The organism is Enterobacter cloacae complex sp. FDA-CDC-AR_0132 (assembly GCF_003010695.1).
GTDB classification, from domain to species: domain Bacteria; phylum Pseudomonadota; class Gammaproteobacteria; order Enterobacterales; family Enterobacteriaceae; genus Enterobacter; species Enterobacter ludwigii.
In genome coordinates this window covers 4,300,597-4,355,956 of the sequence record NZ_CP027618.1, presented here as the reverse complement: position 1 = coordinate 4,355,956, position 55,360 = coordinate 4,300,597, and the positions used below count along the sequence as shown (strand labels likewise).

General features: G+C 49.6%; 62 protein-coding genes (2 of these 62 running past the window's edge). 24 read left to right on the top strand and 38 right to left on the bottom strand.

All coding sequences use genetic code 11. From position 1 onward, the window contains the following. Together AM379_RS21100 and cls are read right to left on the bottom strand one after the other, a co-directional pair. Positions 1-289 carry the 5' portion of an HI1450 family dsDNA-mimic protein gene (locus tag AM379_RS21100; protein WP_006810881.1) on the bottom strand. The gene continues 41 nt to the left of window position 1, outside the view, so only the first 289 of its 330 coding nucleotides appear in the window; it begins with the start codon at positions 287-289; its stop codon lies beyond the left edge, outside the window. 33 nt (positions 290-322) lie between these two features. Further along, positions 323-1,783 carry a cardiolipin synthase gene (cls, locus tag AM379_RS21095; RefSeq protein ID WP_014170441.1) on the bottom strand — a complete coding sequence of 487 codons (1,461 nt, stop codon included), beginning with the start codon at positions 1,781-1,783 and terminating at the stop codon, positions 323-325. A 144-nt stretch (positions 1,784-1,927) separates the two neighbouring features. Between cls and AM379_RS24140 the strand changes: the two genes are divergently transcribed. From AM379_RS24140 to leuE, 4 genes are all read left to right on the top strand, one after another. Continuing rightward, positions 1,928-2,101, top strand: coding sequence for a YciY family protein (locus AM379_RS24140; protein WP_086463573.1), 174 nt, complete (start codon positions 1,928-1,930; stop codon positions 2,099-2,101). A 116-nt stretch (positions 2,102-2,217) separates the two neighbouring features. After that, on the top strand, positions 2,218-2,346 hold the full coding sequence (locus AM379_RS24670) for a KPN_01571 family protein (RefSeq protein WP_014170440.1): 129 nt from the start codon (positions 2,218-2,220) through the stop codon (positions 2,344-2,346). Between the two features lie 12 nt (positions 2,347-2,358). Further along, complete coding sequence (locus tag AM379_RS21090; RefSeq protein WP_106504193.1) at positions 2,359-2,769, top strand: Exc2 family lipoprotein; 411 nt, start codon at positions 2,359-2,361, stop codon at positions 2,767-2,769. A gap of 67 nt (positions 2,770-2,836) precedes the next feature. Then, positions 2,837-3,472 (top strand): leucine efflux protein LeuE, encoded by a 636-nt coding sequence (gene leuE / locus AM379_RS21085; protein WP_020882385.1) that lies wholly within the window; start codon positions 2,837-2,839, stop codon positions 3,470-3,472. 35 nt (positions 3,473-3,507) lie between these two features. Here leuE and AM379_RS21080 read toward each other — a convergent pair whose 3' ends face one another. Beyond that, positions 3,508-3,804 (bottom strand): YciI family protein, encoded by a 297-nt coding sequence (locus AM379_RS21080; protein ID WP_106504192.1) that lies wholly within the window; start codon positions 3,802-3,804, stop codon positions 3,508-3,510. A gap of 221 nt (positions 3,805-4,025) precedes the next feature. On the opposite strand from AM379_RS21080, the gene tonB reads away from it, so the two are divergent. Further along, positions 4,026-4,748 (top strand): TonB system transport protein TonB, encoded by a 723-nt coding sequence (tonB, locus tag AM379_RS21075; protein ID WP_025203933.1) that lies wholly within the window; start codon positions 4,026-4,028, stop codon positions 4,746-4,748. 38 nt (positions 4,749-4,786) lie between these two features. On the opposite strand, the gene yciA is transcribed toward tonB, so the two are convergent. The 4 genes from yciA to AM379_RS21055 form a co-directional block, all read right to left on the bottom strand. Beyond that, positions 4,787-5,182 (bottom strand): acyl-CoA thioester hydrolase YciA, encoded by a 396-nt coding sequence (yciA, locus tag AM379_RS21070; protein ID WP_014170435.1) that lies wholly within the window; start codon positions 5,180-5,182, stop codon positions 4,787-4,789. 104 nt (positions 5,183-5,286) lie between these two features. Then, positions 5,287-5,826, bottom strand: a complete 540-nt coding sequence (locus AM379_RS21065) for a septation protein A (protein ID WP_106504191.1) — start codon at positions 5,824-5,826, stop codon at positions 5,287-5,289. 52 nt (positions 5,827-5,878) lie between these two features. Then, on the bottom strand, positions 5,879-6,622 hold the full coding sequence (locus tag AM379_RS21060; protein WP_020882388.1) for a YciC family protein: 744 nt from the start codon (positions 6,620-6,622) through the stop codon (positions 5,879-5,881). 25 nt (positions 6,623-6,647) lie between these two features. After that, positions 6,648-7,052, bottom strand: coding sequence for a YkgJ family cysteine cluster protein (locus tag AM379_RS21055; RefSeq protein ID WP_032678333.1), 405 nt, complete (start codon positions 7,050-7,052; stop codon positions 6,648-6,650). Between the two features lie 282 nt (positions 7,053-7,334). Here AM379_RS21055 and ompW point away from each other — a divergent pair, with 282 nt between their 5' ends. After that, complete coding sequence (gene ompW, locus AM379_RS21050; protein WP_014170432.1) at positions 7,335-7,967, top strand: outer membrane protein OmpW; 633 nt, start codon at positions 7,335-7,337, stop codon at positions 7,965-7,967. Between the two features lie 334 nt (positions 7,968-8,301). On the opposite strand, the gene uspF is transcribed toward ompW, so the two are convergent. The 7 genes from uspF to AM379_RS21015 form a co-directional block, all read right to left on the bottom strand. Then, positions 8,302-8,736 carry a universal stress protein UspF gene (gene uspF, locus AM379_RS21045; protein WP_014170429.1) on the bottom strand — a complete coding sequence of 145 codons (435 nt, stop codon included), beginning with the start codon at positions 8,734-8,736 and terminating at the stop codon, positions 8,302-8,304. A gap of 142 nt (positions 8,737-8,878) precedes the next feature. Beyond that, positions 8,879-9,112 carry a sulfurtransferase-like selenium metabolism protein YedF gene (yedF, locus tag AM379_RS21040; RefSeq protein ID WP_014170428.1) on the bottom strand — a complete coding sequence of 78 codons (234 nt, stop codon included), beginning with the start codon at positions 9,110-9,112 and terminating at the stop codon, positions 8,879-8,881. Next, positions 9,109-10,320, bottom strand: a complete 1,212-nt coding sequence (yedE, locus tag AM379_RS21035; RefSeq protein ID WP_032678332.1) for a selenium metabolism membrane protein YedE/FdhT — start codon at positions 10,318-10,320, stop codon at positions 9,109-9,111. Before yedE ends, yedF begins: the two co-directional genes overlap by 4 nt. 279 nt (positions 10,321-10,599) lie before the next feature. Then, complete coding sequence (locus AM379_RS21030) at positions 10,600-11,868, bottom strand: fimbrial protein (RefSeq protein WP_106504190.1); 1,269 nt, start codon at positions 11,866-11,868, stop codon at positions 10,600-10,602. Between the two features lie 36 nt (positions 11,869-11,904). Beyond that, positions 11,905-14,457, bottom strand: a complete 2,553-nt coding sequence (locus AM379_RS21025) for a fimbria/pilus outer membrane usher protein (RefSeq protein WP_106504189.1) — start codon at positions 14,455-14,457, stop codon at positions 11,905-11,907. A gap of 39 nt (positions 14,458-14,496) precedes the next feature. Next, positions 14,497-15,198, bottom strand: coding sequence for a fimbrial biogenesis chaperone (locus tag AM379_RS21020; RefSeq protein WP_106504188.1), 702 nt, complete (start codon positions 15,196-15,198; stop codon positions 14,497-14,499). A 66-nt stretch (positions 15,199-15,264) separates the two neighbouring features. Beyond that, positions 15,265-15,822 (bottom strand): fimbrial protein, encoded by a 558-nt coding sequence (locus AM379_RS21015; RefSeq protein ID WP_236900307.1) that lies wholly within the window; start codon positions 15,820-15,822, stop codon positions 15,265-15,267. Between the two features lie 1,083 nt (positions 15,823-16,905). Here AM379_RS21015 and AM379_RS21010 point away from each other — a divergent pair. Then, positions 16,906-17,562 (top strand): helix-turn-helix transcriptional regulator, encoded by a 657-nt coding sequence (locus AM379_RS21010; protein WP_158701866.1) that lies wholly within the window; start codon positions 16,906-16,908, stop codon positions 17,560-17,562. A gap of 257 nt (positions 17,563-17,819) precedes the next feature. On the opposite strand, the gene AM379_RS21005 is transcribed toward AM379_RS21010, so the two are convergent. After that, on the bottom strand, positions 17,820-18,368 hold the full coding sequence (locus AM379_RS21005) for a TetR/AcrR family transcriptional regulator (protein WP_106504186.1): 549 nt from the start codon (positions 18,366-18,368) through the stop codon (positions 17,820-17,822). 240 nt (positions 18,369-18,608) lie between these two features. Here AM379_RS21005 and AM379_RS21000 point away from each other — a divergent pair, with 240 nt between their 5' ends. The 4 genes from AM379_RS21000 to AM379_RS20985 all read left to right on the top strand — a co-directional run bounded on the left by AM379_RS21000 (position 18,609) and on the right by AM379_RS20985 (position 21,736). After that, positions 18,609-19,388 (top strand): SDR family NAD(P)-dependent oxidoreductase, encoded by a 780-nt coding sequence (locus AM379_RS21000; RefSeq protein ID WP_106504185.1) that lies wholly within the window; start codon positions 18,609-18,611, stop codon positions 19,386-19,388. Positions 19,389-19,486: 98 nt separating this feature from the next. Further along, the gene (locus AM379_RS20995) at positions 19,487-20,305 is read left to right on the top strand and encodes an oxidoreductase (protein WP_068794697.1); all 819 of its coding nucleotides are present in this window, start codon (positions 19,487-19,489) and stop codon (positions 20,303-20,305) included. Between the two features lie 4 nt (positions 20,306-20,309). Next, positions 20,310-20,720 (top strand): hypothetical protein, encoded by a 411-nt coding sequence (locus AM379_RS20990; RefSeq protein ID WP_068794696.1) that lies wholly within the window; start codon positions 20,310-20,312, stop codon positions 20,718-20,720. Continuing rightward, positions 20,717-21,736, top strand: a complete 1,020-nt coding sequence (locus AM379_RS20985) for an NADP-dependent oxidoreductase (protein ID WP_068794695.1) — start codon at positions 20,717-20,719, stop codon at positions 21,734-21,736. The genes AM379_RS20990 and AM379_RS20985 overlap by 4 nt, the downstream gene beginning before the upstream one ends. A gap of 87 nt (positions 21,737-21,823) precedes the next feature. Here AM379_RS20985 and attM read toward each other — a convergent pair whose 3' ends face one another. Next, positions 21,824-22,615, bottom strand: coding sequence for an AttM family quorum-quenching N-acyl homoserine lactonase (gene attM / locus AM379_RS20980; protein WP_068794694.1), 792 nt, complete (start codon positions 22,613-22,615; stop codon positions 21,824-21,826). A gap of 161 nt (positions 22,616-22,776) precedes the next feature. Here attM and AM379_RS20975 point away from each other — a divergent pair, with 161 nt between their 5' ends. Beyond that, a complete protein-coding gene (locus AM379_RS20975; RefSeq protein WP_063934294.1) occupies positions 22,777-23,676 on the top strand; it encodes a LysR family transcriptional regulator in 900 nt (299 codons plus the stop codon). Positions 23,677-23,836: 160 nt separating this feature from the next. On the opposite strand, the gene AM379_RS20970 is transcribed toward AM379_RS20975, so the two are convergent. Continuing rightward, positions 23,837-24,739 (bottom strand): LysR family transcriptional regulator, encoded by a 903-nt coding sequence (locus AM379_RS20970; RefSeq protein ID WP_063214319.1) that lies wholly within the window; start codon positions 24,737-24,739, stop codon positions 23,837-23,839. 98 nt (positions 24,740-24,837) lie between these two features. Between AM379_RS20970 and AM379_RS20965 the strand changes: the two genes are divergently transcribed. After that, positions 24,838-25,560, top strand: coding sequence for an SDR family oxidoreductase (locus AM379_RS20965; RefSeq protein WP_063214320.1), 723 nt, complete (start codon positions 24,838-24,840; stop codon positions 25,558-25,560). A gap of 142 nt (positions 25,561-25,702) precedes the next feature. Here AM379_RS20965 and AM379_RS20960 read toward each other — a convergent pair whose 3' ends face one another. From AM379_RS20960 to AM379_RS20950, 3 genes are all read right to left on the bottom strand, one after another. Continuing rightward, a complete protein-coding gene (locus AM379_RS20960) occupies positions 25,703-26,449 on the bottom strand; it encodes an SDR family oxidoreductase (RefSeq protein ID WP_063214321.1) in 747 nt (248 codons plus the stop codon). A 102-nt stretch (positions 26,450-26,551) separates the two neighbouring features. After that, on the bottom strand, positions 26,552-27,433 hold the full coding sequence (locus AM379_RS20955; RefSeq protein WP_025203947.1) for a helix-turn-helix domain-containing protein: 882 nt from the start codon (positions 27,431-27,433) through the stop codon (positions 26,552-26,554). 18 nt (positions 27,434-27,451) lie between these two features. After that, a complete protein-coding gene (locus AM379_RS20950) occupies positions 27,452-28,117 on the bottom strand; it encodes an NADPH-dependent F420 reductase (RefSeq protein ID WP_158701865.1) in 666 nt (221 codons plus the stop codon). A gap of 75 nt (positions 28,118-28,192) precedes the next feature. Between AM379_RS20950 and AM379_RS20945 the strand changes: the two genes are divergently transcribed. Continuing rightward, a complete protein-coding gene (locus tag AM379_RS20945; RefSeq protein ID WP_063214323.1) occupies positions 28,193-29,083 on the top strand; it encodes a LysR family transcriptional regulator in 891 nt (296 codons plus the stop codon). 46 nt (positions 29,084-29,129) lie between these two features. Here the strand turns inward: AM379_RS20945 and AM379_RS20940 are convergent, their stop codons facing one another. Further along, the gene (locus AM379_RS20940) at positions 29,130-29,906 is read right to left on the bottom strand and encodes a MipA/OmpV family protein (protein WP_063214324.1); all 777 of its coding nucleotides are present in this window, start codon (positions 29,904-29,906) and stop codon (positions 29,130-29,132) included. 105 nt (positions 29,907-30,011) lie between these two features. Here AM379_RS20940 and AM379_RS20935 point away from each other — a divergent pair, with 105 nt between their 5' ends. Then, on the top strand, positions 30,012-30,698 hold the full coding sequence (locus AM379_RS20935) for a response regulator (protein WP_047356792.1): 687 nt from the start codon (positions 30,012-30,014) through the stop codon (positions 30,696-30,698). Beyond that, a complete protein-coding gene (locus tag AM379_RS20930) occupies positions 30,695-31,897 on the top strand; it encodes a sensor histidine kinase (RefSeq protein WP_063214325.1) in 1,203 nt (400 codons plus the stop codon). Before AM379_RS20935 ends, AM379_RS20930 begins: the two co-directional genes overlap by 4 nt. Before the next feature lie 247 nt (positions 31,898-32,144). On the opposite strand, the gene AM379_RS20925 is transcribed toward AM379_RS20930, so the two are convergent. Continuing rightward, positions 32,145-33,035 (bottom strand): GNAT family N-acetyltransferase, encoded by an 891-nt coding sequence (locus tag AM379_RS20925; protein ID WP_063934295.1) that lies wholly within the window; start codon positions 33,033-33,035, stop codon positions 32,145-32,147. Positions 33,036-33,283: 248 nt separating this feature from the next. Here AM379_RS20925 and AM379_RS20920 point away from each other — a divergent pair, with 248 nt between their 5' ends. The 3 genes from AM379_RS20920 (at position 33,284) to AM379_RS20910 (ending at position 35,763) form a co-directional block, all read left to right on the top strand. After that, positions 33,284-33,631 carry a MerR family transcriptional regulator gene (locus AM379_RS20920; protein ID WP_020882407.1) on the top strand — a complete coding sequence of 116 codons (348 nt, stop codon included), beginning with the start codon at positions 33,284-33,286 and terminating at the stop codon, positions 33,629-33,631. 37 nt (positions 33,632-33,668) lie between these two features. Then, positions 33,669-34,421, top strand: coding sequence for an SDR family oxidoreductase (locus AM379_RS20915; protein ID WP_063934297.1), 753 nt, complete (start codon positions 33,669-33,671; stop codon positions 34,419-34,421). Positions 34,422-34,557: 136 nt separating this feature from the next. Further along, entirely contained in the window at positions 34,558-35,763 is a 1,206-nt protein-coding gene (locus AM379_RS20910) for an NAD(P)/FAD-dependent oxidoreductase (protein WP_063214328.1), read from the top strand. A gap of 39 nt (positions 35,764-35,802) precedes the next feature. Here AM379_RS20910 and AM379_RS20905 read toward each other — a convergent pair whose 3' ends face one another. Continuing rightward, on the bottom strand, positions 35,803-36,699 hold the full coding sequence (locus tag AM379_RS20905) for a helix-turn-helix transcriptional regulator (RefSeq protein WP_049023745.1): 897 nt from the start codon (positions 36,697-36,699) through the stop codon (positions 35,803-35,805). Positions 36,700-36,873: 174 nt separating this feature from the next. On the opposite strand from AM379_RS20905, the gene AM379_RS20900 reads away from it, so the two are divergent. Then, on the top strand, positions 36,874-37,815 hold the full coding sequence (locus AM379_RS20900) for an MBL fold metallo-hydrolase (protein WP_032680872.1): 942 nt from the start codon (positions 36,874-36,876) through the stop codon (positions 37,813-37,815). A 106-nt stretch (positions 37,816-37,921) separates the two neighbouring features. Here AM379_RS20900 and AM379_RS20895 read toward each other — a convergent pair whose 3' ends face one another. Then, complete coding sequence (locus AM379_RS20895) at positions 37,922-38,689, bottom strand: alpha/beta fold hydrolase (protein WP_020882412.1); 768 nt, start codon at positions 38,687-38,689, stop codon at positions 37,922-37,924. Positions 38,690-38,764: 75 nt separating this feature from the next. Beyond that, positions 38,765-39,586: an alpha/beta fold hydrolase gene (locus AM379_RS20890; protein ID WP_014170403.1), complete on the bottom strand. Its 822-nt coding sequence runs from the start codon at positions 39,584-39,586 to the stop codon at positions 38,765-38,767. 140 nt (positions 39,587-39,726) lie between these two features. On the opposite strand from AM379_RS20890, the gene AM379_RS20885 reads away from it, so the two are divergent. Next, entirely contained in the window at positions 39,727-40,206 is a 480-nt protein-coding gene (locus tag AM379_RS20885; protein WP_106504183.1) for a MarR family winged helix-turn-helix transcriptional regulator, read from the top strand. Positions 40,207-40,387: 181 nt separating this feature from the next. On the opposite strand, the gene AM379_RS20880 is transcribed toward AM379_RS20885, so the two are convergent. From AM379_RS20880 to AM379_RS20865, 4 genes are all read right to left on the bottom strand, one after another. After that, a complete protein-coding gene (locus AM379_RS20880; RefSeq protein ID WP_025203962.1) occupies positions 40,388-41,536 on the bottom strand; it encodes an MFS transporter in 1,149 nt (382 codons plus the stop codon). A 62-nt stretch (positions 41,537-41,598) separates the two neighbouring features. Continuing rightward, positions 41,599-42,582 carry an adenosine deaminase gene (gene add, locus AM379_RS20875; protein ID WP_106504182.1) on the bottom strand — a complete coding sequence of 328 codons (984 nt, stop codon included), beginning with the start codon at positions 42,580-42,582 and terminating at the stop codon, positions 41,599-41,601. Further along, entirely contained in the window at positions 42,572-43,537 is a 966-nt protein-coding gene (locus AM379_RS20870; RefSeq protein WP_106504181.1) for a nucleoside hydrolase, read from the bottom strand. Before AM379_RS20870 ends, add begins: the two co-directional genes overlap by 11 nt. 304 nt (positions 43,538-43,841) lie before the next feature. Then, positions 43,842-44,507, bottom strand: a complete 666-nt coding sequence (locus tag AM379_RS20865) for a Crp/Fnr family transcriptional regulator (protein ID WP_052955247.1) — start codon at positions 44,505-44,507, stop codon at positions 43,842-43,844. Between the two features lie 254 nt (positions 44,508-44,761). Here AM379_RS20865 and AM379_RS20860 point away from each other — a divergent pair, with 254 nt between their 5' ends. Continuing rightward, positions 44,762-45,295 carry a hypothetical protein gene (locus AM379_RS20860; RefSeq protein ID WP_106504180.1) on the top strand — a complete coding sequence of 178 codons (534 nt, stop codon included), beginning with the start codon at positions 44,762-44,764 and terminating at the stop codon, positions 45,293-45,295. A 317-nt stretch (positions 45,296-45,612) separates the two neighbouring features. Here AM379_RS20860 and AM379_RS20855 read toward each other — a convergent pair whose 3' ends face one another. Next, complete coding sequence (locus AM379_RS20855) at positions 45,613-46,218, bottom strand: transporter (RefSeq protein ID WP_106504179.1); 606 nt, start codon at positions 46,216-46,218, stop codon at positions 45,613-45,615. A gap of 589 nt (positions 46,219-46,807) precedes the next feature. Between AM379_RS20855 and cspE the strand changes: the two genes are divergently transcribed. Beyond that, a complete protein-coding gene (gene cspE, locus AM379_RS20845; protein ID WP_014170400.1) occupies positions 46,808-47,020 on the top strand; it encodes a transcription antiterminator/RNA stability regulator CspE in 213 nt (70 codons plus the stop codon). Positions 47,021-47,186: 166 nt separating this feature from the next. Here the strand turns inward: cspE and AM379_RS24665 are convergent, their stop codons facing one another. The 3 genes from AM379_RS24665 to AM379_RS20830 form a co-directional block, all read right to left on the bottom strand. Continuing rightward, positions 47,187-48,443 (bottom strand): mechanosensitive ion channel family protein, encoded by a 1,257-nt coding sequence (locus tag AM379_RS24665; protein WP_020882422.1) that lies wholly within the window; start codon positions 48,441-48,443, stop codon positions 47,187-47,189. A 314-nt stretch (positions 48,444-48,757) separates the two neighbouring features. Then, the gene (locus AM379_RS20835; protein ID WP_106504177.1) at positions 48,758-49,627 is read right to left on the bottom strand and encodes an aldo/keto reductase; all 870 of its coding nucleotides are present in this window, start codon (positions 49,625-49,627) and stop codon (positions 48,758-48,760) included. Between the two features lie 143 nt (positions 49,628-49,770). Then, positions 49,771-50,535, bottom strand: a complete 765-nt coding sequence (locus tag AM379_RS20830; protein WP_014170397.1) for an SDR family NAD(P)-dependent oxidoreductase — start codon at positions 50,533-50,535, stop codon at positions 49,771-49,773. A gap of 266 nt (positions 50,536-50,801) precedes the next feature. On the opposite strand from AM379_RS20830, the gene AM379_RS20825 reads away from it, so the two are divergent. Next, positions 50,802-51,701, top strand: a complete 900-nt coding sequence (locus AM379_RS20825; RefSeq protein WP_014170396.1) for a LysR family transcriptional regulator — start codon at positions 50,802-50,804, stop codon at positions 51,699-51,701. Between the two features lie 75 nt (positions 51,702-51,776). Here the strand turns inward: AM379_RS20825 and AM379_RS20820 are convergent, their stop codons facing one another. The 5 genes from AM379_RS20820 to AM379_RS20800 form a co-directional block, all read right to left on the bottom strand. Further along, on the bottom strand, positions 51,777-52,568 hold the full coding sequence (locus AM379_RS20820; RefSeq protein WP_080463575.1) for a carboxymuconolactone decarboxylase family protein: 792 nt from the start codon (positions 52,566-52,568) through the stop codon (positions 51,777-51,779). Continuing rightward, positions 52,568-53,065 carry a (R)-mandelonitrile lyase gene (locus AM379_RS20815; RefSeq protein ID WP_229216809.1) on the bottom strand — a complete coding sequence of 166 codons (498 nt, stop codon included), beginning with the start codon at positions 53,063-53,065 and terminating at the stop codon, positions 52,568-52,570. The genes AM379_RS20820 and AM379_RS20815 overlap by 1 nt, the downstream gene beginning before the upstream one ends. Positions 53,066-53,174: 109 nt before the next feature. Beyond that, positions 53,175-53,531 (bottom strand): cyclophilin-like fold protein, encoded by a 357-nt coding sequence (locus tag AM379_RS20810; protein WP_106504176.1) that lies wholly within the window; start codon positions 53,529-53,531, stop codon positions 53,175-53,177. 173 nt (positions 53,532-53,704) lie between these two features. After that, a complete protein-coding gene (locus AM379_RS20805) occupies positions 53,705-54,808 on the bottom strand; it encodes a flavin monoamine oxidase family protein (RefSeq protein ID WP_063214340.1) in 1,104 nt (367 codons plus the stop codon). Further along, positions 54,805-55,360, bottom strand: partial view of a cupin domain-containing protein gene (locus AM379_RS20800; RefSeq protein WP_080463576.1) — the 3' portion only. It continues 128 nt past the right edge of the window; the window shows 556 of its 684 coding nt (coding positions 129-684); the start codon falls outside the window, past its right edge; its stop codon occupies positions 54,805-54,807. Before AM379_RS20800 ends, AM379_RS20805 begins: the two co-directional genes overlap by 4 nt.

The following is a 55,360-nucleotide window of genomic DNA, read 5'->3' as shown; positions in this document are numbered from 1 at the left end:
CGCGACACAGCAGGACGCGGGCGAAGATGTCGTTAATTTCACCGCCATCTTCATCGGCCAGGCCAATCACCACTTCGGCAAAGAAGTCAGGATTGAGGTCGAAATCCACATGTTCAGCCCAGTCTTCAGAAGGGTCGAACAACTCGGCGCCCCCGCGCTCTTCAAACTGGAGATTAAAGAGGATCACGTCTGCGGGATCGAGGTTATCAACCGCCAGTTCGAGAAAAATGTCATAGGCCTGTTCGAGCGTTTCGTCTTCGGTCAGGCGATTGTTCAGATCCATTTCCATGATGACTACCTGTTTAACATCGTTGGGCACGTTTTACAGCAACGGACTAAAGAAGTAAAACAGTCGTTCGGTAATTCTCTGCCACAGCGGGCGTTTAACCCACAGTCTGGCATCCAGCAGTCGCGAGCGGGAAATATAATCATCCTGGACCGCGGCCAGATCGCCGCCAAAGCCGGCATCATCGATCACCAGTGTGATTTCAAAGTTCAGCCACAGACTGCGCATATCCAGGTTAACCGTGCCCACCAGACTTAACTCACCGTCGACAAGCACGCTCTTGGTGTGGAGTAATCCGCCTTCAAACTGGTAGATTTTCACCCCCGCAGCCAGCAGTTCACTGAAGAATGCCCGGCTGGCCCAGCCCACCAGAAGCGAGTCATTTTTGCGTGGCAAGATGATACTCACATCGACACCGCGTTGTGCCGCGGTACAGATGGCGTGCAGCAGGTCATCGCTGGGAACAAAGTAGGGGGTGGTCATGATCAAATATTCACGCGCTGCGTAAGTGGCCGTCAGCAACGCCTGATGGATCAGGTCCTCCGGGAAGCCCGGTCCGGAAGCGATAGTATGGATGGTGTGCCCGCTGGCCTCTTCAAACGGCATGATATTGCCATCCGGTGGTGGCGGCAGGATACGTTTCCCGGTTTCTATCTCCCAGTCGCAGGAATAAACGATGCCCATCGAGGTGGCAATGGGCCCCTCCATTCTCGCCATCAGGTCTACCCATTGCCCGACACCCGAGTCCTGCTTGAAGAACCGCGGGTCAACCATGTTCATGCTGCCGGTATAGGCAATATAGTTGTCGATCATGATCATTTTACGGTGCTGGCGAAGGTCCATCCTGCGCAGAAACACACGCAAGAGATTGACCTTCAGCGCCTCAACCACTTCAATACCGGCATTACGCATCATGCCCGCCCAGGGACTACGGAAGAAGGCGACGCTGCCAGCGGAATCCAGCAACAGTCGGCAATGAATGCCCCGACGCGCAGCGGCCATCAGCGATTCTGCAACCTGATCGGCCATGCCGCCAGGCTGCCAGATATAGAACACCATCTCGATATTATGGCGAGCCAGTTGAATATCGCGGATGAGGGCCTGCATGACGTCATCCGAGGAGGTCAGCAACTGGAGCTGGTTGCCCTTAACGCCGCCAATACCCTGACGGAGTTCGCACAGCTTAAACAGCGAGGAGGCAACACTGCTGTTCTCCTCGGCAAAGATATGTTTGCAGGCTTTGAGATCGTTGAGCCATTTGGCGGTTGAAGGCCACATGGCGCGGGCACGCTCGGCACGGCGTTTACCCAGATGAAGCTCACCGAAAGAGAGATAGGCAATAATCCCCACCAGCGGCAGGATGTAGATTATCAGCAGCCAGGCCATGGCAGAGGGTACGGCCCTGCGCTTCATCAGGATGCGCAAAGTCACACCCGCGATTAACAGCCAGTATCCCAGAATGACCAGCCAACTCACCACGGTGTAGAAGGTTGTCATAGGTAAAAAAATCCTTTTGAAAGCGTATTGTTATGAGTGTACGCATCAGGAATCATCTGGCAAATAAAAACGCCAGTTAAAAGCGCTGGTTTGCTGCGGGGTTGGGTTTATAATGGGGTTTCTGTTAGAGAAAGAGTTGTAAACATGAAGCGCAGTAGAACAGAAGTAGGGCGCTGGCGCATGTTGCGACAGGTGAGTCGTCGCAAGGCTCGTTGGCTGGAAGCACAATCCCGCCGCAATATGCGTATACACGCCATCAGAAAATGTGGAATGACCAGACACCGTAACGCGTTGCTGTTCGCTACACAGGTTATCTGAGAACCATCAGGGCACCGTTAAGGTGCCCACTGATTTTCAGGCTATCATTTTTCGCAGTCTCTCCCCCGATTCATTCCGCGATATACTCCGCCCTCTTAATCTTATGCATTTCAAAGATGAATCCTTATCTCTGGGTATTTATTGTGCTGCTTGCGCTGGATGCGATCAGGGAAAACGCAGGATTATCGTCATTATCCGCGTTGATTAATTTACTGCTCAGCGGGATATCGCACTGGATAAACTAAAAAGGAAAAGAGATGAACGGAAAAGTGGTTGCTGCCCTTCTTGGGATTGCCGTGTTGAGCGGTTGTGCCAGCAGTAAAACGTCACCGGAAAGGCATGCTTATTATTTCGTGTCGCATAAAACCAATTTTACTGGCGGCAATTTTACGTCAAGTGTATCGCAAAATTATCGTCTGAATGTCCCTCAGTTCCGTGAGCTGTATGAGCAGGGGAAAACCGATCGCGCTGCAGGACGCACACAGTCTGAGGCAAACCAGTACGCGCAAAGCATTCGCGATCAACTGAAGAATCAGGCGAAAACGGAGCATGCTTTCGACGGTAATACCGCGGATAAATGGACGTCTCAAATGGAAGAGAAGGACGCCGTTTTATTTGGTAACGAACTGGCTGCGACTTATCTTGATGGCTATAACGGCGTACAATAGCGTCTGATTTTGGGGATATCGTATTTGCAGCGATATTCCCGTCGTTTTTTAGCAAAAGGAGGGAGAGGTGTTTGCGGAGTTTGGTGTACTTAATTTCTGGACCTATGTGGTAGGGGCATTTTTTATCGTGCTGGTGCCTGGACCGAACACATTGTTTGTACTGAAAACCGGTATTGGGCACGGTGTTAAAAAAGGGTATCTCGCCGCCACTGGCGTGTTTATCGGCGATGCAGTGCTGATGTTTCTGGCCTGGGCGGGCGTCGCAGCATTAATCCAGACGACCCCGGTTCTGTTTAATATTGTGCGCTACCTCGGTGCTTTCTATCTCCTGTGGCTCGGCGGCAAAATGCTCTGGTCAGTCATCACCCGTCAGAAGAATACCCATGAGAGCGGAACCGAGCCTGCGAGCATGATCATGAAACGCTCGCTGGTGCTGAGCCTGACGAATCCAAAGGCTATTTTGTTCTATGTCTCGTTCTTTGTGCAGTTCATCGATGTGAATGCGAAAAACACGGGCACGTCTTTCCTGATCCTCGCGACCACGCTGGAGCTGATTAGCTTTATGTATATGAGCTTCCTGATCTTCTCTGGTGCGTTTGTCACGCGTTATCTGAAAACCAAAAAGAAACTGGCAAAGCTGGGGAACGGGCTGATTGGGCTGCTGTTTGTCGGATTTGCGGCGCGCTTAGCGTCACTGCACTGAAGAGATGAGTGGCTCCTTTCGGAGCCACTTTTGCATCAAAACACTTTCTTGTACGGGCGAACCATCACCTTCGCATAGACACCTGCGGCAACGTACGGGTCTGCATCAGCCCAGGCCTGAGCCGCTTCCAGGGATTCAAACTCGGCGATCACCGTGGAGCCCGCGAAACCGGCAGCGCCAGGGTCATTGCTGTCTACCGCAGGCATTGGACCCGCGGTCAGTAATCGACCTTCATCCTGGAGCAGTTGTAAACGCGCCAGATGGGCAGGGCGAACGGACTGGCGTTTTTCGAGGGAATCAGCGACATCTTCAGAGTAAATCACGTAAAGCACGGTGAAGCTCCTTAACCATTAAAAGTGTGAGTAACGTTATGTGAAAGGGCAACTGACTGCAATGTAAAGATAAAAACAATGTTAAAACCCTGATCTGAATGCGCCTTTTTTGGCCTCTCTTGCGCTTAAATTGCGCCAGGACAAAGTGTCTTATTGAATATGATTGCTATTTGCATTTAAAATCAGTGTTCGGTTTTTTAACGTTGATGATTATGACTTCGATGACCCTTGATTTACCTCGCCGCTTTCCCTGGCCGACGCTGCTTTCTGTCGTTATTCACGGTGCTGTCGTGGCGGGTTTGCTTTATACCTCGGTTCATCAGGTTGTTGAAATGCCAGCGCCCGCACAGCCTATTTCTGTGACGATGGTATCGCCAGCGGATCTCGAACCGCCGCAGGTTGCGCCTCCGCCGCCGCAGCCCGTCGCCGAACCGGAACCCGAACCTGAACCGGTGCCGGAACCGCCAAAAGAAGCTCCGGTGGTGATCCACAAACCCGAGCCGAAGCCGAAACCTAAGCCGAAGCCAAAACCGGTGAAGAAGGTAGAAGAACGTCCAAAACGCGAAACGCGTCCGGTTGAACCCCGCGCCACGCAGACGGTAGAAAACGCAGCACCTTCGCGTCCGGTGATGAATAACACCACGACGACAGCCAAACCGACAGTCACCGCACCCGCGGGACCGCGTGCGGTCAGCCGTAATCAGCCGCAGTATCCGGCTCGTGCTCAGGCATTACGTATTGAGGGCCGTGTACGGGTGAAATTCGATGTTACGCCGGAAGGGCGTGTTGAGAACGTGGAAATACTGTCCGCGCAGCCGTCTAATATGTTCGAGAGAGAAGTGAAAACGGCGATGCGCAGATGGCGTTATGAAGCCGGTAAACCGGGCAACGGACTGATCGTGAATATTGTCTTCCGCCTGAATGGCGGGGCACAGATGGAATAAAAAAAGCCTCCGCAAGGAGGCTTTTTTTTATCGGGCAATCAGGCCTGAGGAAGCGGTCGGGGTTTACCTTCGTTGTCCACGGCCACATAAATAAACAGCGCTTCTGTCGCTTTATAACGCTGTCCAATGGGTTCGGACGAGACCTTTTTCACCCACACTTCGATGTTAATGGAGATGGAGGTATTGCCACGTTTTACGCAACGCGCGTAACAGCAAACCACATCACCCACTGCAACCGGGCGCAGGAAGGTCATGCCATCCACTCTCACCGTCACTACCCGGCCATGTGCAATCTCTTTTGCCAGAATAGCGCCGCCCATATCCATTTGCGACATCAGCCAGCCGCCAAAAATATCGCCATTGGCATTGGTGTCAGCGGGCATTGCCAGTGTGCGTAAAACCAGTTCGCCCTGAGGGGCGTTATTTGTTGTCATTGTTTTAACTCGTAACTGAAGACTTCAGGCGGGATGCTACTATGATTTCAGGCTGGAGAGAATAGACCAGAACGCCTGCTGCACACGTTCTGGTCGGTGAACGATCAGTGCTGGTCGTCCTGTGGCATGTGGCGATAGATATAAACGCCACTTAACAGCGTGAAGATGAGCGTCAGAGCCGTCAGGCCAAAGACCTTGAAGTTGACCCAGATATTCTGCGGCAGCCAGAAAGCAATATAGATATTGGCAAGACCACAGAGAATAAAGAAGATCGCCCAGGCGATATTCAGTCGAGACCACACTTCCTGAGGCAGCGTCAGCTCTTTGCCCAGCATGCGCTGGATCAGCGGCTTCTTCATCACCCACTGGCTAATCAGTAACGCACCCGCAAACAGAGCGTAAATCACCGTGACTTTCCATTTGATGAATTCATCGTTGTGGAAGAACAGAGTGAGTCCACCAAACACCGCGACCAGGACGAAGGTCACCAGCGCCATTTTTTCAACTTTACGGTAGCGAACCCAGCTGCAGATCAGCACAACCGCTGTGGCCACGATCAGTGCAGTCGTGGCGGCATAAATGTCATACAGCTTGTAGAAAGCGAAAAAGACCACGAGCGGTAAAAAATCAAGAAACTGCTTCATTCTGTGATTCCATCTTCTGTGTAGGGCCGGGCTGACGTTCCCGGCCACAGGATTACTGACGAATTAACATATACAGGCGGAACAGATAGACCAGCAGTACCGCTGAAATGAGGTTGCTCAGCGTATTTGCCACCACCGCGCCAACATTTGGCGTGAGTACCGCAAAATTCGGGGCAAACAGCAGCAGGAGCGTTTTCGCCAACAGCCAGCCGATAACAGCCGGTGCCACCAGGCGTATATTTGCCCAAGCGAGCCGGATGCTGCTGCGCATCGCGGTAAAGATCCCCAGTTTATCCTGCACGACCATTACCGGCGCGAAGGAGAGCACGATAGCCAGTAATACACCCGGCACGACGACCAGCATAATCCCCATCTGCACCAGCATGGTGGTTAAAAAGATGAGGATAAACAGCTTCGGTAATACCGGCGCGCTGGCACCAATCGCCCGCAGGGCGCTGACACGCTGACCGGCGGAAACCAGCTGAATCATCAGCAGAACGCCACCTGCCAGAATCGCATTGCCGATAAGACCAGAGAATGTCGAAGCAGCGGAAGCCCGCAGCAGGATTTGTTGCTGCTCCGGCGTCATGTTTTGTACCAGTTCAAACAACCCCACGCTATCTGCAAGGTTGTCGCCCTGGCTCAGGCTGGCAATCTGTTCGTCACTTGGCGAGAACGCATGGCCAAGCACCACTGTAATGAAGGCGCATAGCAACGCGATCAGTAAAAAGGTTAAGAACTGATTGCGGAAAAAGTTTCCCGTGTCACGGTAGACAGACTTCGCCGTGATAGACATGCACTCTCCTTGAGTATTGCAGGTGTTAATTAGCCGGCAATTGTACACCGGATAACACTGTCGTGGCAGCATCAAGGCTTGTATGGAAAAGCATATCTTTGTAAAGCGGCGGTAATCCAAAGCGCGCACGGGCACGATTACAGGCTTCATTGACCTGCCCATCCTCACCTGACATGGAAAATTCCCGGCACGGGCTGGGGCGGTGCTCGTAGATAGAGCACCGGGTGGACACCCCAGGTTCACCTTGAAGCGCAGCGCATCGGCACGGTTTTTGGTTGGTGCCGCTCATGCAGCGCAGAAAAGGCGTTAACGGTTCAGTGAGATGAACCGGAACGGTACCGCCGCCATCGCTGGCTTCGGCCCAGTAGAAAGAGACTCGAAAATACGCACAACAGGCTCCGCACGTCATGCACGGGTTAAAATCACTCATGGCACACCTGCAAAAGAAGAACGCATCAAATCAACTTGTGAGAGCGCTAAATTATCCAGCCGCGAGAGGAAGAGCAAGAGGGTGAAAAGAGAAAATTTTGTAACGCCGAAATGCCAGAAATTGACCTGACGACAACTTATCGCTTTACGGTGTGTCACCAAAAATTAACCCAGATCAATGAATGTTAACTTACTGGTTTTAATGTGATCTGTAGCAGATCACTTATTACTCATTTGTGAGTATATTCTCCTCCGCGACTAAAACCACAACGATGGAGCGGATATGAAAAAATTAGCGGTGGCAGCCCTTGTATTAAGCAGTCTCTCTGGCGGCGCGTATGCGCATGAAGCAGGTGAATTCTTTATTCGTGCCGGTTCGGCAACGGTGCGTCCAACAGAAGGCTCTGATAGCGTACTGGGTATGGGCGGTTTTAACGTCAGCAACAATACCCAACTCGGTTTGACCTTTACGTATATGGCGACGGAGAACATTGGTGTTGAGCTTCTGGCAGCAACGCCATTCCGTCATCGCGTCGGTTTAGGGCCAACCGGGGATATCGCGACGGTGCACCATTTACCGCCAACACTGATGGCGCAGTGGTACTTTGGTGATGCTAACAGTAAGGTGCGTCCGTATATTGGCGCAGGGGTGAACTACACCACCTTCTTCGACGAGAAATTTAACGATACCGGTAAAGAAGCCGGGCTTACCGATCTCAGCCTGAAAGACTCGTGGGGTGTTGCGGGGCAGGTGGGGCTGGATTATCTGATTAACCGTGACTGGTTAATTAACGCCTCGGTCTGGTACATGGACATTGATACCGACGTTCGCTTTAAAGCGGGCGGTGAGCAGCAAAGTATCAGCACTCGCCTCGATCCGTGGGTGTTTATGTTCTCCGCGGGTTATCGTTTCTGATTTATCCCCTGAGACTGGCCTGGTTATGGCCAGTCTTGCTTCGGGGGGCGATTAAGGTTGCCCCTCCATATTCCAGCGTGCTGTACTCATCTCATCAAATACATGCTGAACCGTAAACGGCGGAAATACTGCCCGTTTAGCCGCGTCAGTCAACGCCTGACCATAACCTATTCACACCATTCCTAAAGTCGAGGTGCAGATTGCATCGTTTACCGCTTCATGCGTGAGGATCGGTCAGGGCGGCGTCCAGTGATTGCTCAATGGCGCAGGCCTGTGGCCCTGGATACGATAATAAGCCCCGATAGCACGGGGCTTATCTTTCCTCGCAGGCACGCTAACGCACCACCAGCACCGGGCATTTTGCGTGGCGCACGACGACCGCAGCGTTAGAGCCTAACAGATAGGTCGAAATATCAGGTCGATGAGACGCAATAATTATCAGGTCTGCATTGATACTCTCAGCCAGTTTCAGGATCTGATCTTTAGGCGTGCCAGAAATGGCGTGGGTCTGAATGCGGTCGGCCGGTAAATTGAACTGCGTAACGATCTCATTCAATTTCGCCAGCGCCTCCTGCTGCATTTCTTCCAGTTTTGGCATCTCAACGGAATAGGCCAGACCAAGAGAGGAATAGTAGGGGAAAGAAGGAACGACAGTCAGAAAATGCACTTTGCCGTTACTGATTGCTGCGTTCGCCTGAACATAGGGAATCACCTGTTCGGTCAGGCGACGCTCTGAAATATCGACAGGAACAAGAATTGACGCAAACATGCCACACCTCCTGTTTGTTTTTTATCCACTTTAAGTGTAGTTCCGGGGGAGAACAGAGGGCTGCATTTACCGCCAAAGTGGGACGTAAGGCGGATTTTTGGGGCAGGAAAGACGCCCCGGTTAAGGAGCGTCTGTGGCGGGATTATTTCTGTATCAAATAACGAATGGTTGGCCCATCCTGTTGAATGTCCAGTACGGTGTAACCGTGGTTTTTAGCATCCAGAGGAATGTTGTTGATGGACTGCGGGCAGTCGCTCACCACCTCCAGAATTTCCCCTTTCCTGAGCTGAGGCAGGGCTTCCAGCGTAGCGACAGCGGGATAAGGGCAGGGTTCGCCCACCATATCCAGACGATAGTCAGGCACGATCTCTTTCATGCGGCATTCTCCTGCGTTTCATTTTTGACAGCGGCACGGCGGAAGAACCGTTTCTCCTGCGCAATCACCAGTAAAAAAGCGACCAGCAGCAGGGCGTACGTCACTAACAGGCCACCGAGTGGGCCGAACGTGCTGAGCAGGTTGACCTTATCCCAGTTTGTCGCGAGGACAGGAGAAAGGGAATCCCAGTAGTACGCGAGGAGAGTTGACCCGAGCACGTTCCCCAGGCCAACCCACCAGTAATGCACCTGACCTTCAACGGCGCGGTACATCCAGCCGGTTTCACAACCGCCAGCCAGCACAATCCCGAAGCCAAACAGCAGGCCGCCAATCACCGCATTCGGGCCGGCCCACATGATTTTCGGTTCAACACCTAACTGAACATAGCTGAAGATGCCGATAGCACTCACCGCCATCCCGGCAATAATCGCTTTTGCCATCATTGTCCGCCCGGTGATCCACATATCGCGAAACGCTGAAGTAAAGCAGATCTGCGCGCGTTCAATAAGCAAACCAAAGCCCACGCCAAACAGCATTGCCAGACCCAGTTTAGGTTGATTGAGCGCTGTACACAGTCCCCATGCCACCATGGCGAAAAAGACCAGCATCCCCAGGCGGAAACGACGGTGTGCCTGAGCCGGTTTTTGCGTCAGCGGCGATGCGGCGCTGACCTTAACCATCCTGACGGGAATACGGAACAGCGGCAAAAGGGTAAATTTTGCGCCAAAGTAAGAACCGATGGCGGTAGCGATGGCAAAGAACCAGGCATGTAGCGAAAACTGTGGGATACCGGTAAAGAAGGCGGCAAGGTTACAGCCCATCGCCAGGCGCGCACCGAAACCGGCAATCATGCCGCCGATGACCGCCTGTACGATGCGGATCCGACTTTTTGGCATTCTCAGCTTAACGTTGTTTGCCCACAGCGCGGCGGCAAAACAGCCGCCGAACATGCCGATGATCATCATCCCGTCGATGCGGGTCAGCGGAGTGCCTTCCAGATGAATGAGCTTAAAGTAACCCCACTCTTCAGCATGCACACCGGCAAGCTGCAGCAGCTGTCCACCCCAGCGGGTAAACTCGCCGGTTACAGCCCAGAACGTACCGGTAATGCCGAAGTAGTAAGTAGACAGGATCCCCGCTGCGATAACTGCGGGTACAGGTGACCAGAACTTAACCAGGTAAGTTTGTTTGAAGTATTGCCATGACATGAGTAAGCCTCTGAACTCAGAAGGTATATTTGGATTTAACGGGCTGGAATATATAACTTTTTTTCTTTCTCCAAAACCTCTCCAGACCGTTTATCCAGAATAGCTCCATTTTTTATGACCTCCGTCATTAAATCTTCTCTCTTACGAATACCATTCATGGGAAAAACACAAGGGTAAGCTTGAGTCATTCTTTCCCGTGCACGTCGTTATGCCAGTCTGCTACTGACTGGTTTTATAACCAGTCAGGTTTACGTTGTTAGCCTACGTACGACAAATTAATCATTCATAAATGATAGTGAATTCTACTGCGGCGTTAGCTGGGCCGGCTTTAAGTGGAACGACGGCGCCATTTTCTGCGGTTGCGCGAACGCGGGAATACCGGGCACGAAGTGGGATCGTATAACTGGTGGCGGAACTACCTGCATAATATTGATTTAAAAAAGCTTTGTCTCGCCAGCTATAAAAAGCGCTATCGAGGGCGTTTGTATAAATCCCATTTGAAATCGATGGATCGTCAACCTCAACACAAACGCCTTCAGAAGCATTAGGGGCAGATTCGGTTTTTAAACAGGATTCTCCCATATAGGTGAATCCTTTTTCGTTGATAAAATCCAACCGGTAGGCGATGAGGTTAGGATAGTCTGGAACTTTAACATAGGTATTGCTGCTGCCTTCCCCTGCCCAGTTCGAGCCAACACTCTCATGCCGACCAGCCATCACTGGGCAGTTGATAAGCTGAATATTAAATTCTTTCCACGGTGAGTTCCAGTTAGGTCTCTGCATCATATCGGTTATTTCATACTCACCAAGATGTACATAAACATCCGGAGTCTGGCAGCTTCCAGCCACAACATTAACCGTTCCAGAGATATGGATACGATCGCTATTAAGGTTAAAATTTGCCGCCATGTTCTGACCCGGTTCGGCATAAGTAATGATGGCTGGGATATTTATCGGGACAGTCCATGTCCCTGCAGGGATATCACCGGTTTTCACCAGTCGGAAATATAAGTTGCGACTGATTCCTGTCAGTGATATTCCGCCAAAGGCAACAGAGGTGTTCACAGCAAATTCCTTTGTTACCGGAAGGTTCTCAGCAGTGCTACTGTTATCACCATATGTTAAGGAATAGCCAATGCCCTGGATGCCTGTTTCGTAAATCGTTCTTCCATTGATAGTCGTAGTCGATGCTGGCGGACCACCTTCGAATTCTATTTTAGATAGAGTGGAGAATGTGCCCGTAGCGGTTGAATCAGAAGAAATGCAGTCCATGTAACGCATGGCCTGATTGATGGTGGTACGTGAGATCTGCTGGACAAAAAGCTCTTCGCCCACGGGTAAGTCGCGAAGTGCGCTGACGGTGATACCGCCGGAGAGGATCGGAATATTGATATTTCTGAATTCAGGGGCCACCGGTACGATGACGTTATTCACTTGGGCACTGGTGCACGTTACCAGCGCGCGGGCAGGGAAGCTACAGAGTAGGGTACCCGCTATCAGTGCGCTCATCATGCTAATCAGATGTAAAAATCCGTGTTGTATCTGCATAGAGTTTATCCTTCAAACAATTTCAAACAGTGCGTTTCAATGTGCCACGCATCGGCTATTAAGGGTTACGATGTCACTGTTGTTTGCTTTATCGTGGTTCGGTAATTGGTAATTAAGCAGGCATTGCTGATGACGCGCTTTGCCCCATCGAACGTTCAACTGTCCGCTTTGCTCCGGTAGGCGAGCAAAGATGCGTCTTCCCTGGCCGACGACACCCACAACGCTATGATTGCTGTCATAGACGTCAGCGCCGAACGGTACGTCGGTATTTTCGTCAAGCATAATCAATGCGGGTGTACCGTAGGTTGTGCCATAGCTGAGCTTAACCACGGCACCGCTGTACGGTGCCACTTTTTGACTGGTCAAATTCAGCTCAATATCATTTGGCAAACCTTTCGGATCGAGGCTTACCTCATTCATTTGCCATGCATTGAGGTAGGGCACCAGCGCATAGCCGAAACGGTCAATGCTGACTCCGGGATAACTACTGACGGCAGCGCCTTTGGCGCCTTTAGCCTCAACCAGGGCCACTGTGTTCGCGGTATAAGGCGAGAAGGTGATACCACCACTGTGAAGTACGGCCGTGCCGTTCATGCCCAGTGAGTAATTGTGATAGTTTTTACCTGCCCCAGCTGCAGCTTGAAGCGTAGTTAAAGACGTGCGTAGCGAACTGTTAAAGGTACCGCTGCTGGAACCACCCTTATTCGCGTTCGCGGCACTCACGCTATAGCTGAGTGCATTGCTTTCCAGTGCGGTACCGCTCAGCCCCATTTGCTCACGCATTCGGCCTTCATTATCACGATTCAGGTTAACCGACATCTGGCTAAATACGTTGTCGCTTGAGAACGGAATGCTCATACTCAGCATATAGCGAGTTTCATTTCCACCTTCACCATTGCGGTTGCGACTCGCACTCAAACTGTAATTGACTTTGCCAATGTGGTTGTTATAACCAAACTGGTATTGATGATCGCTACCATGTTGATTCCAGTAGTCTTGTTGGAACAGGCTGGCATAGATGTTTCCCCAACCCTCAGGTAATCGCTGGTTAGCCGTCAGCCCCAGACGGCTCTTGGGCCTGTATAGCTCGATCTGGCTACTATTTTGTTCCAGAGCCTCACGCAGTTGCATGGCCGAAATGAAATCCATGTAGCCTTCTGTAGAGAAACGATAGGCCGCCACGCTGATATTACTGCCGGTCTGCTGAATCATATGGCTGTATTTCAGTTGATAACTTTCCCCGGACATCATTCGGCCATACTGCTGATATTGATGTGGCAGCTCAGTTCTGGCGTGCGTGACATCGAATGAGAAAGCACCTACAGGCGTGCCAACAGCGAGCCCTAGCTGTGCCGCTTTGTAATCCTCGTTACCCTGAATGCCGGTATAAGCCGTAAAACGATTGGAAAGCCCCCGACGCCATGTAAACTCTGCCAGTAACGGTTCATTTTCTACCCAGCCTTTACGCAGAGAACCCACGGTGGCACTGTAATGTGTGATGCCCGGGCGCAGAAGGTTACTGGTTGAGGCAAAGGGCACGCTCTGGCGCTGTACCGAGCCGTCTGCTTCTTCGATAATGACCTCAAGTTCGCCACCGTAACCGGTGGGGTAGAGATCGTTAATTTCAAATGCACCCGGCGCTACGGTCGTCTCCAGCAACAAACGATTTTGCTGCATCACTTTCACTTTGGCATTGGTTCTGGCAATGCCGGTAATTAAAGGCGCGTATCCGCGCTGGGAATTTGGTAGCATTTGCTCAGCGTTTGCAATTTGGATACCGCGAAAAGCAAGCGTATCAAATTGTTCGCCGGTGGTTTGCGTATCTCCCAACGTAAAACGGCTCCCAAAATCTGGGAGATAGCGTTGAACGTAGGTTTCAAGTGACTGATAGTGGCGACCGAAATCATTCTGCCAGTTCAGGCTGCCATTATGGCGAAAATGCCATCCTGATAAATTAATACCACCATTGATGCCCGCATAAAGCGCATCATTTTGATTATGATGAGCCACATTACGATAAAAGTTGGTATTGTAGTTTAGTATTCCGGCTGTAATGCCTTGATCCCATATTTCTGGATTAACATAACCCCGGGGACGTTTGATGAGATAAATTTCGGCAATCGATATGTTAAGTGTCTGTTCGCCGGTATCCAGCTCGAATGAAGCTTCGGGCAAAATCTTGTCAACCGGCAGGCATTCATCATCGCTCGCGCTGTTGAATAATTTAAGTGACTCTTGAGTGAGTTTGGTAGTATTAAACTCTAGCTGAACATAGTTTTTTTTGGCCAGACATATTGAGCCCTCAGCATTCACACCCGATCCATCTGCAACCTGGAGATCGTATTGCCCCATTGGATTGCTATTTATAATGACCTCAACGTTGTATTTACCGGGCAACGGAACGCCTTTTTGAAAACGACTGATATCAATGCTGTTTTTGCTTGTTGGATTGATAAAGTTGGTATTAAATTCAACAAAAGAGGTATTGGCTGCTTGAGCAACAGGAAAAAACGCCGTAGCAATGGCAATCGCTAATGGACAAAGCTTAAGCGTGCTGTTGATCTTAAAATTAAGGTTCCGTTCCATCATATCTTCCTGTAACTACATTTTATAATCTGTTTTGCAGCATTATTTCTTTTCGGTTTCAATGAGACGCATAGCGCCATAGTCATTAATAATGAATGGATAGTAATTTTGTGTGTTGCGGCTGAGCGTAAAGGTTTTTGTTGCGCCTGGGGTTATCATCCCACCGCTGCCGATACTGACTTTACCGTCTCGATCTTCTGAGAAGTAGGCAATATTGATAAAGTAGGGCGTTGGGTTGGTGGCCGTTATCGTGGTGCCATTTCGTGCCCATTTCATTTGCTGCGGTGCATCGCTGGCGTGAGTTAATAAGCCTGATGGGCGGAAAAAAAGTTTCAGACGAGAGCGGAAAGCCATCTGAAGCACATTTTTTCCTTCTGTGTTATTCACCCTGGCAGGAATTTCAAGCACGTTAAGATAGAAAATTGACTCTTTATCTTGCGGTAACGCTTCGCCGGTATAACGTATACGTAACGATTGACCTTTACCGGGGTCAACACGGTTGATAGGCGGGGTCAGCGTAAAGGGGGCTTGCGCATTGTCAGGACGGGACTTTGGATCACCAGAATCAATCCATGACTGAATTAAGACAGGTGATTTACCATTGTTTGTCATTTTAATGGAGACTTCTTTGTCTTTTTCTGGATATATGATCCTCGTACCAGAAATAATCACTGCACTTTGAACAGAGAAAGCTAAAAAGGCAGAGGATAAAAGTATTATGAAAGAGGGTAGTTTCATATTCATAACAAACTCCTTATTCAGGCGAGCACAATGCTCGCCTGTGGTCATAACAAATAAATAATCTTGTTATTATTCGTAATCGATGCTGAAATTGACCTGGCTTTTAACAGTACCTGGCGTGGTTGCCCCTAAGGCATAATAACGCACGGTATACGGCAGGCTTGCGGAACCACTGCTCATATCGTTGCGGGTAGTGTTTGTGGTCTGACTGGTGTTGCCCACCTGTAATGGGAGATCTGTTGCTTTGTCTACCAGTTGTAACTGTACGTTGGTCGCACCGTCTGCAATGCCTTCGTCAGTGTTCAGCAGGTTATAAGTTGTGTTGTCTACCGTAGATCCATTTTCAAAGAAGGCCGCAGCTGTTGAGGTGCTGGTTACGCCAGTACAGTTGGCAAGCTCAATGCTAAAACCAGTATCACCTATCGTCGCACCTGGAGTCTGCAACAGCGAGGTACTTACCTCTGGCAGTACAACTGTTGCTGGTGAAGCCTGGCCGTCAACGGTGATATCACAGGTGGTGTTGGTCAACTTACCTTGAAAATAAATAGTGCCATCGGATGCCTGAGCCTGCATGCCAACTAACCCAGATACTAATGCGGCAGCGATAAAGGTTTTTTTCATGTTCATTTTACAAACTCCATGTATGTTAAAATACTCATGCCGTTAAATTGGCATAAGTATGAGCATCAAAATTTTCAATACCCAGTTTTCACGAAGGAAAATATAATCTCAAATTACATCCAATCTTCCTGGAGGTGCTTTTGTTCGAGAGTTATATATGCCTTCGATAATTAAATGGTAATGCTGACTTTTATTTCAGTAAAGCCAAAATCCAAATTGGCGATAAAAATAGGACAAAATTCTTGGTTTTTATGTGTACTCACTTTTTAAGTTAAGAGTTTTATCTTAGAAATGTAATTGAACCGAGGATGTTTCAAGTGATTGAAACTGTATTAGATTTATCAGTTATATCCGTAATAATTATTTGTTATCCTGACATTATATAAGAAAAAATTCTTACTTTATGTAATGTCTCCTGCTACGAAACTGAGAAACTCTAAGGTAGTGAATATGTTCAACGATTTATTCTTACGGTAAGGGGTCCCGCGTCTTGATACTCTGGAGCTCTATTCGATAGCGTAGATGCCAGGACGACATTCATCCTGGGGCGCTACTGTCAAGAGTAAAAAAATAGCTGGAAAACTTCTATGTTGCTTTTTTGTTATCTAGTTGTTTGTTTGTGGATAAAATTTGTCAAATAATGCTTTATATTTATGTTAAGAGTGTTTTTTTGACGAATAAATAACCTTTTATGAAAGCGAAGTTGCGGTTAAAGAACGAGAAGTCCGCATTAAAATGAGATTATTCTTAATTCAGAATAATCGTTATACGCGCCACCAAGTGTTGGTGCTCGATAATTACAATGAGTGATAGTAACGATAATGTAAAAATATATTTTAAATAAATACAATTAAATTCATATAATTACACGTTCGCCAAATACTACAGGTAAATATTATTCTTTTTATGTAAAAGACGAAAGCATGTACCCAGCTTTGCATTTTAGAGTAAATCTTAAGAATTTCTAATCGATTTATGCCAGGATTTTTCCACTTAAAACAAAGATTGCTTCTTTGTAACTGGTGATGAATTATCGAAATGTTCGGACTTAAGGGAAGAAGAATGACTTGACACGTTATGGAGAATGCTATGGGAAAAAAATTGAATGTTGCTGAAGGCTCATGCCGGGAATCTACAATTACTATTATTACTCAGGATAAGTACTTCTTTTTAGCGCTAAAGTATTTAATCAATTCTATGTTGCCCGAAATTCTTAATGAAAAAGGTATTCTCTACAATGTTGCCCATTGTGAGAGTGTATTTCATATGAATTATCAAAATGAATTGCAATGTCCAGAAAGATTGCTTATCGCAGATTACGATGTGCGACTGATTGGGAATTCTCATGTGCTTAAATTAATTCAGGGAATGAAAATCTTCAGATCAATAATGCTGGTCATTCACAAAGAACTTCCTCTGGCTGGTGTTGATGGTTGCCTGTCTAAAGGTTTGTCAGTTGATGAGATTAAAAACACTCTCCGGGACTTTATTTTGCGAACGCCAGTATCAAAAAATATGGATAGCAACCATTTGCTGTCGCGTTTTACATCTCGCGAACACGAGATCATTCGAATGATATTAAAAGGTAAGCGTGTTGATAGTATTGCAAAAACATTGAAAGTGAGCCCCAAAACGATCTATGCGCACCGGACACGTATTTATCAGAAGGTTGGAGTGCGTAATCTTCAGGGGCTGTTTCAGCATGAAGGGTTGCTAACACCGGAGATCGATTGGCCAAAGGCCTGAGGCCTGAGGCCTTAAAATAAGTATCAAATTCAGCGGGTGGCTCAAACTTACTCAGACAAATTAAATTCAAAGTTCTCACCATAACGCTTTCAGCCTGGGTGTAATCTGAGGAAAACGATAATTAATTCTGAGCCACCCTATATTTTAGTGGATGCATAAAATTCGTTAAACCTACCACGCCCTGCCATTCGTACCGGTACCTTGATACTTGATACAAAAGGACGCACTGTCGGGCAATATCTCAGGTTGTATAGAATTCAATCCTTTCGCGGCTCCTCACGCAGAATACGCGAGCGGCAGACATCCAGAATTTCGTCAGCGAGCGCAGAATTATCCGGGCAGGCACGGGACAACACCAGAGCCCCGACAAGATGTGTAAAGGTGTCTATCAGGTCAGCACGTGAGACATTTTCGTCACTTAACATTGCCAGCTGACGTTCAACCCCAGCCGCAAATGTCTCTTTGATGGACCCGGACTGACGGGCGGTGTCGGTGCCCAGGGCAGACATCACACAACCCCTGGCCATATCATCGCGATGCTGTCGGGAGAGGTAATATTCAATGAATTTTTCTCGGTCCACACCCGCCAGGTTTTCCGCGGCGTGTACAAAACCACAGTTCATGGCTTCTGACATCAGATCGGCCTTTGAACCAAAGTGCTTATAAAACCCGCCGTGGGTTAAACCCGCCGCAGACATCAGCTCCGCCACGCCCACGCCGTCATAGCCGCGCTCACGAAAAAGTTCTGATGCCGTTTCAACAATGCGCATCCGGTTTTCCCGAACCTGCTCTTTTGACACTTTCATGCTTTCCCGCCCCCTTACAAAACAAGGCTCAATTATACATTGATGATGATCATAATCAAACCAGTTGACTTTATAGATTATGATCATCATCATTAAATCCATGTCCCCGACGGCGCTTCGCAGAGGTATGCGCGCTCTGTCAGTCTGACTGAGATCATCAAAGAGAGCCGGACATATCCCCGGATTTACCTGCATCGAACAGTGCAGATTCTGTTCAACATTGAATAAAGAAGATCACATATGACGAAAAGTTCAGTTCTCATTACAGGCGCATCGACGGGTATTGGTGCTGTTTATGCGCAAAGGTTTGCGAGCCGTGGACATGACCTGGTTCTGGTTGCCCGCGATAAAACAAAATTAGACGCACTCGCCGAGCGTCTGCGACAGGAGAAGGGCGTTTCTGTAGATGTTCTGCCAGCCGATCTTACTCAGGCAGCGGATTTAGCGACGGTGGAAGCTCGTCTTCGTGATGACGAAAAAATAGGGGTACTGATTAACAACGCGGGCATGGCACAGTCGGGCAATTTTGCCGGTCAGACGCCTGAGGCAATTGAGCGTCTTATCGCCCTGAACGTCACTGCGCTGACGAGGCTTGCTCGTGCCGCGGCGCCACGGTTTGTCAAAACCGGAGAAGGCGCAATCGTCAATATCAGCTCCGTCGTTGGGCTCGCTCCGGAATTTGCCATGACGGTTTACGGTGCCACCAAAGCCTTTGTGCTTTTCCTGTCGCAGGGATTGCATATTGAACTGTCCTCCGCGGGCGTTTACGTCCAGGCGGTACTACCGGCCGGCACTTACACCGAAATCTGGGAACGTGCAGGTATTGATATCAGTAAGGCGCCCGAGATGATGGAAGTGGGTCAGTTAGTTGACGCAGCCCTGGCCGGCTTTGATCGTCGCGAACTCGTCACCATCCCTCCTTTACAAAATGCTGCCCACTGGGATGACCTGGAGAAGGCGCGTCAGGCTCTGCTGGCGGATATCAATCAGGCTAAAGCGGCAGAACGGTACACAGTGTAGCCACGGGGATTCGGCATAACCCTATGCCGCGTTGTTTCCCTGCAGCGTGTTGTTGCGCTGCAGGGTGAGCAGGACTCCATCAAGAGAGCGTAGTGAGAATGACAAAAAAACGTGTAGCACTGGTGACCGGAGCTTCTTCGGGGATCGGTGAGGCGTCGGCTAAAAAACTGCTGGCCGCAGGGTATACGGTCTATGGCACCAGCCGGCGCGGTGCGCAGGCAGGCACGCATCCCTTTGCGTTATTAACGCTTGATGTGACGGACGATGCGTCCGTGAGCGCCGCCATTGAGGCGTTACTGCACCTGGAAGGGCGGATAGATTTGCTGGTGAATAATGCGGGCTTTGGGGTTGCTCCTGCGGCCGCGGAAGAAAGTTCGATTGATCAGGCCAGGCGTATTTTCGACACCAACTTTCTTGGCCTGGTCAGAATGACGCGGGCAGTGATCCCGCACATGCGCCGTCAGGGCAGTGGGCGCATCATCAACATTGGTTCGATATTAGGGATTGTCCCGCTACCTTACGTGGCACTGTATGCAGCCAGTAAGCATGCGGTTGAAGGGTATACGGGCGCGCTGGACCATGAACTGCGCGCACAGGGTATCAGGGTTTCCGTGATCGAGCCGGCCTATACAAAGACACAGTTCGACGTAAACAATGTAGAACCTGACGCAAAGCTAGAAGAATATGAACCGCTCCGGGCTAAGCTGAACAACGTCGTCAGCAAGGCAATGGACGAGGCGGAACGTCCGGAAGTGGTGGCTGATGTGGTGGTAAAGGCTGCCCAGTCTTTACGGCCTAAGGTGCGTTATACGGCGGGCACGCTGGCGGGGAAACTGAATTTCATCCGCCGCTTTGCGCCTGCTTCACTTCTGGACAAGGTGGTACGCAACAGTCTTCAGCTCGACGCGAAAGAATAAGAATATGAAATTTTCTCAACTGGCTATTCTGACTGCCGGGTTGTTTTTCATCCTGTCGGCGATATGGATGTTCTGCCCGCAACTGCTGTTAACGCAGTGGGGAATCACGCCGACACCGGGAACTGATGTGCTCGGCCATCGCTCTGCCGCCCTGTACGCAGGCCTGGGGGTGATGTGTTTATTCGCCAGGCACGCAGAGCCCTCGCTGGCCCGCTATGCCCTGGCAGCAGGGATCGGTACGTTATGTTTGATTTTAGCCGTGTCCGGCGTTGTTGAGTGGTATGCAGGACACGTTAATGGGCAGATCGTTATTGCAGTATTTATCGAGCTATTCCTGGGTATCGCTTTTTTACTCAGCAACAGCGTTGGTAAGAAACATGCCACCGGCAAACCCGGCAGAGTAAAAGACAAATGAATAAGAAGACGATGAAAGCATTTACGTTTAAACGCTATGGTAAATCCCCTGAACTGGGATTCGACGACGTAGATTTTCCGTCCCCTGGTGATGATGAAATTCTGGTCAAAGTGTATGCAGTAGGTCTGAACCCGATCGATAATATGATCCCGACCGGCATGTTCAAACGTGTTCTGCATTTCAGTCTCCCCGCGACGTTGGGCAGTGACGTGTCCGGCGTTGTCGTTGCCACAGGACGTCGCGTGACGCGTTTCAACGCAGGCGATGAGGTGTTTGCCAGTATTTTTGACAGGGGAACGGGTTCGCTTGCTGAGTTTGTGCGGGTGCCAGAAAACCTTGCAGCGTTAAAACCCGCCACCCTGGATTTCGTACAGGCAGCGTCGCTTCCGATGGTCAGTCTCACCTCCTGGCAAGCGCTGACGGAACGCGCGAAGCTGCGAGCGGGGCAGAAAGTATTTATCCCGGCCGGCTCCGGTGGAATTGGCAGTTTTGCTATCCAACTGGCAAAACACCTTGGCGCAACGGTAGGGACGACAACCAGCACCGCCAACATTGACTGGGTGAGCCGCCTTGGTGCAGATGAGGTGGTTGACTATAAAAAGCAGGAATTCGAAAAAGTGCTGAGCGGCTACGATATTGTCCTCGGGACTATCAGAGGTGACGCGATTGAGAAATCCACCCAAATCCTTAAACCGGGAGGGAAAATAGTTTCCCTGATCGGGCCGTTAGATGCGGCTTTCGCACGGGAAAGACACCTCAATGTTTTCCTGCGTTTCGTATTAGGGCTAATGAGCCGCAAAATCATGCGACTGTCAAAAAAACGAGGGTTAACCTATTCGTTTCTCTTTGTCCGCCCTGATGGCAGCCAGCTTAGCCAAATCGCTGAACTCATGGACGCTCAACGCATCAAGCCCGTTATCGACAACGTTTTCCCCTTTGCCGAAACTGGCGACGCCTTCGCCTATCTGGCTCGCGGGCATGCAAAGGGGAAAGTGGTGGTTAAAATTCATGAGTGATAGCAACGAAGGCTTGCCTCTGCGCTAAGCATAAATGACCAGGGTTATCGCCTCAGGGAAGAGGTATAGTCACTATCACCGTTCGTATCAGTTATAGCCTTCCGTCTTCATCGCATAATGCGGCCAGATATCAGGATCGTGCCCGGGAATAATTTCCGCATTATGCATCTGGGTAACCACTCTTAGTTTTGCCACCGATCGTGCCACCTCACTGGCCGATGTCATCAAGCCAGGCAGGGCTTTATCCTGAAAATGGTCAAGCGTATAGGCAGCATCTATCGCCAGGGTGAACGATTTTCCACTTGGCAGGGAGACGACAAAAGATTGATGACCCGGGGAGTGGCCTGGCGTGTAAATGATTTTCAGAACGCCGTCGCCGTACAGATCAAAACCGTCATCAGCATCTCCTGCCAGAAACTGCCATTTGAGACCTTCGCGATGAAAATCTTTCCGACAGTAGGCCCCGGCGGTAAACCAGTCCGGTGAAAAGGCATAGTCGTACTCAGCACGCTGCACAAGATGAGTGGCTTCAGGAAAGCGGCCAATCGCGCCGGTATGGTCAGAGTGGAGGTGGGAGAGCAAAACATAACGCACCGATTCTGGCCTTATTCCGAGGTTTGCCAGTTGTCTTCTACAGCCCTGGTTTGTATCCATGATGGGTTGATACTGGTCAACAGTCGGTCCCCAGTAGGCGCGGGGATCCTTCAGCCCTTCCACTGCAAGACCACCGTCAATAACAACATTCCCCTGCGGATGCGTCAGTAAAAACCAGGGGACAGGTATAATGTAGTCGGCGCCTTCACCCTGATTCATCCTGATATCGTGATATTTACAACGCTGATAGCCCGACTGGAACATATAAAGCCTGATATCTGACATGCTTCTTTTCCCGTAAAAAATGAAATGTTCTGTACGCCATAGCTACACCAGCCGTGGACGCACAGATTTTCATTAACAGAAGGGCCTGGCAGTAGAGGGGCGGGACCACTTTCATTTATCGGTTTTACCAATATAATCGGTGAATGGATTTACTTACGGCAATGCGTATTTTCATTCGGGTGGTTGAGCGCGGAAGCATGTCTGCCGCTGCGCGCGATCTCGGCATCGGACAGCCGGCGGTCAGTGAAAGGATAGAGCGTCTGGAAGCTCATCTTAATACCCGCCTGCTGCGACGTCACACGCGCCGAATGTCTCTCACCAATAGCGGGACGCTGTTCTATGAACGGAGCAAAAGCGCCGTTGCAGCGGCTGACCATGCGCTGGCAATCGCGGATAATGGTGAGGCAATTAGTGGAACCCTGCGCATTGCCGCACCCTATGGTGCCGGGGAAGAGTTACTTATGCCCGCCCTGCTTAAACTGCAATTGGCCTATCCGGGCATAAACATAGATCTGGTGCTCAGTGACAGAGTGACGGACCCGGTCACCGAAGGTGTGGATATCTCGCTACGTCTTGGTGAGGCGGGGGAAGGATATTATGTTGTCCGCCCGTTGGGGAAAATTGAGCGGTTGCTGGTGGCCTCTCCCGAATATTTGCAGCGTTATGATATGCCCCGTACACCGGGTGAACTCGCCCGACATGCGTTTGCTCGTGTTTCGGGCCTGTTTATGAATAACCATGTGACGCTGATCGCGCCTGACAACGCGTTACTCACCGTCCCTGTGAGAATAACATTCACTTCCAGCCACTGGCGGCCGTTACGTACTGTGCTTCTGGCAGGAAGGGCAATCGGGGTATTGCAGTCTCCGGTTTGCCGACAAGAGATTGCCGACGGGCATCTCGTACCTGTGTTACCCGACTACATTGTTCCTTCATTCCCTGCATATCTACTTTATCCCCCGGCTAATATCATCTCCGCTGAAACACGAGCGTGTGTCGCTTTCCTTGAAAACGAACTTCGCACAAGCCTTACGCGTTCGGTAACAAAAGGGCAGCCATAGTTCTCAAGCTGGAATACGAGGCTGTTAAATAAACGGTTGAACAAAATTTCTTGCCTGCCTGAGGTACACCCGGTTAATGGCTTGCCCAGTCGAGCATGCGTCATTCGCTGCCACGGCACGGCAACTCTCCGGCAGCTAAATATTCTACGCGGGTTTGAAACTACTGCAGTGACGTCTTCCCCCACTGCCTGACGTGTTCAATCAGAGCCCGCAGCTTGGGGGCCATATTTCGACGTTGCGGGAAGTACAGATAAAACCCAGGAAAAGGCGGAAGAAAATCATCCAGTAATGAAACAAGCTGTCCTTTTTCAATAAATGGCCTGAATGTTTCATAGGTTGCAAAGGTAATTCCTCCCCCCGCAAGCGCGAGCCTGAGCATGAGACGGAGATCGTTGGTGGTAATATGCGGTTCAACCGCCACGTCGAAAGGTATTCCCGCTTCCTCAAATTCCCAGCGATAGGGCGCGACGTCTGGCGATGGGCGCCAGCCGATACAGCGATGGCGGATAAGCTCTCGCGGATGGCGCGGTGCGCTGTGGGCCGCCAGATACGTTGGTGATGCCACCACCACTTCCCGTTGCTGTCCCGTCAGAGGGACAGCAATCATGTCTTTTTCGATCACGTCACCGAGCCTTACGCCGGCATCAAAGCCCGCTGCCACAATATCAAATTCGTCATCCGACACGACGATATCGATGGTGACTGCAGGGTTAGCGGCTGCAAAGGACGCGAGCAGAGGGCCTGAAAGAAATTCTTCTGCAATTGAGGTGACAGCAATTTTCAGATGCCCTCGCGGCCCGTTGTCAGAGAGAACGTCTTCGCACGCCGCGTCAATCGTTGATAGCGGTACGGACAACGATTTTCGCAGCCGTTCTCCCGCTTCAGTCAGGTTTACCGAACGCGTGGTGCGCATGACAAGCAGGGTCCCGAACGTATCCTCCAGGCGTCTGATCCCCTGGCTGACCGCCGATCGCGTCACGCCAAGACGTTCGGCGGCAGCGCTGAAGCTACGTTCCTCCGCGACAGCCAGAAACAGAGGTAAAAGATTAAGGTCAATTTTCATTGTTTAGGTTTGCTAACCAGTGTGTACACCAGTGGCAGGATACACGAAACAATACCCTCGTTCTATTATCCCTCTGAACTCAACTGAAGGAGTAAATCATGGATAAAGTCATCTTGATCACCGGTGCATCCAGCGGTATCGGAGAGGGTATTGCACGAGAGCTTGGCAATGCAGGCGCGAAGTTATTACTTGGGGCACGCAGGAAAGATCGTATTGAAGCTATCGCTGCAGAAATCCGCAGTACAGGCGGGCATGCTGAAGCCTGCGAGCTGGATGTCACAAATCGACAGTCGATGTTTGATTTCGTGCAGGCGGCATTGACTACGTGGGGGCGTATTGACGTTCTGATCAACAACGCGGGAATAATGCCCCTTTCTCCGCTGGCAGCGGGTAAATATGATGAATGGGAACGTACCATTGATGTGAATATCAAGGGCGTACTATGGGGGATTGGCGCCGTGCTTCCCACCATGGAAGCGCAGGGCTCCGGTCAGATAATCAATATTGGCTCTATCGGCGCGCTCTCTGTGGTGCCGACAGCCGCCGTCTATTGCGCCACAAAGTTCGCCGTTCGGGCGATTTCAGATGGCTTGCGACAGGAAAGCGCCAGCATCCGTGTCACCTGCGTCAACCCCGGTGTGGTGGAAAGCGAACTTGCCTCGACCATTACTCATCCGGAAACGCAGGCGGCAATGGAGGTATACCGTTCCATTGCACTCCAGCCGGCTGATATTGCCCGCGCTGTTCGGCAAGTGATTGAAGCGCCAGAAAATGTTGATACAACAGAAATCACGATTCGACCTACCGCGTCTGCGAACTGAACTGGCTAACGCATATGCACCACGAAAGCTGCCTGTAAGGCAGCTTTTTTTTGTCGCGTCACAGGGTGCAGGGTGAAAATTGTATGTGTATTGAAAAGGTCATAACGCGGGCCAGACAACCGGTTTGGCCCGCATGACAAACTTACCACTGCTGCTCTGTGGGCATGATGAACAATTCTGCCACGTTGACATGGTCCGGCGCGCGCAGCACATAAAGGATGGAATCAGCAATATCCTCTGACTTCAGGAACGTCATGTGTTCCTTCAGGTTTTCCATCTGTGCACGGTAGTTTTCGTCAGTAATGTGCTCGAATAATTCACTTTCAACCGCGCCTGGCTGAAGTGAGGTTACGCGAATATTGTATTGAGACGAAAGCTCCATGCGTAATACATCTGAAAATGCGGCTACCGCATGTTTCGTCGCGCAATATACCCCGAGTCCAGCGAACGTTTTTCTGCCCGCAATCGAGGACGTATTGATGATATGCCCTGACTTTTGCGCTTGCATCACAGGGAGTACCGCGGCAACCGTGTTCATTAAGCCATTAATATTGACATCAACCATACGATGCCACTCCTCCAGTTTGAGACTGGCGATGTCTGAAATGGGCATGAGTCCGGCATTGTTGAAGGCGATATCAATGTGGCCATAGGCGTCGTGCAGTTTCTTCACGCCGTCGAAGACTGACGCCTGGTCAGTCACATCCATTTCCAGCGCAATGGCTTCTCCGCCGAAGGCCTTGATTTCTGACACCAGCGCCTGGAGACGATCCCGGCGGCGGGCCGCGAGTCCCACTTTGACCCCCTCTCTGGCCAATTTAATGGCGGTGGCTGCGCCGATACCGCTTGATGCACCGGTCACGATGGCTGATTTACCGTTGAGTTCCATGATTGATCCTCTTATGCGTTTGTTTCAGCGCTTCAGCAAAGAACATCTGAAGTTCGGGTCAATCATGTCTGCAAAAGGCACTCTCTTCGCGCGGTGGTTTGCTCACACTGTCGGTGTTTTGCTACGCATATTTTCGTGGCGATATTGGGAGGGCGAAATACCGGTGTGCTTGCGGAATATGGCAGCAAAATGGCTGGGGCTGTTGTAGCCCACGGTCAGGGCTATGCTGATCATCGAATCCTCTGTCTCGGACAACAGGCGGCGCGCCTCTTCCATTCGCAAGCGGATAAAATAATGGGAAGGCGAAAGCCCGGTAGACTGTTTAAAGACCCGGCTGAAATGGAATTCGCTAAGCTCGGCAAGGCCAGCCAGACGTGCTAAGTCAAAGGGGTGAGCCAGCTCTTCATGCATCGCCTTAAATACCCGGTGTAATTTATATGCCTGCAACCCACCGTGGTGTCGCTTTGCCGATGTCCGGTAAGCACGGGAGAGATGTACGGCAAGGGCTTGAGCGATACCCTGGATGTAAGGTCCACTGGGTGGGTGCTGAAAATAAAGCTCTGCGCGCATAAGTTCCAGCAGGGCTGACAGTGTTTCATCGCGTTCGCCCGACACTTCCCGCAGCTCAATATCCTGCATCATGGACACACCAATATAGACGTGCATAACGATGAAAGGGCTGTCTGGCTCGGCTTGCCATCTCATCTCTGTCGGAGAGGTGTCGGTCGTGAGAAAAAAATCACCTGCGGTAACGTGGTTTTCTGACCACTCTCCGCCCAGAGGCCGTTCTTCAACGACGGCCCGCCCAGAGAGTATCCAGACAATAAAAGGCTCTGGCACGGCCGGGATAATAACGTTGTCCTGCCTCTGTCGACGCGCCAGAATTTGAATGAAGACATCCCGGGAAGATTGTGCCCGATGTTCCTTGAGCAATTCGCCCGGAATGTACGCTTCGAATGATTCAGCGGAAGTACGTTGAGCCATATTTGTCAATAACGTCTCTTAAGCCAGTTTCACAAGGTTTAGCGCGGGAAGGGGACCACCCGGGAATTGTTGCAGATATCCCCCAATCTCAAGACTCCCTAAGTCTATACTGGCGAAGCCCATTCGGGTGGCTAATTCCTCAACGTCCGCTTTTGCATCAGCGTGGTCGCCGGACATAAAGACCACGCGGCGCCCGCCAGATTGGGACGGATCTTGCGCAAGAACGTTTGCCAGAAGCGTGTTGAAGGCTTTGACGACTCGGGCTCCCGCTGCCCATTCTGCAACGCGCTGGGATGAGTTTTTACCCCCCAGATCTGCAAGGGTGTAGCCCGGCAAAAGTACCGGGTTAGTCGCGTCAATCAGAATACGACCCTCCCAGTTCACCCCACTTAATGCGGCCTCGGTTCTGTTCCAGTTGGTACTTATAAAAACGATTTCGGCTTCGGCAGCCTGTTGTACCGTTCCGGCGCGAGCTTTGTCGCCTAATGCCTCAACAACTTCAGCCAGGCTGTCCGGGCCACGACTGTTACTGAGGATGACATTCACGCCTGCGTTGACCAGCTGGTGGGCAAAAGCTTGTCCGATGGCGCCTGCACCAATAATGCCGACAGTATTTGTTTTCATAATTTGTTTCCTTAAATGAACAGATGCGTTGATGTGTTTGGCGACGTTGCTTGAGAACATGAAAGGAGAATAGTGCTCACCGATCTATCTGTGTAGCCTATATAATTAGATGGTATACATCTAAAGGGGCGATACATGCTGGATGGTATGTCGATTGATCAACTGCGTACTTTCATTGCTGCAGTTGATGAAGGCAGTTTCTCGGCCGCAGGTCGCAAACTTCGCCGGGCGCAGTCCGTCGTTAGCGCTACGCTGGCAAATCTGGAATCTCAGGTAGGCTTTCCTTTATTTGAGCGAACGGGACGTTACCCGAAACTGACGGAGGCGGGGGCAGCCTTACTGGAGGCCGCACGCCATACGCTTGCCGGAATGGACGCGTTTAAGGCTAAGGCGCGAATCCTGGCAGAAGGCCTGGAACCCGAACTCGCCGTGTCTGTGGATGTGATGTTTCCGATAGAAGTCCTGACCGCAGTCGTGAAGGAATTTCATCTGGCCTTTCCTGGCACACCGTTGCGTCTTTATGTTGAGGCGCTGGGGGCGGTACTTCAGCCGTTGCTGGCCGGCAACTGTCGGGTCGCGATTATCGGCTCGCTACCGGATGTTCCGACCGGGTGTGCCTCTGAGTTCCTGCTCAGTGTACCTGCCGTGGCTGTGGTCTCACCCGATCATCCTTTGGCTAAAATGGCTGGCCCAATTCTTCGGCCGGTTATGGAGAACGCTGTGCAGCTTGTATTGGCTGACCGCTCATCACTCACGGCGGGGCGCAACTTTGGTGTGATGTCGGCTAAGACGTGGCGTTTGGGTGACATGGGGGCAAAACATGCATTCTTGCGTGCGGGCCTCGGTTGGGGTTATATGCCTTTGCCTATGGTTGAGGACGATCTTGCTAATGGCAGACTGGTTATCCTGAACCTGGAGATGCAGCCCGATGTTGGCCCTGGTTTTTCCATGCATGCGGTACATATGACGCAATATCCTCCAGGGCCAGCCGGACGCTGGTTTATTAATAAGCTTAAAATGCAGTAAACCAGGTTATCTGGCGGTCAGAGCACCAGATAACCGATATCCTGCATCAGAATGTATAAAATGCCCCGACGGTAAAGAGAAGATATTCATCCTTTTGCACAATGGGGCTGCTGCTTACACGGTCTGCAAGCGTGATATACCCTAAATCTGCATAGCCGGACCAGTTATCATTAAATGTGTGTTGCCAGTTAATATCGTAATTCACACTGTTTAATCCGCTACCCGCGTTGAAAGACCTATATCCGGAATGGGTACTCTGATTTTCATTCACCCCAAACCAGGTATTATTATACCGTGCGTCGCCGTATTTTCTTTCGGTACTGATTAGCAGAGTATCTGTATCGTTAGCAAAAAGAACGACATTAAGTTTAATTTTATATTGCATTCCCTGGCTTTCCGTCAGCGGTGCCGTAATATTTCCCTCAAAGCCTATCCAGGGTGCCATCCACCATCCTGCCGTGGTGGTGGTATTCATTACGGTATTAATCTTACCCATACCTTTAAGTTTATCAGAGCCTTCCTGAAGCCAGGCGTTTCCGCTATCCGTGCGGCCAAGGGAATACCCCAGAGCTTGCCCCAGGTAAACGCCATTACTGAACTGATGGGAATAGACGATACCTTTGTCGGTATTGACGGACCAGTCATCGTGAGTCCATCCGAAATACGGCAGCGTATTGACATCATATTTATTCGAGCCGGTATATTCAGGCGCATATTGTGAACCCACGCCAATCGTGACATAAGATGCTTTTTTATCTGATGATGCCTGTGAAGCGAACGATGCTGCGATGAGTGTTACTAAGGCGATTTTTATTTCCTTCATAAAACTTCCTGAATGAATTATGCTTATATCTATGAATTGCGGAGTATGCGGGCGGACAATCAATATTCCTGCAAGATTTAATCAAGATTCCATCAAGGTGCGAATGTGAAACGTGTTTTAATTATTGAAGACGATTTGGATGCCGCGAATGTGCTTGAGGCTTACCTTAAGCGCGATCAGTTTCAGACCTCTTCGGCCAGCAGCGGTAACCGGGGGCTTGAACTGGCATTCAGCTGGAAGCCCGACATTATTTTACTGGATGTGATGTTGCCCGGCATGAGCGGGAACGATGTTCTGCTGGCCCTGCGCCGGCGCAGTGATATTCCCGTGATTATGATCACCGCCATCCGCGACGGCAGCGACAAAATCAGCGCCCTGCGATTTGGCGCGGATGACTATGTGGTGAAGCCCTATAACCCGGGTGAGGTGGTCGCCAGAGTCCATGCTGTACTCCGTCGTTATTCCGGCGAGCGCAGCAGCACGCTTATTGAGTACCGGGGACTGCAGGCAGATACAGAGTCCATGACGGTAAGCGTTGAGAGCGATAACGGGCAACGGACAGCGCTGGATTTAACGCCGACGGAACTGCTGCTGCTGATGACATTTCTTAAGTCACCGAATAAGGCTTTCACCCGTCAGGCGCTTCTTGAAGCGTGTCTCCCAGAAAGTGAAGCCCTGGAGCGCGTTGTGGACACGCATATCTATAACTTGCGAAAAAAACTCGAGTCAGCGGGGCAGACTGATTTGCTGATAAACGTAAGAGGGATCGGTTACCGATTTGCAAATGCATGAAAAAGTTTACGTTATCTCCACGAGGCGAACCGAGTACGCTGTGGAACTGGATATGCAAGCGGCTGATATCCCTGGCAGTCGGAAGTATTATTCTTATCGCCTTTTTTATGTGGGTGCGATTTTTTGTTGAAAACAAATGGCACGCCTACCGGATGCCAGAGGCCGTCAGGGCTGAACTCTCAGTTCTGAGCAAGCACCCTGAACAGAACATCAACCGCTATCATGAAATTATCGACACCTGGTATGGGCTGTCCTACTCAGATCCGACGATGGGGATTAAGGACTGGGTCATTCTTGGCATCCTGGTTCTGATATTCATACCGATTATTTTTATGCTTACGTTGAAAACAGCGCGACCCATTTCCCATCATATTAGCCGGCTTGCCGGTGCGGCACGGTCTGTTGCTGAAGGCGGGTTTGGGACCCGTGTGCCCGTCCCGGACAATCTGCCGCTTGAATTGCGTAGCCTCAGCGAGAACTTTAACGGGATGTCGATGCAGCTGGAACGCTACGAGAAAGATTTGAAAAAATCGCATGTGATCATGGCACATGAATTGCGCTCGCCGCTGACGGCTGCCATCGGTCGTCTGCAGGGCATTATGGATGGCGTATTTGAACCCAGTCAGGCCCAGTTGAACATGATTATGCAGCAGATGAATGATTTAAACAGACTGGTTGACGATCTGCATCTGTTAAAACTGGCTGATGCCAACCAGCTGAATTTGAGCCTGGTATCAACCAGCCTGGACCAGATAATCCGTGAGAAAGTGGCATGGACGATGCCTTCAGCCCAAAGGGTGGGCGTGAACATTATCTACCATGAGGGGGAATCTGTGACCTGTCGGGTTGATCCGTACCGGATAGGCCAGGTCTTTTTGATCCTGATGGACAATGCTCTGCGTTACGCTGCGGAAGGGGGCATCCTGGATATTCGTTATCATGTCAGCGATAAAAAGGTATCCGTTATTTTCCGCGACAACGGTCCGGCAGTCCCGGACGCACTGCTTGAAACCATATTTTCACCGTTTGTGCGTGAGGAGCAGTCCCGTTCACGACATACCGGTGGATCCGGGCTTGGGCTCTCTATTGCCAGAGCGATATGCGAGGCGCATCGCGGTACTATCTTTGCAGAACGGAATGCCAGCGGAGGGCTATCGTTCACGATGACGATACCGCTAAGCGAAAAGGGACAGCATTGACGGTTCCTTAACAAAGGGTGAACTGAATCTTGTAAAAATTGAGTTTAAATACATGGTAAACGGGGGTTTACCATGTCACCTGAATTACTTCTCTCTCTGCTTTCTGCCTTTCGTAAAATGGTACGATGTGGATGTTTTTTACTGTACATCGCACCGGTGATTGTCATATTTCAGGTTATCATTATTGTTTTATTGGATGCGCCGAAAGGAGATAAATAATTGTTGAGGGCAGGGCGGCGAATACAGTTTAAAGAACCAGTGATTTACCTGTAGGCCGGGTTTCGGCCCAAAGCAGTTTATAGTCCCATTTTTTTTCATACAACCCGATTGAAAATTGCATTGCCTTATTTTCATTGCGACACACTTCTCGTGCATCAACAATATTTTTCCACATGAGCAGACTTCCTGGGCTGAATGCGGTGATCGACGGGTCAATCCCTCCGTTAGGAACATCAAAATACAGACTTTTTTCACTACGGGCATACAGTACGAGATCTATCGCAACGGGGACACCTTCAAAGAAAAGTACATTACCGGTGACCATATGTGGCAGGGCGGTTAACAGTTCAGTGATGTTTTTCCTGTTATAGCATCTGACGCTGTCAGCAAAACGCAGCCTGAAGAGATGCACGTAAATATCAGCAATATCCGCCGGTGACATCTCTCTGAGCGGTATGCATTCTCCGCCCGCAGCCAGCATTTTTTTTAGCTCTCCATTTCTTTTTTTCACCGTTTTACCTGAGAAAGACGTTTTAATCAGGCAAACCTTACGTTTTTCACGAAAAGCATAGGTGGCATTTATTATATTCCCACGCAGCGATGAAGACAGCCGGTTTGTTTTTACTGGCAGAACGATTTTTTGATCGGCAGCCATGGGGATAATAATTTCATCATAAGATACCGGGTAATCGCGCCAGACATTCAGGCCGAAGGTATTTTCATCACTGGTAAAGTACGCTGCGGTGATCTCGCCATCGCGTCGGTAATGCCAGAATGCGAAATCTTTTTCCTTCTTCTGCATAAAGAAATTGATAATGTCGGGGTGAGTATTAACACTGCCGCCGTACTTATAATAAGCCGCCTGGTAATGCGTGAAGTTTGAACGTTCCCATCCAAAAAGCGAATGTCTGAAGCCCATTATTGTTTCTCCTTGCAATCTCATCAGAGGGCGCTGTCAGCGCCGGGCAGTTCTGTCTGAACAGGCGGATTATCCCGACCGTTAATCAATAAACGGTCAAGGCAAAATCAAGATTGCTGCAATCTTCGTTGGCGGAGTTAATTTTGCCTGTCTCATGAAATATCTGCTTACATTCCAGCTAGCGCTATGCTCTTTACATTGACACTAGTGTCAATGTTGTAGAGTGCATCTATGACGAGGAGAAAGGTATGCGACCATCTGAACTGGCGGCGCTCACTGGCGTCAGCACCCGAGTGCTAAGACATTATGAAGCTAAAGGACTGATTGTTTCTCAGCGGTTGGACAACGGTTATCGGAATTACGACGCGAAAGACGTCGAGAAAGTGAGATGGATAATCTCGCTTTTAAAATGTGGGTTCAGTACCCGACAGATTGCAGAGCTGGAAAAGTTTTCTCAGGTAAGCGACATGGATGATGCGCGTTTTATCCAGTGTCTGGCGCAGCACAGAGAAAAACTTCGGGCACTGGACACGCTTATCGAATTACTTAATGAACGCAGAAATACACTTGCCACGCGTATTCACGCCTACGAGTGATCGCTCTGTCTGAGCAGTAATAACAGGAAATATCATCATGAAACAGTTAGACAATAAAGTCGCGTTAATTACCGGAGGCAGTAGCGGTATCGGGCTGGCCACGGCTAAACGGTTTAGTGAAGAAGGTGCAAAGGTGATTATCACTGGCAGGAATGCAGAAACCCTGCAGCAGGCGATGAATGAGCTCGGTGACGATAATGCACTGTCAATAAAACATGATATCGGTGACATACGAAGCCATGAAAACCTGTTTCGCATTATTAACGAAAAGTACGGCAAGCTGGATGTGATGTTTGCAAATGCCGGCGTTATTGTGCTTTCCGATTTCCCGGCCTCCACCGAAGATGATTTTAATACGCAGTTTGATATCAACGTAAAAGGGACGTTTTTCGCCGTGCAACAGGCCCTCCCGTTAATGTCCGACGGTGGCTCGATAATATTAACGTCCTCCATTGCGCATTATAAAGGGTTCGATGGCCACAATATCTATGCCGCCTCAAAAGCCGCGCTGCGATCTTTTGCCCGCAGCTGGACGACCGACCTTAAAGGCCGTGGGATCCGCGTGAATTGCCTGAGCCCAGGACCCGTCGCTACACCGATAATCAGTAAAATGGGCGTTTCCCTGAGCGATCGCGAGATTTTTGACGCCAGCATCGCAAGTCGTATTCCGTTAGGTCGATTAGGCAAGCCTGACGAGGTTGCCGCGGCAGCGCTGTTTCTTGCATCGGATGAAAGCAGTTTTATTTCGGGTATCGACCTGTCTGTCGATGGCGGAATGGGACAAATTTAGCGACGCGTGCAGCGCTGATAAAAAAACATCAAATTTGATTAAAGCACATCAATTTTGCTAGAGCAGGCAGGTTTGACTTTCACTACTCTTGGTGCGGTAACGACATTTTCATCATCCGCTGTTAACAGGTATCGCTATGAAAAAACGTATTATTATTGCCGGTTCGGGTTTTGCAGGTATGTGGGCCGCCATTTCAGCAGCAAGGCTGGTACATATGGAAAAGGCAAATGATCGGATTGAGATTTTTTTGGTTTCTCCGGAACCCGCATTAACCATTCGTCCAAGATTGTATGAAGCCGTACTGGAAAATATGGCACCCTCTATTCTGCGTGTTCTTGAGGCTGCGGGTGTGCACTATATTGCCGGTTATGTCACCGATATTGATGCAGAAAATAAAACTATCACGGTAAAAAAAGAGAGTGGCGAAACCTCAGTTAATTTTGACAGTTTTGTGCTGGCCACCGGAAGCCAGGCATTTCACCCTGAACTGCCGGGGATCACGGAATACAGTTTTGACGTGAACTCATTGAATGCTGCTCATGAACTGGAGCAACACCTCATGTCGTTAGCTTCAGAGCCTGATTCTGTCGCACGAAATACTGTTGTTGTCGCCGGTGGGGGCCTGACCGGGCTTGAGACCGCCACTGAAATGCCGGAACGCCTCAGAGACCTCTTGGGTTCGGAGCACCATTTGCAGGTTATTATTGTGGACAGTTCGAACAAAATTGGTCTGGCGATGGGCGAGGATGCCTGTGAGATCATCAATCAGGCGCTGGTCAGTAATGGCGTGACTGTACGAACGGGCGTCAGAGTGCGCGCAATCAACGCTGAGGGGGTGATGCTTTCGGACGATGAATTTATCCCCAGCAAAACGGTGATATGGACGGCGGGAATGCGGGCCAGCGCGTTAGCCGCTCTCATCCCGGGCGACCACGATAATCTGGGTCGTGTTATAGGGGATGCGTATCTGCGGGCACCTGCCGCCAGGGGTATCTTCGTTACCGGCGATACCGTAAAAGTCCCTACGGATGATGAAGGTAATTATAACGTCATGTCCTGCCAGCATGCGATGAGCCTGGGGCGCGTCGCCGGTCATAACGCGGCAGCAGAAATACTGGGATTACCGCTGCATCCTTACAGCCAGCCAAAATATGTTACCTGTCTTGATCTGGGCAAATGGGGGGCGGTCTACACGGAAGGCTGGGATCATCAGGTTATGTACCAGGGCATTGAAGCGAAAAAAATAAAGCAGGAAATTAATACTCAGTGGATTTATCCGCCAGAACCCGACAGAGAGAAAATGTTTTCTGTTGCCAACCCTGATTATATTATTGTTCCGTAACAGGGCATCTCTATTGATGCTGCCTGGCGGCTGGCAGCATCAACGTGTGTTCTTTTTTTCACGCCATTGACCGGGGGTCAAGCCTGTTATTTTTCTGAAGGCCTGGGTAAATGCATTTTGCGAGCCATAGCCGCTTTCAATGGCAATTTCTGTAATCAGTTTATCGGAGTGTTGTAACTCGTGGAAAGCGCGTTCCATTACGCGCTGCTTAAGCCACCCGTACGGGGTTAAGCCGGTACTGTTTTTAAAGGCACGGCAGAAATGAGCTGAGGAAACTCCCAGCTCAAGAGCCAGTGATTTAATCGTGACATCCCCTATGGGGCTGTTATCCAGTTTTTCCAGCGCCATTTTTAATGCGCGCGAAGACAATACTCCTTGCGACTGACCTGCGGCTGTCAGCGTGTTGGAGTGGTTTTTTATTAACTGTAATATTAATGACAGCGTTAAGTGCTCGCAGAGCAGTTGGTTAATTTTGTTATTGTCCGAAATGATTTCCGCAACGGCCAGCGTAATTTTTGATGCCGTTTCATCAAAATGCGCTGTGCGTAAGAGTAACTCTGCAGTGGGTATCTCCATTTGATTCAGAAGATCGGCGAAAATATTATCAGGAATATATAAATGCATAACATCTACAAGACCAGCAATATCCCAGCGAGACGTACTTCCCTGAGGAATTGTCGTGATGGCGCCTTTCCGGATCGTGTTTTTAACGATTTTATTTTCCGTTTTTCGCTCAACACGCTGCATATGTCCAACGTGAGCAATAATCACATGTTGATCGAGTGGCGGGATAGTTTCATGTAATGGCCCATGCGGCCAGTGATAACAGCGAATTTGCAGCGCATCTCCACTGTCGATACCTAATTCAGGTCGGTTCTTTAATACCTGAGCCATTTTATGAACGGCATCGTCAAGAGGAATGTCATGATTTTTCATGAGTATACCTGTTAATAACAGTGGGCATCCTAAGAGTATAGCGATGTTTTAACCCTGTTTCATTGTGTTCTGTCTGCATGTTTATTTTTGATGATGGGAAATAACAGAGGGGGAAAAGTCATTTCTACGGTGTGTATACCCTTAAATCGATTAATTATGTTGTCTGGAGGAAATATGGCGATATCTAAGAATGATGCAGCGTCGTTAGCACCTGTTAATGGTACCTCGCATGTGGAAGCCGTTTATGAAAAGGTGCCATCACGTTATGCACTACAGGTCGGTAAGATTGATGTTCTGGTGATCAGTGACGGCGTGTTGTCATTACCTGGACCCATGTTGGGTCATAACGCGGAGGCCTCCGAACGTACCCACTGGTTTGAAGATAAGTTTCTGCCTGCCGATTTTCTCGACTGGGCATTAAATGTGGTTCTCGTGCATAGCGGTGACCGGACGATCCTGGTTGATGCAGGGATGGGGGAGGCTTTCCCTGATTTACCCCGCGCCGGGCGAACGGTTAACCGCCTGGCGTCAGCGGGGATAGATCTTGCCAGCGTCACGGATGTGATTATCACGCATCTGCATATGGATCACGTTGGTGGGCTGCTTATTGAGGGTGTGAAAGCGCGCATGCGGTCAGACCTTCGCATTCATGTCGCTGCTGCTGAGGTGGAATTTTGGCGTGACCCCGATTTTTCACAGGTTTCCATGCCGCCTGGTTTTCCGGAAGCGCTGCGCCAAACCGCTACCCAGTTTTTGCAAGCGTACCAGACTCAACTGCATACATTCGAAGAGGAATACGAGGTTGCTCCCGGCGTGCGTGTCGTTCGTACAGGCGGGCATACTCCCGGACACAGCGTGGTAAGGCTGGCCTCTGAGGGGGAACGACTCACCTTTGCCGGCGATGCCATTTTCCAGGTTGGGTTTGAACATCCTGACTGGTTCAATGGTTTCGACCATTATCCCGAAGAAGCGGCACAGATTCGCATTCGTCTGCTGCAGGAACTGGCAGATAACAGGGAGTCATTGATCGCTACTCATCTCTCATTCCCGTCTGTCTGCCATGTTGCTGTCGACGGCGATACGTTCCGTTGCATTCCAGGTCCCTGGGATTATTAAGAATACCGCTGATGTCATTTTCACGGATACCGGCAGGAACATAAGAGGCATTACTAATACGGCCATCCCTCAGACGAGGGATGGCGTTCAGGGGGGAGAGCGATGTTTACTTCGCCGCTTCCTCAATAAGTGTGGCAACGTCCTGCGGATGAGAAACCATCACGACATGGGATGCGCCCTTGATCACCACGGTGTGTTTTGAGCCCGCGCGTTCAGCCATGAATCGCAAACCCTGGGCGGGGATATTCTTGTCGCCGTCACCGTAAATAAAGTAAGAGGGCAGTTTTTTCCAGGCAGGTGCCCCTGACTTTTCAGTTAAAGCCGCTTCGGTAATCGGTCTTTGCCCTGCGGCCATCAGCGCCGCCTCTTTAGCTGAAACGTCATGTGCGAATTGCTGGTGGAACTTCGCCTGGTCGATGGAGAGATCGACGCTACCATCAGCCAGCTTCACCGGTGCGGCGAGCGCCTGGCCAAGCGTGCCGCCAGGGAATTTTCCGGCCAGGTCGGCCGCCGCTTCACCGGCATCCGGAGCAAATGCGGCGACATACACCAGCGATTTCACATTGTTTGTATCACGGGCCGCGTTCGTAATGACCTGGCCACCATAGGAATGGCCGACAAGGACGACCGGCCCCTTAATATTGTTCACCACGGAAGAGACGTAAGCCGCATCAGTCGAAACACTGCGCAGCGGATTCGCCGCAGCGACGACGTTATACCCGTCCTTTTGCAGGATTTGGGTAACGCCATTCCAGCTAGAAGAGTCGGCAAAGGCACCATGAACCAGGACAACAGTCGGCTTAGCGGTTTCTGCGATAGCACTGGCAGACAGCAAAACGGTGGCAACGGCAAGGGAGGCAGCAAATTTGGACATGATCGTTCCTCTTTTCAATTCAGTTTAAAGGCTAAGCGTATGATGGTTGCGGCCTGTCTGGAACAGGCCACCTTGTTAGCTGCGAATAAAGGCCAGTACGTCAGCGTTAAAGCGATCGGCTTCTGTCTCCGCCAGTCCATGTGAACCGCCGGCATATATCGTCAGCGTCGCATTCGCGACGATCTCAGCGGCGCGGTGTGCAGATGCCTTAATGGGGACAATCTGGTCGTCGTCGCCATGAATAATCAGGGTAGGGCGATCAATCTGTTGCAGGTCGTGTGTGTAATCGACTTCAGAGAACTCATGGATGCAGTCATATTGCCCCTTAATACCGCCCTGCAGGCCGATTCTGCGGAAGTTTTCCCGCAACCCGTCATTGGTGGGGACATGGTCACGGTTGAAGCCATAGAACGGAACCGTCAGGTCGAAGTAAAACTGTGAGCGGTTTTTGGCCGTGCCTTCGCGGATGGCATCAAACACCTCCATCGGGGTGCCGTCAGGATTGGCATCCGTCCGGAGCATCAGAGGAGGGACAGCGCCGACCAGAACGACTTTAGCCACACGTGAGGTACCATGACGACCGATATAATGTGCAACTTCGCCGCCCCCTGTAGAGTGACCCACTAAAATCAGATCCTTCAGATCCAGCGCCTCAATCAGCTCAGCGAGATCGTCCGCATACTGATCCATATTGTTACCGTGGAAAGTCTGGTCCGAACGCCCGTGGCTGCGACGGTCGTGTGCGATGACCCGGAAACCCTTCTGGCTGAAAAACAGCATCTGCTGATCCCAGGCATCAGACGATAACGGCCATCCGTGAGCGAAGAGGATAGGCTGACCTGAACCCCAGTCTTTGTAGAAAATGCCTGTTCCGTCTGTGGTGGTGAAAGTTGTCATTTCGTTCTCCTGTCATGTGTTGTGCTATTAGTTTGTGTGCGACTTGTTTGTGTGCAAATGAATATGGCAGCCCTTTTTGCCTTTGTCAATCGCTTGCAATTAAATCGTATGCAAATTATTTTAGGGGGACTGGAGGACATATGACTAAACACACTACTTCCGAGGATTCCCTGCCCGATGTGCACGGTATGCTCTGTTTCTCTCTTTACTCAGCGGGACATGCTTTTACCCAGCTCTATCGTCCCATGCTCGATAAGCTTGGCCTGACCTATCCCCAGTATCTGGTAATGGTCACCTTGTGGAATCAGGATGGGCGAACAGTGAAGGAACTGAGTGGAATTCTTTTTCTTGAGTCCAGCACGCTGACCCCTTTACTGAAGCGGCTGGAGACTGCGGGGTTGATCACCCGGACACGCAATCCGAAGGATGAGCGCGAAGTGCTTATCCACCTAACGGAGAAGGGTGAGGCGCTGAAAAGCGAGACCAGCACTATCACGCGCTGTATTGTGGATACCCTTGGGATGGACGCCGACATCATTGCTGACATCAAAGCATCAGTTAATAAGATCCGTGACAAGATCCACCGTGCGCAGAAACCGGACGCCGATGACCTATCCTGATTGAGGCGGATTCGGGTTCCTGATAAGTGTACGTCTGGTGACTGACAAGACAGGTACCGGGGAGTTACTTTGCTTTAACTGCCGGGGTGGGCGGGTGCAATGTCCGCTGCGCCCCGAAGCGACTCTTCAACAGCGTTCATGCACTGCTGTAAAGAATATTGACTTACCCATTGTTGTTTATTCACTGGCGGTTCAGTTTTGGCAATAACACAAAAAGCAAAAATGACAGTAAGAACATGGCGGTGACTGACATGGCAAGAGGGGTGAGCCCACCCGTAATAAAATGTCCAGTTATGAGTGACCCCAGCGCAGTCGTTATGAAGGTGAGGAAAATCATAAGCGCAGATCCTCTGGCATCATTACTGCCTGCAGAAACGATACCCCTGTAGAAGGCGACGGGGCCCCTTAACCCCAGCGCAAAACCCATTGGCGTAAAGAGTATGGTCATAACAAAAGCCCGGCTTCCGTTCAGGAAACCATATCCCGATAGCGCGAAGGCGCTGAGCAATGCCATAAGCGTGCCGGCAAGAATTACTTTTTCATGGCTAAAACGTTCAGCCAACCCCGGAGAAATGTTGGCGGCGATGATGTAACCTCCTACGTTCAACATTTGCATAAGGATGAAGTCATTCAGGTTCCCGCCCATGGAAAGGATAATGACGCTTGGTGCTCCGAATACGAACGTTATCAGACCGCCAACGGCCAAAGCCTGGCTCAATGCATAGCGAAGATAAACAGCATTTTTCAATAATTGTACGTACGTTCCAGGCGTGTGCTGGCCTGGGTTTCGTTCTGGTCCCTTTGCAAACCTTATCATTACAGCTAAAGCCATCGTCAGTACGCCCAGAGAGATAAACGTGATTCTCCAGTTAAAGAACTGCAGGATAAGTGTACCTACTACAGGGGCTATCGCCGGAACTAATGCCTGTATGCTCCCTAACAATCCAATTGCCCGGGCTGCCTTCCGATGAGGAAACAAACCTCTAATAAATCCAGGGATGAAAACTGATGCTGCAGCAGAAGCCATCCCTTGTATAAATCGTAATATTAAAAGAAGTGTTATTTCTGGAGCGTACGCGCAACCAAAAGAAGTTAGTGAAAATAAAAGTAGCGCAAAGAAGAGCATCCTGATTTTGCTGAAGCGATCGGCCAGGTTACCAAATAGTAATAAACCACAGGCATTACCTGCTACATATATGGAGAGTATCCTTTGTGATATCTCCGATGAGGTATTAAAGACTGTAGCAAAAAGTGGAATAGCAGGCAAAACCATATCGGTGCCGGCGGCGGTAGACATCGCACAGAGTATTAGATACAAAAATGTGGTCATGTTATTTCATATTCGATGTAATGAGCGCTCATGCCTGTTGTTTAAATGTATGTCTGGGATTATCACCCCGTAAGATTGGCTTTGAGTTGTTTCTTCAGCGGTAGCGAGGCAAAACATGCGTCAATAGCATTGATATTGCAAACCAGAAATTCTTCTGTGTCCCATCCAAAAACATGATGTAATAGTTGATATTCTTTATCCAGTGAGGTGTTGGCAACGGTTCTGGCATCAGTATTAATGCTTAATGAAATGCCTTCACGAAAAAGCGCATTAACAGGGTGCTCTTCAATGGAAGGATAAATATTACAGACAATGTTACAACCCGGGCAAATCTCCAGATGGATATGCTCTTCAAGCAACCGATCTAGTGTCGCTCTGTCAGCAATGCTTCTGACGCCATGTCCGATGCGAGAAACTTTCAGTTTATTAAGCGTTTCATTTACGCTGACGAAATCCTTAGCCTCTCCTGCATGTGCGATACAGTTGCCTCCATGCTGGCGTACATAATTAAACGCCTCAACATGGTTATCCAGCGGGTAGCGGGCTTCATCAGCTGCAAGGTCAAGCGCGACAACCCCATAATGCAGGTATTTTGTCACCAGTCTTGCCGTCTCAAGGCTCTGTTCTGCCGTAAAATGACGCAGTGTACATAATATTAAATTGGCTTTGATATCAAAAATATGGCTATTTATCTGCATGGCATCCAGGACGGTTTCAATGACCTCTTCAGCCGTAAGATATTGATTAAGATGTAAGAGTGGCGCAAAGCGTAACTCAGCATAAATTACCCCATCAGCATGGAGTTGATCAAACATGTCTTCGACGGCCTGACGTAATGCAGTGTGGGTTTGTAATAAGCTCAGCTGCGGAGAAATTCTTCTTAAAAAATCTCCCAGGTCAGTACATTGACTCGGTGCGATAAAATTCGACTGAAATACTTTAAGATTCAGTGCAGGCATCAGCATTTTTGCGCAATGATAGCTAATACAAGTATCCAAATGAACGTGAAGCTCAATTTTCGGAATCCTTCGGGAATTAAAATACATCTAAAGTTCCTCTATACATCATTGCGGAGTCTGCGAGTAACGAGAATAATTTCTCTTTGAACATACCACTTTTTATTTTAAGTATAATTCTGGCATTAGGTGCTTTCCCTGTAAGGTTTGTCGCATCGATAACATAATGTCCATACGATGACTCACATTTGTACTCCACCCAGGAATAACGGGAAAACGCCTCCTCAACAATATCAGGAAAAAGCGCTACTGCCATGGTGGTGGGGTCTGGCAAATCAAAACCCTTGCGTACCGTTCGGCCTGCATTAAACTCCATCAAGGATTTGTTGCATCTTACGGCGAACTGACCCAAGGGGCTCAGTTGATTGAGGTATGCTATATCATCTTCATTAATGAAAGCTTCTCCCATGCCTATTTCCCACCCAACGACTGTCATAGGGAGCCCTGATTGCATCACTATATTTGCGGCTTCCGCATCAACAAAAAAATTGAACTCAGCCAGAGGCGTGATATTTCCCGAAGTAAGGCCGGCACCGCCCATGATATAAACATGTTTAATTTTTTTCGCAAGCGTTGGTTCCTTCAGTACTGCCATTGCCAGATTAGTCAGAGGTCCCAGGGTAACGATCTCAAGTTCACCTTTGAATTTTTCTGCATAAAGAAGAATCGCATCTACCGCATGAAGTGATTCCGACTTTAGGGTGGTGGGGGGATTTTCCATATTACCCATACCATCTTTGCCATGAATATGCTGAGAAGTGAAGTGGGTTTTAAAAAGCGGCTTTGTCATTCCGGAAAATACAGGAGGAGCATATGTTCCGGCTTTTTCAATACTCACTAATGCGTTTTGAACACACTGTTCGATCTCACAGTTACCAACGACTACTGTGATTGCTTCAACCCTAACGGTACGCTCTCTGAGTGCCATCACAATAGCGACTGCGTCATCAGAAGCGGTATCAGTATCAATAAGTAATTTTCTCATAGTATTTCTCTCAGTAAGGAAGCTTGTCACGAGATAAGATGACGAACAATGCATCCAAAAAAAAGGACATCTATCTCTTTTTAGTGGACATGCCAGTCGGTCTCGCTTCAATAACGATTAGTATTCTGAGCGCTAACTTCGCTAAGATATTTGTGAAAAAATCGCGCGCCATAGTTTTTATATATGGTTAGTGCTTTTATAAAATAAAAAACTTGTGATTAAAAAAGGCTTCATATAAATGAACCATCTTCCGATGGCGTTGAAAGCGGCTGTGGTAGAATGTGGTGCGAAGGTTATTTGCAGATTACTCTGGCTTTAATAATTCACTGTCTTTCACTATAATCGTTTTATTCTTGAGTTCTATGATTTGATTTTCTTGTAACTCTGCTAAAACTCGATTGAGATGTCTCACCGAAATGGAAAGAAATGAGGCGACCAATTCTCTTCGCTCAAGCCTGATAACGGAACCATGTTTATTATATTCATTCATGAGGTAATTTGACACTCTCTGTAATGAACTTAAACACATAGTGGTTTTTAATTGAGAAGAGATGAATAATTTATTTGCAAGTTGTTTGCAAAGAAAACGAAGAAAAACTGGCTCATTTAATCCAATAGTATTTATATAGTTAAGTGAAAAATAAACTATCGTTGACGTCTTAAGGATCTTTACTGTACTCAGATTTCTGCTGGTGCTATCATGTTGGAAAATTTCAATGGCACCAATCACAGAGAGAGGTTCTTCTATACAAAAAGTAATATCTTTACCATCTTTAGATAAATGCTCTATTTGTACCTTACCTTTAATTAAACAGTAAACTCCCGATGGGGAATCTCCTTGGTGGAGTAAAATCTCTCCCTTATTAAAAATCAGTAATTTAGCTCTGCTGAGTATGTCATCTGGTAAAATGAATTTAAGTTTAGAGTTCAGAATGTCAGAATGTGATAAATCTATTTGTAATGATTTCATAAAGGTGACTCAACGCTTTGTTTGTGAATTATTATAGATTGCGCATGAAATAATCTCAAGTCATATGCCTGTCATCCCCAGGTTAACCTGTCAGCGATGATATTTCTGGCGCATCTATACCATTTTCTCAAATCGTCATCAACTCTTATAATAAAACTCCTTTCGAAAAAAGGACATGCGTCCTTTTTTTTCGATAAAGCGTTTTTTATACTCCAGGTAAATGGTCTGAGAGTTATTTTATTTGGGGCGGTTTTATGCATTCAGCAACCACTATCGTTACTTTTAGCGGCAAGAAAATTGATTTTCTTAATCTCAGTATAAATGATATAGATATAATTGATATCGCTAAGGGCTTGTCAAATGAATGCCGTTTTGGTGGGCAATGCGAAAGTTTCTATTCAGTGGCTCAGCATTCCGTTCTGGTAAGTTATTTAACGCCAGTGCATTTGGCTCTGGAAGGGCTTCTTCATGATGCCACCGAGGCTTACATAAAAGATTTCCCTTCTCCTTTAAAAAAATGTATGCCGCAGTATATAAACCTTGAGAAAGAAATTGAGTCATTGATCAGAGTGAAATTTAATATTTCCTCCTGTAAAGCCTCAGAAGTTAAGCATGCTGATCGGATCATGCTCGCTACTGAAGCGAGGAATCTGGGTATGGAAAAGGTATTAGACTATCCTTCCCTGCGAGATATATCACCATCGGTTATAATTAAAGTCGTTCCGATGCTACCGAAAGCTGCATTTAGTGCATTTCTTGAGAGATTCGCCGAATTAATAGAGCGTTAAGATGTTAGTCTGCGAATTCACATATAATCACGTGAATTTTTGCTGCGAGGGAGATTGACTTCACCATTAAAAATCTGAAGAAGAGATTTTTGATGTTGTTTTTTTATCTTCATCTGTTCAACGACTATTGATTCTTTTTCACTTTATAAGGGCATTACCTGAACACGGAGCACGCGGATGGCGTTAAGAGAGATGTAACGTATTATATTGGGCGCTACAACGTTTGCTTTTGAGAATAGAAGTCCGCTCTCCCTGTGGCGTTCAACTCATCGTCACAGGAAGATTGGCGTGTTTATCGTGCTCTCTAAATACCAGAATCATTTCTGGCGGGGGAGCGACCAGAAAGAGCAGTAGTACCCTACAGATGCTATAAGGCAGAGCATATACCCGAATGATTCGCTGCCTTCCTCCACGACATTTTTGACCACCCTGACGTAGCTTTGATCAAGTATCGCGTACCACAATCCGTGCATTCCAAACAGCCGGGAGAAGACCAGGACTGCCAGCAGACCACTGAGCATCACGCCGTACCACGGGGTACGGGTATAGCCTGCCAGTTGCGTAAGGGTAAGACGATAATGGATAACGGGATAAAGCAAAGCACAAACGGCGGAAAGCAGTGCAAACCATACCCAGCTTCCGTGAGCCAGAAGATCGAAAAATGCATCCAGTTCTCGAATCAGCATGGAGAGGAAAAAGCCGCCAATCAGGATGTTGCAATAGCGCATGAATGCCCATTTCTTCGCCAGCAGGAAGTGTATAAATACGATGCCCCCTAAAACTGATTCCTGCACAATTTCGGTCAGCGATATCTCCGGTATATCCAGGTTAAATAAATAGATATCCGCCCACAGGCAAAGCACGGGCACAGTGCAGGCTGCTGACGCGAAAAGAAAGAAGAAAAAGCTTTTGAGCACAGACATTAACACCACCACTTTCATTCAAAACACCTATGATAAGTGGCTTCGAACGAAAATCTATTTCACTTTGTGCGCTATAGGCATGAATTTTAAGCATTTTGAGCTACTTAGCGAGGGCGCATTACCTTTCCACCTCAGACTTCAGCCTTGCACCAGAAATCCAGGTGGTAAGTCGCCTGAGCGATGTAACCCCATGCCACACGAGTTCAGCCTCTGGTTGAGCAGTCACGCGCATACGATGACCCATCGTCAGACGGGTATCCACCCTCAAAAGGGGAAGTATGCTTTAGCTAAACAGGGCGTGAATACGCTGCTCCAGCGCCTTAATTTCCATAGCCATTCAGCCGTCCGGGTGTTTAAGTGGTTATAATAAAAAATAAAAACTTTGCTTAAAAAATTTTTCTGTGCCTAAATAGCGTCATCGGTTTGGAATACAGACCTTATTAAAGCAGTTTAGTAAAGCAGTCCTCAGTTCAGGTGTTATCAATAGATACTCTTCTTCGTGAGCCTCCTCCTAAGTGCCAAATAAGTTACTCTCTAAATACAGGCCATCATCGCCGCGCTTAGTGGCTCAAAAAATAAGGAATTATCTATGTCTAATAAAATGACTGGTTTAGTAAAATGGTTTAACTCTGATAAAGGTTTTGGCTTTATCACTCCTGACGACGGCAGCAAAGATGTATTCGTACATTTCTCTGCTATTCAGAGCGACAGCTACAAATCTCTTGATGAAGGCCAGAAAGTGTCCTTCACCATTGAAAATGGCGCTAAAGGCCCAGCAGCGGGTAACGTTTCTCCGCTGTAAGTCGCGCACATTGTCGGTGAGCCTTACGATAGCGATGAAGACGCGCGTCTGAGCAGTTAAGCTTCACCGATAATAAAAAAACCCGCCGAGTGCGGGTTTTTTTATTGCTTCAGGATGGTGATAGGCTGTCTATTATTCCGTTTGACCGGCCTGTTTTCAAAAAAGCTTAACCTTCACCCGGAGGTGGGGTGCGGTCCCGAAGGCTGTGTTCCTGTGATAAACGCCAGAAATCATGTCCTGCCGGATACTGATATAAGCGGAGCGAGAACTGACCGGCGACAGCGGTGATGTATTCAAATATCGCTGACTGAGTATTCTCATACTCCATCCACAGTACGGAAGAGGTAAAGCAATAAATTTCCAGGGGAATACCCGACGGCGTAGGCTTCAGCGTTCTCACCACAATATACATATCTTTGATAATATCAGGCCGATCGGCGAGCCAGGCCATCAGGTAGTGCCGAAAGAGCGTTAAATTTGTCAGGCCATTATCCATAAACCAACTGTCCGGTACGCCCATGGGATCACGTCCGTCGATGAGTTTTGCCAGCGGTTCATTCGTGCCGCGCAGGGCCAGCATCGGGGCCAGCGTTTCCTGCGTGAGAAATGTAACGGAGTGCTGATCGATTGTGGTGCTGCGCATAATCCGGCGTGCGCCTGACGAAAACATGGCCTGCCAGTTGGTATACGTTTCGGTCAGAAAGTTTTTGGTCGGGATACGCGAGATCGTGTTATCCCAGTTACGGATAGTAATGGTGTGCAGCGCAATGTCGGTCACTTCGCCACTCAGGTTTTTATCGGGCATTTCAATCCAGTCCCCCAACTGCAGGACGTCATTTGACGAAAGCTGGATATTGGCAACGAGCGAAAGCAGGGTATGCTGAAAGACTAACATCAGCACGGCCGCCACGGCCCCGAGGCTGGAAATAATAATCGCGGGGGATTTATTCGACATGACGGCAAGGATCATGATCGCGGCGATGACGTGAATAAATATTTTCCCTATCTGGATATAGCCTTTGATAGAGTGATTTTTGCGCTTCGTCTTGCGTAAATATGAGCTGTTGACAATATCCAGCATCTCATTGAAGAAAACCGACAGAAAAATAAAGAATAAAATCCCACAAATGGTATTTATTGCCGTCACCAGCGATGCAGGCATATTGGGCATAAACTGCAGGACGTAATAAACGATAATAACCGGAATGAAATTCGACAGCTTTTCGGCTATGCGACGATCTTTTTCCAGCGGGACATCCTGTTTATGGCTGGCAAAGAAGACCTTACGGACGATTTTTATGAGCAGGAATTTGCACATCAGGTGCGCAAAGAAACCTGAGATGACCAACAGAATAAGATTAAATCCAATGGCCAGAGCCGGATTGCTTTCTATAAATGTTAATAAATAATCCAAGTACACCATCGCTTATCGCCTGAATAAGTATGCCAGTTTGTATTAACCTTATTCAAAAGATAAATACAAAGATTTAACCAAATCATATAATGGCATATCCGGTACAGACAAGTCCACGACCTGAATCCTAAGTCGCACAGACCTATTTTGTTTCGGTCGGTAACTTTATTTCCAGAACCGTTCCAGGCAATAAAAGCAGACGATGTCCACCTTCAGCATTTGGATCGCTAAAACATATATCCTCTCCCTGTTCGGTACCGAAGCAGGGAGAGGGGCGTTACATTCTCTGCAGAAGTGGAAGAGGGTGGCACGCCGCGTCGCGCTTAGTCGTGGATTTTTACACCCAGACACCCGCGAACAAACTCAGGGTTAAAGTGTTTAACCGCATCGCCAACATAGCCTAAGTCGAGCGAACTGATTTGTGCCATTTCGGCATCGCTCAGGGAGAAGTCCCAGATAGCCAGGTTCTCTTCAATCCGGTTCTGGTGCGTGGATTTAGGAATGACGGTAACGCCACGTTGCACATTCCAGCGCAGAATGATCTGAGCGATGGTTTTTTGATGCGCTTCGGCAATCCCCTCGAGCATTTCATTTTCGTACGGTTTGTGCCTTCCGCCGCCAAGTGGTGCCCAGGCTTCTGGCTGAACGTTGTAATATTTCATGGTCTCAAGCGCGTCAGATTGCGCAAAGTAAGGGTGTAATTCCACCTGATTTACCATGGGCTTAATTCTGACCGTTTCACAGAAATTGGTGAGCACGTGGGCGTAGAAATTAGACACGCCAATCGCTTTTAGCTTTCCGGCATCATACGCATCTTCCAAAGCCCGCCACGCGCTGAAATAATCGCGCATTGCCTGATGCAATAAGTAGAGATCGAAATAGTCTAATCCCGATTTTTTTAACGATGCCTCAATACCGGCTTTGGCGGTCTCGTAGCTTGCCATGTCCTGCACCCACAGCTTAGAGGTAATAAATAACTCCTCGCGGGTACACAGACCTTCAGCGATGGCTTCACGAACGGCATCGCCCACGGCGTCTTCATTGCCGTACACTGCTGCGGTATCAATGAGGCGATAGCCTGTACGAATGGCGCTCAGCACTGACTGTTTACATTCTTCTTTATCGGTGACCTGAAAAACACCAAAACCCGCCATCGGCATTCTGAGGTTGTTGCTTAATACTGTATATTCCACTGAAGAGTCCCTCCACCCTGTTTAGACACCATTCAAAAGTATAAACAGAACCACGACGAACCCGTGGTAATCGTCTTTATTCTTTCAAATCGCTGAATACGCTGGTCTACACCCTGTCGGGAATAAACCAGAATGACATCTGATTACTGAACCGTATAACCGCCATCAATTGCCAGAGCCTGTCCGGTGACGAAACTGGCATCGGAACTGCACAACCATAAGACGGCGCGCGCGATCTCTTCGGGCTCGCCCAGGCGACCAATTGGCTGCAGTTTCATGAGCTCGGCCATTGCGTCAGGCTCGCTGTTCAGCATATTTTCGACCATTGGCGTGCGGATAATGCCGGGACAAACGGCGTTGATTTGTATTCCACGTGCGGCATATTCCAGCGCTGCGCTTTTGGTCAGCCCGAGGACGCCATGCTTTGTCGCATGATAAACGCCGCGCCCGGCAATGCCGACCAGCCCGCCCAGAGACGAACAGTTAACGATAGCGCCACTTTTCTGACGGCGCATTTGTTGCAGCTCATATTTCATGCAGTTCCAGATACCCCGCAGGTTAATCGCGTTGACGCGATCAAACTCTTCGCCGCTGGCATCTGCGGTTTCTGCAATGGGGCTCTGAATACCGGCGTTGTTATAGGCGGCGTCGAGCTGACCAAACGCCTGTACTGCGTTCTCAATCATGCGTCTGACCTGCTCTTCGTCAGTCACGTCGCAGACGACGGGTTTCACGGTATACCCTTCAGCCAGTAGCGCATCCGCTTCGCGAGATAACGCATCCTCGCGAATATCCGCCATCACCACCGTTGCGCCAGATTCGCAAAATGCCCTGACGGTCGCGAGCCCCATACCGGAAGCCGCGCCGGTGACCAGCGCCACCTTGCCACTAAAATCATACTTAACCATTTGATACCTCTTACCGTGGAATCACGTGCAATGAAGACGTCTCACGTTGTGTAAAAGTATTCTGCGGGAAATGTGATGTTGTTAAAACTGACTAAATCAAAATGCAGTAATGAGGAATTTTCATAAATTAGATAGACTGCTTCTCGTACAGCGCAGGCGGCCGTCATTTATAATGAACGCCATACCGCCAAAACGCTTTTCGTCTGAAGAGACAGTGTATTGGGATGAATCAGCCACCCATTTTTTCCGGATATCAGAGGCCCAGATTGGCACGAGAAAATCTTAATGACTTAATGGCTTTTATTGCCGTTGCGCGCGAAAAAAGCTTCACCAAAGCTGCGGCCCAATTAGGCGTGTCGCAGTCAGCCCTGAGCCATACTATGCGTACCCTCGAATCTCGTCTGGGGATGAAACTGCTGACTCGCACCACGCGCAGTATTGCGTTAACCGATATTGGTCAGTCCATGCTGGATGACCTGGGGCCTTACATCGATGGTATTCAGGGTCGTTTGCAGTCCCTGAAAGATCTCAACAGCAAACCCGCGGGTACGGTGCGCATATCAACGTCAGATTATGCTATCGGGTCTGTTATCTGGCCGAAGCTGGAACCGCTGCTTAAAGAATATCCTGACATTAGTCTGGAGCTGATTGATGACTATGCCTTGACGGATATTGTTTCCGGGCGGTTTGATGCAGGAACCCGTCTGGGGGAACAGATCTCCAACGGCATGATTTCCGTGCGTATTGGCCCGGATGTCCGTTTTGCCGTGGTCGGCTCACCTGATTATTTTTCCCGCAATCCTCAGCCGCAGCACCCTAACGATCTGATTGATTACAACTGCATCAACCTGCGGTTTCCTACGCATGGCAATTTATACGTCTGGGAATTTGAAAAAGAGGGTAAAAGCCTGAACGTGAAAGTCACTGGCCAGCTGGTCTTTAGCCGGATCTATCAGTGCCTTCAGGCTGCAGTGGAAGGGTACGGCCTGGCGCATGTTCCGCGTGATATCGCAGAAAAGCATATTGCCCGTGGGGAGCTTATTAGCGTGCTCGACGACTGGTGCCCCTACTGGGATGGCTATTATATTTACTATCCCGAGAACCGAAATCTATCGAAAGCATTCCAGCTGGTGGTCGACGCGCTACGCCATTACAAACATCCCTGAAGAGAGACGTTTGTCAGCAACGCAAAGCCAGGCCCCTCATCCGGTGCCTGGCGTTTACAGTTGCGTGGCTAAATGTCAGGCATTATCCCTGCCGGCAAACACCTCTTTAAAGACCGGCATCGCCGAGAAAACATTGGGCCAGCCCGCCACAAAGGCCAGTTGCGTCAGGACTTCGGACGCCTGGGGCCGGGTTAAACCATTGTCCATGGCGCGGTTGAGATGGTAAGGAACCTGGGCCACCTGGCCGGCAGTGACCAACGCGCTGACCGTGATCAGACTTCTGTCCCGTGGCGCCAGTCCGGGCCTGAGCCACAGGTTCTGGAATAGCGCGTCGGTCGTGTATTTCACTACGCCCGGCGAGACCTTGCCAAAGTTTGATTCAACCAGCGTGGCACGCTTGTTTTCCGACTCTTCATCCAGCGGCAGGAAATCCACCTTTCCGCCGGGCAAGGAAGCAGTATCGATATGGCGTTGCGCAAACAGCTGACGCGTGATCAGCGCCGCAGAGGTGGCGTTCGGCCAGCCGGCGTAAAAAGCCAGGTGGGTGATTGTTTCTGAGATTTCCGCAGGTTTTACGCCACTGTCCAGCGCCACGTTGAGGTAGTGGGGAAGTTCCGCCGTATCATTGCGGCTGATCAGCGCTGCAACCGTCACCAGGCTTCGATCGCGTCGCGACAGTTCCGGGCGATTCCAGAGATCTTTTTCAATAAACTGTTCTGAATAGGCAGCCATTGCTGGCGCGACCTGGGCTACAGCGTCCCGTGAGTCTTCCGGTTTCATTGTCGAACTCCTGTTTTGAGTAGTCTGGGAGACACATCCGTTAATCAATAAGAGTGAAACGATAAGCAGGGCGGTTCTGTTCAGCATTAATGCCCTCCCGCCTGCAGGTACTGCGCATCGCTGACTTTTTCAAGCCAGTTCACGTTTTGCCCCTGCTCATTCGATTCCTGAATGGCCATATGCACCATCGTGGTTTTATCCGTTGCGCCGTGCCAGTGTTTAATCCCTGGCGGGCATTGAATGACATCCCCGGCGTGCACGGTTTTTCGCTCCTGCCCCCACTCCTGCACCCAGCCCGTCCCGGACGTGACCACCAGTGTCTGCCCAAGCGGATGGGTATGCCAGTCGGAACGTGCGCCGGGCACGAAGGTGACATACGCAGCGCCTGCTCTTTGCGGGGCGACAGGTGAGAAGAGGGGGTCAATGTAAGCACGTCCGGTAAAGTGGTCAGCGGGTTCGGCAATCGTCGCGCGACTGCCCGTTTCAGACACGGTCATTTGAGCTGAAGGGGTGGTTTCGCTGTGTGCGGACATACCTGCAAATACCAATAGTGATGCTGCTACAGAGGTGAAACGGATCATCATACTCTCCTGTTGTGAATGAAACGGCAAACCCGGTACCGGGAAAAAGAGAAGGGGATAAATGTGTTGTGATGAGATTTGCCGGCTGTGCCGGAAATACATATTCGGGCGGCTACTTATCCGTCAGTAGCTCAAATCGGGCAGTATATTCAGCAGGTGATACGGGCAAGGCATCCGGTTCGTCTAATTGCCCCAGCGTAATTAATCCCGACGCATATCCGTGTGCTTGATAGAAAATCGCCAGATTTCCCCACGGGGCATATAGCGTGATATCACCCTTAGCGGCCGCGGTACCCGCAGGTGCGCCGGCCGTGGACAGGCGGCGAGGAAGATCGCCAATTTTCTCTTCCCCGGCATAATCTTTCAGCTGCAGCGTAAGGGGCAACAGTGCGATAAAGTCACGACTGGTTTGGCTGCTATTCAACGTTGCGGTCAGCGTCTTGTCGTTGAGTATAATTTTTATCTTCATCGGGTTTTCCTGTATGAGTTCGTTGCGCCAGCCGGCATTCGTCTGCAGTCATTGGCAACTATTCTTAACAGAAATAAACCGCGTGTTAATAGGCGTTATCAGAATAGAAAAATGAATAAATTTCATTAATCCGGTCCGGGAAGCAAAATGTTTGTTATCGGCAGATACAGGCCTCAGGGTCTGGCAACGTGGCGTAACCAGTGCCCAACGCCTTCAGCAGCAGCGTCAATTGCGCCGGCCAGATAACCCGAAAATTGCGGTGACCATTCGCTGGCAATCCCGGTTAATTTATCAGCCCATTCTTCCTGCGCCGGAACCTGTTGAGGCTGTGCGTGCCCGACGTCCTGCTGCAGGTCAAATTCTGTCGTCGTAAACGGATCGGCGGCCCAGTCTTTTATCCACTCGGCTTCAGGCTCTGCTGCGTCTTCTCCGAAGAGTCGCACCAGTTGCTCCCGGCACAGTCGCTTGAGTTCGGCCTCGCTCACCGTCCATCGCGATTTTGCCGGTACGCCAATAAAACCAAAGATAGCCGTTTTGCCGGTATCGGGCTCTGACACATCGTGTATTTCAACCATAGGACCCACACGGCTGCTTACGTCGCCGGAGAGATGCTGTGCCTGCAAAAAGTCGGTCTGGTACAGGGCGACATATTTTGCGTGAGGCGCCATCCAGGTTGGCGTTTTACGCCACTGTGAAAGTACCCGCTCCGGCAATGCCGGCTCGAACGTCATTTTTGCTGCCAGCGCGGGAGGCAGGGCGAGGAAAACGTGTTCACCGGAGAAAAGTGAGCCTTCGCCCGTTTCGGACTGCGTCGCGACCTGCATACCCTCGCCGAGACGGGAAATGGAAACCACCTGATGGTCTGACTTAATCTTCTGCGCCGGGATCTGGCGTGTTAATGCGCTCGTCAGCGCCTGCATTCCACCCTGAAGCCTGAACGACTCCGGTGATGTCACATAGGCAGGATAACGTTGCGCAGGGGACGTCGTCTGGCGTTCATAAAGCATATCCCCCGGTCGCCCCTGAGGGAGAGGCGTTAATCCAAGTTGATGAACCAGGTGTGCGAAGTCAGGCTGAATTTCCGGCCAGAACCAGGTCGCGCCCATGTCCACATGAACCCCATCAGGCGTGTTTGCTAACGCCTGACCTGAAAGCACGCGACCGCCGGTTCTTTTCCTCGCTTCCAGTATCACGTAATCCACTCCCGCTTTTTCAAGCAGTGTGCCCGCATACAGGCCGCTGACACCCGCACCAATGATAATAACGCTGCCTTTCATGGTATCGCTCCGGTCAGTGTGGTCGGGCTGAGATGTCCCGTTTTAAGATAAAAAAGTGCCCCAGAGGCGGCGGCCGTCAGCGCCGGCAAATCGCCTTCAGGAAATCTGAGCCAGCTTCCTTTCAGGTAACGACCTTCCGGTGCGCTGATTTCCCCTTCGAGAAGCAGGAGCTCGGCTCCTCCGGCGAGCGGAGCGCAGAAGAGTCGTTCACCCGGTGCGATCCTCTGAAGCTGGGTGGTTTCCGCTACGCTTGCGAACAGGGGACAAATGAGTCTGTGCGGCTGGCCGTGCCAGCGACTCGCCTCGTTGGTATTGATCCTGACCGGTTCCTGTTCTTCTAAGGCGAACTGGCGCAGCTTAACGAAAAGGGTGGTGCCGTCACGACTGGACGGTCGATGCGACGAGCCGTCCGGGCTGCGCAGATACCAGCCAGCCGGATAATCGGTTCCGTTTTCCGTAAAGGTACCGCTCAGCACCAGGATCTCTTCTCCGCCGGGGTGGGTGTGCTCAGGAAAAACAGAATCAGGGGCATACCTGACAAGGCTGGTTGCG

Bases quoted from the DNA above. Each gene is read 5' to 3' on its own strand.
- cls (WP_014170441.1), bottom strand. From the start codon at position 1,783: ATGACAACCTTCTACACCGTGGTGAGTTGGCTGGTCATTCTGGGATAC.
- AM379_RS24140 (WP_086463573.1), top strand. From the start codon at position 1,928: ATGAAGCGCAGTAGAACAGAAGTAGGGCGCTGGCGCATGTTGCGACAG.
- AM379_RS24670 (WP_014170440.1), top strand. From the start codon at position 2,218: ATGAATCCTTATCTCTGGGTATTTATTGTGCTGCTTGCGCTGGATGCG.
- AM379_RS21090 (WP_106504193.1), top strand. From the start codon at position 2,359: ATGAACGGAAAAGTGGTTGCTGCCCTTCTTGGGATTGCCGTGTTGAGC.
- tonB (WP_025203933.1), top strand. From the start codon at position 4,026: ATGACCCTTGATTTACCTCGCCGCTTTCCCTGGCCGACGCTGCTTTCT.
- yciA (WP_014170435.1), bottom strand. From the start codon at position 5,182: ATGACAACAAATAACGCCCCTCAGGGCGAACTGGTTTTACGCACACTG.
- AM379_RS21065 (WP_106504191.1), bottom strand. From the start codon at position 5,826: ATGAAGCAGTTTCTTGATTTTTTACCGCTCGTGGTCTTTTTCGCTTTC.
- AM379_RS21060 (WP_020882388.1), bottom strand. From the start codon at position 6,622: ATGTCTATCACGGCGAAGTCTGTCTACCGTGACACGGGAAACTTTTTC.
- AM379_RS21055 (WP_032678333.1), bottom strand. From the start codon at position 7,052: ATGAGTGATTTTAACCCGTGCATGACGTGCGGAGCCTGTTGTGCGTAT.
- ompW (WP_014170432.1), top strand. From the start codon at position 7,335: ATGAAAAAATTAGCGGTGGCAGCCCTTGTATTAAGCAGTCTCTCTGGC.
- uspF (WP_014170429.1), bottom strand. From the start codon at position 8,736: ATGTTTGCGTCAATTCTTGTTCCTGTCGATATTTCAGAGCGTCGCCTG.
- yedF (WP_014170428.1), bottom strand. From the start codon at position 9,112: ATGAAAGAGATCGTGCCTGACTATCGTCTGGATATGGTGGGCGAACCC.
- yedE (WP_032678332.1), bottom strand. From the start codon at position 10,320: ATGTCATGGCAATACTTCAAACAAACTTACCTGGTTAAGTTCTGGTCA.
- AM379_RS21030 (WP_106504190.1), bottom strand. From the start codon at position 11,868: ATGCAGATACAACACGGATTTTTACATCTGATTAGCATGATGAGCGCA.
- AM379_RS21025 (WP_106504189.1), bottom strand. From the start codon at position 14,457: ATGATGGAACGGAACCTTAATTTTAAGATCAACAGCACGCTTAAGCTT.
- AM379_RS21020 (WP_106504188.1), bottom strand. From the start codon at position 15,198: ATGAATATGAAACTACCCTCTTTCATAATACTTTTATCCTCTGCCTTT.
- AM379_RS21015 (WP_236900307.1), bottom strand. From the start codon at position 15,822: ATGAACATGAAAAAAACCTTTATCGCTGCCGCATTAGTATCTGGGTTA.
- AM379_RS21010 (WP_158701866.1), top strand. From the start codon at position 16,906: ATGGGAAAAAAATTGAATGTTGCTGAAGGCTCATGCCGGGAATCTACA.
- AM379_RS21005 (WP_106504186.1), bottom strand. From the start codon at position 18,368: ATGAAAGTGTCAAAAGAGCAGGTTCGGGAAAACCGGATGCGCATTGTT.
- AM379_RS21000 (WP_106504185.1), top strand. From the start codon at position 18,609: ATGACGAAAAGTTCAGTTCTCATTACAGGCGCATCGACGGGTATTGGT.
- AM379_RS20995 (WP_068794697.1), top strand. From the start codon at position 19,487: ATGACAAAAAAACGTGTAGCACTGGTGACCGGAGCTTCTTCGGGGATC.
- AM379_RS20990 (WP_068794696.1), top strand. From the start codon at position 20,310: ATGAAATTTTCTCAACTGGCTATTCTGACTGCCGGGTTGTTTTTCATC.
- AM379_RS20985 (WP_068794695.1), top strand. From the start codon at position 20,717: ATGAATAAGAAGACGATGAAAGCATTTACGTTTAAACGCTATGGTAAA.
- attM (WP_068794694.1), bottom strand. From the start codon at position 22,615: ATGTCAGATATCAGGCTTTATATGTTCCAGTCGGGCTATCAGCGTTGT.
- AM379_RS20975 (WP_063934294.1), top strand. From the start codon at position 22,777: ATGCGTATTTTCATTCGGGTGGTTGAGCGCGGAAGCATGTCTGCCGCT.
- AM379_RS20970 (WP_063214319.1), bottom strand. From the start codon at position 24,739: ATGAAAATTGACCTTAATCTTTTACCTCTGTTTCTGGCTGTCGCGGAG.
- AM379_RS20965 (WP_063214320.1), top strand. From the start codon at position 24,838: ATGGATAAAGTCATCTTGATCACCGGTGCATCCAGCGGTATCGGAGAG.
- AM379_RS20960 (WP_063214321.1), bottom strand. From the start codon at position 26,449: ATGGAACTCAACGGTAAATCAGCCATCGTGACCGGTGCATCAAGCGGT.
- AM379_RS20955 (WP_025203947.1), bottom strand. From the start codon at position 27,433: ATGGCTCAACGTACTTCCGCTGAATCATTCGAAGCGTACATTCCGGGC.
- AM379_RS20950 (WP_158701865.1), bottom strand. From the start codon at position 28,117: ATGTTCTCAAGCAACGTCGCCAAACACATCAACGCATCTGTTCATTTA.
- AM379_RS20945 (WP_063214323.1), top strand. From the start codon at position 28,193: ATGCTGGATGGTATGTCGATTGATCAACTGCGTACTTTCATTGCTGCA.
- AM379_RS20940 (WP_063214324.1), bottom strand. From the start codon at position 29,906: ATGAAGGAAATAAAAATCGCCTTAGTAACACTCATCGCAGCATCGTTC.
- AM379_RS20930 (WP_063214325.1), top strand. From the start codon at position 30,695: ATGAAAAAGTTTACGTTATCTCCACGAGGCGAACCGAGTACGCTGTGG.
- AM379_RS20925 (WP_063934295.1), bottom strand. From the start codon at position 33,035: ATGGGCTTCAGACATTCGCTTTTTGGATGGGAACGTTCAAACTTCACG.
- AM379_RS20920 (WP_020882407.1), top strand. From the start codon at position 33,284: ATGCGACCATCTGAACTGGCGGCGCTCACTGGCGTCAGCACCCGAGTG.
- AM379_RS20915 (WP_063934297.1), top strand. From the start codon at position 33,669: ATGAAACAGTTAGACAATAAAGTCGCGTTAATTACCGGAGGCAGTAGC.
- AM379_RS20910 (WP_063214328.1), top strand. From the start codon at position 34,558: ATGAAAAAACGTATTATTATTGCCGGTTCGGGTTTTGCAGGTATGTGG.
- AM379_RS20905 (WP_049023745.1), bottom strand. From the start codon at position 36,699: ATGAAAAATCATGACATTCCTCTTGACGATGCCGTTCATAAAATGGCT.
- AM379_RS20900 (WP_032680872.1), top strand. From the start codon at position 36,874: ATGGCGATATCTAAGAATGATGCAGCGTCGTTAGCACCTGTTAATGGT.
- AM379_RS20895 (WP_020882412.1), bottom strand. From the start codon at position 38,689: ATGTCCAAATTTGCTGCCTCCCTTGCCGTTGCCACCGTTTTGCTGTCT.
- AM379_RS20890 (WP_014170403.1), bottom strand. From the start codon at position 39,586: ATGACAACTTTCACCACCACAGACGGAACAGGCATTTTCTACAAAGAC.
- AM379_RS20885 (WP_106504183.1), top strand. From the start codon at position 39,727: ATGACTAAACACACTACTTCCGAGGATTCCCTGCCCGATGTGCACGGT.
- AM379_RS20880 (WP_025203962.1), bottom strand. From the start codon at position 41,536: ATGACCACATTTTTGTATCTAATACTCTGTGCGATGTCTACCGCCGCC.
- add (WP_106504182.1), bottom strand. From the start codon at position 42,582: ATGTATTTTAATTCCCGAAGGATTCCGAAAATTGAGCTTCACGTTCAT.
- AM379_RS20870 (WP_106504181.1), bottom strand. From the start codon at position 43,537: ATGAGAAAATTACTTATTGATACTGATACCGCTTCTGATGACGCAGTC.
- AM379_RS20865 (WP_052955247.1), bottom strand. From the start codon at position 44,507: ATGAAATCATTACAAATAGATTTATCACATTCTGACATTCTGAACTCT.
- AM379_RS20860 (WP_106504180.1), top strand. From the start codon at position 44,762: ATGCATTCAGCAACCACTATCGTTACTTTTAGCGGCAAGAAAATTGAT.
- AM379_RS20855 (WP_106504179.1), bottom strand. From the start codon at position 46,218: ATGTCTGTGCTCAAAAGCTTTTTCTTCTTTCTTTTCGCGTCAGCAGCC.
- cspE (WP_014170400.1), top strand. From the start codon at position 46,808: ATGTCTAATAAAATGACTGGTTTAGTAAAATGGTTTAACTCTGATAAA.
- AM379_RS24665 (WP_020882422.1), bottom strand. From the start codon at position 48,443: ATGGTGTACTTGGATTATTTATTAACATTTATAGAAAGCAATCCGGCT.
- AM379_RS20830 (WP_014170397.1), bottom strand. From the start codon at position 50,535: ATGGTTAAGTATGATTTTAGTGGCAAGGTGGCGCTGGTCACCGGCGCG.
- AM379_RS20820 (WP_080463575.1), bottom strand. From the start codon at position 52,568: ATGCTGAACAGAACCGCCCTGCTTATCGTTTCACTCTTATTGATTAAC.
- AM379_RS20815 (WP_229216809.1), bottom strand. From the start codon at position 53,065: ATGATGATCCGTTTCACCTCTGTAGCAGCATCACTATTGGTATTTGCA.
- AM379_RS20810 (WP_106504176.1), bottom strand. From the start codon at position 53,531: ATGAAGATAAAAATTATACTCAACGACAAGACGCTGACCGCAACGTTG.
- AM379_RS20805 (WP_063214340.1), bottom strand. From the start codon at position 54,808: ATGAAAGGCAGCGTTATTATCATTGGTGCGGGTGTCAGCGGCCTGTAT.